Origin of the sequence: Vibrio profundi (assembly GCF_005281835.1) — a bacterium.
Lineage (GTDB): Bacteria > Pseudomonadota > Gammaproteobacteria > Enterobacterales > Vibrionaceae > Vibrio > Vibrio profundi.
In genome coordinates this window covers 1-57,671 of the sequence record NZ_RZIS01000015.1, presented here as the reverse complement: position 1 = coordinate 57,671, position 57,671 = coordinate 1, and the positions used below count along the sequence as shown (strand labels likewise).

Sequence of the window (57,671 nt, the reverse complement as noted above, 5' to 3'; positions counted from 1 at the left end):
TTGACTAAGAAAGGAGCTGCTAAACTAGATAAAGCTATTGATATACAGAACCAACGTTCGGCCAGAGGCCTCTTCAACCGATTGTTTTGCTTCAATTTCACCGATATTTGGGGTCAGAAGATTGATCAATCTTTCAAGTGCGCGTTGAATACGTTCTCGAAACACTTGGTTCGTATTCGGCGATAGTTCCTAAGACTTAGCAACCTCTTGCTTGAGAGATAAGTTCAGACGCTTCACAGCTTCAAGGAAGACTTTACCCTACAACACAGAAGTAGAACGCATTTGCTTTGGGTAATTTGGGTAATAACGTTGAATGGATTACTAGGTCACTTCCACCTGCCACACATTTAAGTTATCACCTACTTTACACTTAGTATGAAGATGAAAAAGCCAACAGCTAACGCTGTTGGCTTAGTAGAAAACGGTCAACGTATTTTAGGACGTGACATCGAACTAGCTAGCGCTAGTTTTTAAATATTTCACGCTTCACTTCACCTTTCAGATCTGTGAGGGTTTGCTGCTCAGTATCGATAAGGAAATGATCGCTCGCATGACCTGTTGCGAACTTATCCAAAATAACAAACAAACTGCCAAAGCGTGAACGGAACACCTCACCTACTGTGTATTGCCCTAAGTCACCAAGCTCTGAATCAACGCTACCTGCAAATTCAAATAACTCTCGGCTTAACAGCTCATATTGATAAAGCTGCTCTTCTTCCACATCTCGAAACGCCAATTCATCTGCATTTCTCAAACGATAGAAATCAGTAGCCAGTGTTTCACCATTCCAAGTGGCAAAATCTTCGAGGGCTAGCCCCTCTGATGCCGCTAGTTCAGCAGCTGCAGTTTCGGCTTGCTTCCAATCTTCTTGGAACTGTTCATAATCAACCGAATTAAGCGCGGCACAGCCTTCAATTCCGTAATCCAACTCAGCCGCTAACTGGCACACAGTAAACTCAGTTTCTAACTGGGACATAATCATCATGTCTTTGCCATCCATATGCATGATCATTTCACGCATTTCTAATGGCCAATCACTCGGTAAAAAGCGTAAACGTGTCAGTTCTCGAATATGCCAATCGGTCAATTCATAGTAACTTTTCGCATTCAAGATCTCTTTATTCCAAATGTTTTTCAGGGCTTCTTCATCTTGCCCGGCTGATTCCGTTAAATGCTGATGCTCAACTTCATAGTGCTGGAATAACTCATTGTATCGCTCCACTTTATCTAGAATGACTGTCTCTACTTCAATTTGGTTATCCGGACGAATATTAAGCACCTTATACGCAGGAATATAACCAGCCAATGAAGGCGCTTGAATATTGAACAAAGTGTAATCAACGCCGTCTATGTTATAGCTCTTCTTACCCGTATCGTTAAAATGCATGTGCCCGCCAACGTGTACACTTAACCCCGTAGCCGCCAGCGTTTTACTGGTTTCGTCATCAGGTTCTCGTGCCAATTGGTGACTGCCTTCACCGAATAAATCTTCAATGTCCTCAGATGCGCCGTTGTAAAAATCGGACATCGGGAAATGGCTAAACGATACTAACGTTTTATTTTGCTCTTTAGCTGCTTTCACCACATCAGCGATCCAGTCAATCACTTGCTCTTTATGGGTTAGCATCATGTTGTAGCCAGCGCTACTCGAACCGTCAAACGAATTACCATCAGAAGAACCATCCGGAGAGGTCGATGTAGGGCGGTAAACATTGGCGTCAATCGCTAATAGCCATAGTCCTTTAACAGGTTCAACCAAATAGCTGGTGTCTGGTACATTCGAGCAATTGGTATAGCCGTCTTGCTTGTATTCACCGCCAGTCCCTTGATAACAAATTTCATACATTCGCTTGTCGTACGCACTTTCCTCTAGCGCTAATTCGTACGAGTAATTCAAGCGGCTTTCATCGCTACTGTAAGGTGTTTCGAAATACTGATATTTCTCCTGAGGATAAAAGCCATGCGTACCAAGAATGTCCATGATCTCTCGGTAACCCCACTCGCGAACTTCTTCAGAACAGATAGTATCTAAGTCAAAGCCTCCTCCCGGGATAGTGGTCGTATCGCCTTCATAATCGACACACTCTTCTTTGCCTTTACTAAAAATACGCTGCTGTTTTCCGCCTTCACCCAAATAATCGGATTTTCCAGCAGGGATAGTAAATGGCCTTACAGGATCATGATTACCTGGAGCCGCAAAAAATTCTAATCCGTACTCTTCGCGATAGTGATCAAAAATTTGCACCAAACCACGCATATGCACTGGTTGTCCGTCATCACTGAAGTCCCCTGGGAGTGCGACATATTTAATCCCTCGTTCAACGACATCATCCAATGCCGCGATCATCGCGAAGTAGTTTTCATTGAACAGACGAGTGGATTCCATCTGTGATTGCATCGTACGGATAGTCGCATAATCGCCACTGATATTATTGTGTAGGCCAGTGAATGATCCATCTTGAAAATCACCGTAAACATCGTGGAAGTGAATGTCTGGCATGAACGCCACTTGAATAGAAGATTCTAAACTCTCGGTTTCGCTGTCTGAGCCGCACCCTATCAAACTGGTCGCAATCACACTCGAAAGCAGCGCGAGTGAATATTTTTTCATTTTCCCTTACCTAAATTTTATTAACCAAATTTTGGCGAGGAGATTAGGAGAGATTAATGACAATTTTGTTTCCGAGATTTGACAAACCAGTCATTGCTGGAAAATTTGAGATCTCACCTCAATTAATTAAATATCAACAACTTAAAATAATAACCACAACAAATAATAGGAATATAAAGACTTCATTGAGTCGTTAAACTTCACACATAAATGAGCTTTTCAGTCAAAGTGAATACATACATATCTCTAAACATATTGGCCGATAAATTAAGAATAACGATACAAGACATAAATCTTATGGGCTGTTTAGTTTAACGGTTCCAATCTGAAGTATGGTTCCCAGCTTAACGCTTCAACACACTAACTATCAAAGCTATCAATAGTTGATCGAAAAACACAAACAAAATACAATGCGGTAACAATATAACAACAATAAGAGCGTTATGACTTCCTACGAATGCGTTTCGTTTATTTTGAATAAGAAAGATAAAATTCTGTTAGAACGGCGAGCCGATAATAAAAAAACGGAGCCCGGAAGAGTCACTATTCCTGGTGGCCATATTGAAAAAGGCGAAACCCAAGTACAGGCTCTCACACGAGAAGTTGAAGAAGAGCTTGGTATTCAAGCTACTGATTTTACTTATTTGTGTACATTGGAGAATCAAGCAGAAGAGCTACAAATCGTTCATTACTACTCCATAAACTCATGGAAAGGCATGATCTCTTGTTTTGAAGCTGATGCCCTATTATGGTCTCCTATCACAGACCAACGTTTCCCAGAAAGAACATCGGATAAATTGGCATTAAAACAGCTAATGTTAATGAGGGCTTAAATGACGAAACAACTAATAATATTCGACCTTGATAAAACTCTGATTTCAGTAGATTCAATCAGCCTATGGAACGCCTATTTACTCAAGAACCAGTTAATTAATGATTCAACGTTCATTACAAGAAACGACGAGTTTATTCAGTCGTACCATAAAGGTGAGCTCAATCTGAATGACTATATCGAGTTCTGCATGCAGCCATTAGCGCACATATCCGTAGACAGGATAAGTCAGATGGCCCAGCAATTTGCCAATACAATGATCGTCGATAAGGTCTTCCCTAGCGCCAAGAATCTAATCAAAGATTTAAATTCCGATCCCTCAATCACTTTATTGATCATCTCTGCCTCACCGAGCTTTTTGGTCAAACATATCGCTAGGATGTTGAATATTGAACACTATATCGGAACGGATATCATGGTGAATGAAGGGTGTTATGCACCGCTTATTTCCGGCACTGCAAGCTTCAAGGAAGGAAAGGTGACTCGCTTAAAAGGTTGGCTAACAAGCACCAACGTTCATTTTGCTGAAACACATTTCTATACTGACTCATACAACGATTTGCCGCTGTTGTTGGATGCCGATAAAGCCTATGCCGTAAACCCATGCCCTCAACTCACAGCGCACGCGACTACAGCAAATTGGCCTATTTTAACTTGGGAACTCACCCCATAAATTGAAAACGGCCAATTGCTGTTTCAAGTATTTACCAATACTCAGCTTTGCTTAACGCTTCAACGCATTTTGGTGTTTCCAAAATTGGCATAATGGATTCACCCGTCAATGACTGCGCTAACCAACCGTGTGGGAAGCTCAACGGGAATGGTGCTTTAATGATATTTTCCTCAACCACCTCAAAGCCAACTCGCGAATAGTAGTTTGGATCGCCGTAAGTCACTGCTGTTTCAACACCCTTCGCTTTTAGTTCATTAAGCCCAAAGTTAATCAGCTTTTGCCCTACGCCTTGTTTTTGGTTTTGAGTACATACTGCCATTGGCGAAAGTAAATACGCGTTGTTTGCGTGCTCTGCGGATAACTTTGAAAAAATCACCGCGCCAATAATGGTTTGATTGCTTTCAGCCACAAAACAATAGAAATCATTTGGGCTTGTCGTTGTCAGTAAGTCGTAACTCAGTTGCCCAACACTGTTACCTTCTTCTGCACTTTCTGAATTGGTAAATGTGGTGGTATAAAGTTGTTTAATCGTCCCGATTTCACTGGGGTGGTACTGTCTAAAGTTCATCATATTCATCTGTCCAATCATGCTTTTCTAAGCACGAAAAATTGATAGTCGTATTCTTTTTGAGTAGTGAAATAGTTCTCTACTTCTCTTTTCATATCTTGGTAGGCCGCTGAGTTACCCATGTCAGGCTCCAAAGTTTTGAGGCGCTCTTTCAGTGGTTGATAGTAAGCATCCCACCCTTCCCGACTTAACGGGAACTGGCTGACAACTTGATAGCCCAATGCTTTGGCCTGTTGAATACGTTCAGTTGCCGTTGTCATATCTGGGTATTCTTTTTGCCAGAACTCCAAAGCGGATTGACTTGGTGTTTCGGTTGACCAAACCAAGTCATTCACCACCAGCACACCACCTGCATTCAAGTATCGCTTCCACTGCTGCATCGCTTGTTTAACGCCCATGATATAAGCGCTTCCTTCACTCCAAATCACATCAAACGACGTATTCTCAAATGGTAAGTCGGTCATACTGGCGCAGACGGTTTGTACCTTTCTTTCCAAACCTAACTCCGTTAACCGTAATTTGAGTGCCTCTAACGCTGGGGCATCATTATCAATGGCAGTCATCACGCAATTAAGCTGAGACACGATCACTTGGGTTGCGAAGCCTTTACCACAGCCGATTTCCAACAATGACTGAGGCGAAAACGGAAGATGACTCAGCGCGTGTTCAGTATCTTGCGGCGTTCCCGGCCCTAGCCGTTCTAACCCATCAAAAATACGCTCAAAGTCGGCCATGTATTGCTCATGTTCGTTCATATCTTTCGATAACCATTTCAATCGCAAAGCCTGCTTTTCATCAAAACCTTGCTTCATTAACCAATCTAGGTGTGCATCGGGCGCTATCTTATCTGCTGACTCGTGCCACTCTTTCATGCCTCCGCTACCAAGCATTGCAGCGAGTAAATCTCTAGAGCGTCGCTTTTTTTCGATCTCTTCATCTAGCTGCTTCAAACGGCTTTCAAGCATTGACCGATCAACTTTTTCATCCAAGCACACTTGGCATTCTTTGAGCGTTAACCCGCCTGCTTGAAGTTGCTGTAACAATCTTACGCGCTGTAGATCTCGCTCTGAAAAGCTTCGATAGCCGTTGCTTTGCCTAGTTGAGTTAATCAAGCCCAACTTTCCATAATAGAGAAGCGTTGAGCGACTTAGCCCAACAAGGGCAGCCAATTCTGATATGCGGTACATGCACTTTCCTCTTAATTCGGTAAGCAAGATAAACTATGAAGCTTTAGTCAGGTCAATAACCAATATAGAACTTTTTTCAATCCATGACATTCAGACGAGAAAGTAAGTCCCTGAAAATAACGACTCTCGAAAAATATTTTCATAAAAATCGAAATTAATTTCGTCTTTCTAAAAGTGGCTGCGTCTTATGAGTAACAAGACAGCCAAATCGGCTTAATGACATAACCCGTCCACTATTAGGTAATAAAGATGATTAAAGTAGTTAGTTTTAAAATTTGTCCGTTCGTTCAACGTGTTACTGCCGCTCTTGAAGCAAAACAGATCCCATACGAAATTGAATACATCAGCTTAAGTGATAAGCCGCAATGGTTTTTAGATGTGTCACCAAACGGGCAAGTACCGATTTTGATCACTGAATCTGGCACAACCTTGTTTGAGTCTGATGCGATCATTGAATACATCGAAGATGAGTTTGGTCCATTAGAGAATAACGTTACCAACGAACAGCGCGCGTTAGACCGAGCATGGAGCTATTTAGGGTCGAAACACTACTTAGCGCAGTGTGGCACCATGAGCAGCAAGAACGGCGAGACGTTTGCAGAACGTTCTGAAAAGCTCATCAAAGCGTTTAAGAAAGCCGAAGATAAGCTGTCTGGCGACACTCAATTCTTCAAATCAAACGAGCTGAGCAATGTTGATATGGCATGGATCCCTTTGCTACATCGTGCGGCCATCGTAAAAGAAAAGGTGGGATATGACTTCTTATGTGGTCTACCAAAAATGCAGGCATGGCAGAAGAATTTGCTGGAAACTGGGCTAGTTGAAAAGTCCGTATCAGAAGACTTCGTCGAACTGTTTAGCAATTTCTACCTAGCCAATACGTACCTTGCCGAAGGTAAAGATATTCAACAGCAAGGCGGTTGTGGCTCCACCAGCTGCTGCGGATAATTCAAGCTAACCGCCCAACTGGCCAAGTAAGAGTAAGAACGATGAAGCCGTTCAGTTCATTAAAATAATTAATTGTAGGAAGACATAAAGTTTGTAACTTTGATGTCTTCCGAAACTCGTTTTTATCGTGGCTCGCAGATGACAAATGTGACAACAAAGTTCGAAAGTCACTTTTGGACAGAAATGATTTACTCGTGTAATGAAATGCTTAAATCAATATCAGTTATTCGTAATTTAAGGTTGATATCAATTGCAATATTTTTTGCTTCTTCAATGTAAGAATAAAAAGTCTCTTTTCCCAATATGACTTTTTGTGATTTCAGGATATTAAAATTATTTTCCCATTTAGGGTCATTTACATACCGACGATACACAAGTGACAGATAATCATATATCACAAAGTCCTTATTATTTCCTAAGGCATTTGCTGCATCTGCAACATGCCCTGCATGTTTTCCAATATCACCTAGGTATTTTAATGATACAAAACCGTCAAAGGCCCTCATTGCATGGTAGTAGTATTTTTCCTCATTGCCAGTGAGGTCATATATCATTCCAAGTCCAGAATGAGATATTGACATACCATAACTATTTTTTGCTGACGAAAAGAACTCTAGAGCTAAAATGTAACGCTGAAGAGACTCTTGTAGCTTTCCCTCTTTATGCTTAATTTGAGCAATATTAAGATTTGCTCGTGCAATGCTTACATCATCTTTTAATGTTTTTGCGAGATCAAGTGACTTCAAATAATATTGAGATGCTTTATATAGGTCTCTACCCTCATATAGTCGAAGTGAATAAATCATGCCAAGGTTATTTAAAGATTTTATCCTCCCTCTATTGTACCCAATATCCTTGAATATATAATCCGAGCGAATGTATTCTGATATTGCTTCGTCATATTTTCCTTGGAACTGATCGTTTTTAGCTTTCTGGAAAACAATTTCAGCGGCCAAGTCATCAAACCCTCCGATTTCATCAAGAATCTCAGAGGCTAATAATAACGAGCCTTCAGCTTTATCGAACTCATTTCGCCATACATGAATAGTTGCCTTTTTCAAATATAATTCTGCTTCCATTTCACTTGGGATATACTCATAACTTTCCAGCTCACTCAGGATCTTAATGGCACCCTCATATTCAGCACTTGCTATCCTCATTTCAGCAAGCATCAATTTAAGAGATAGTAAATCACTCTCATCACCGTATTTACCAGTAATAAAGTTACTCTTTGAATTTAAGATCAGAAGAATGTTAATAATATCTTCTGTTTCATCAACATTAGCACCTTTCATAATTGCCTGCTTCACAGATATTCTTGCTTTTGCATAATGTACACGGGGAAGGGATTTCCGTGTATGTTCTAGACCGAGAATAACCTTTTCTGCTCTGTCTGGCTTACCATTTTTTAGTAACTGTACCGAATACGATGTATAGGTTTCTATTATTAAATCATTCAATATATTGTTTCTTAGTCCTTTCCCAAAATCATAAACAGGAACTATGGCTGCCATCACTAGTGCTGGTATGCCAAGATATTTTAGTATGAACTGGATTCTAATATAGACGGAATGCCCTAAACTAGTATCAGGCTCTGGATAAGCTCTATTTAATATTTTCTTAATTTCATTATTTGTTCTAACCAGTTCGAGGATAGCATCCTCATCGCTTTTATTTTCTTTCAAACCTTTGACCAACCTATTATTTAGAAATTAGAACTACTAACTGTCGTTTTTAGCATTTGGAAACTCAATATTTACCATTTAGCTTTAACTAATACCCCCAAGTTAAGTATAGTGGCCTGACATTGGTCCGCAAGATAGTGCTTATTTTGGGAAGGGGTGAAGGGTTAATTTTTTCGAATAGTTCGTCGGAAGAGGTATTGGTATTGCTAAGTGCATTGAGAGTTCGAACTCTATGAAGTTTCGGGGCACTTTTGAGCTAGAAAGTACCATGGGCAAAAATCAGACTGTGGAAATTCTGGACAGAAACAACTTAGAGTTGAAACTCTAAACCATTCACTTCGAATAAGTTGAATTTGGGCAAAGCCTGACCATCGAAGGCTCTGCCCCAGCAGTGACTCTTCATTTCTCACATGTTCTAGTCAAGTTAAAGTATTAGAATCAAAGAAGGTTATATTTCTGCTCCCGCTCTTTGAAGGCACTGATACCACCTTCAAGGATATGACAAACATGCTGTCGAATGCCTAGCTCATCAAGTGATTGGTAGTCGTAGCTGTTATCAGACTTCAAGCTATGCTCTAGGCTACCGCCAAGATATTCAAATTGGTGTATGCCAACTGTGCCTGACTGCCCGCGTTGGTCTGCAACAACAACGCACTCTGCATCTGCTGCAACCACTAGGTTTGCGTTGTGTGTCACCATGATAATCTGTCGCTTACTCTTACACTTACGAACGAAGTCTTTAAGTTCTGAGTAAATCGTTCTGTTATCCAAGTTATCCTCTGGCTGGTCAATCAATATTGGGTGCGTTGAGTTACTAAGCTCAAGCATCAAACTGAGTAAGACCAAGCCACGTTTGCCCGGCGACATATGTACAATGCTGTCGTTCTTGTAGGTAACAAGGAAGTCGATCCCAAAGTAGTCAGCGTAAAGTAGTTTGTATGCATCTTTCAGGCTGTGATTCTTACGCAAGGTAGGCGATTGACTGCCTCTAATTGTGTTGGCGGTCTTCTCTACAAAGGCTGCGTGAGTATCCACGTCAAAATGGTAATCACCGTTATCGTCCTGAACATCGTTAACGACTGTGCGAATTGCCCCTGATTTGTGGTAGCAACTAACGAACGAATCAAACTTGGGAGCATCGACAACAACCTTTGCCTCAATCTTTATGTCGTCATCCATTTTATGATCGCTGACTATGGCGCAGTGAGACTTGTATAGATTGATTAGTGAACTAAACTGCTCATTTAGTTCCTTGATACACTCTTCACCTTTCTTAGTGATTGCCTCAAGCTCTTTTATTTTGACATTGATTCTTGCTAGCTTCTCTCGCTCAGTCTTGAGTTGCCTGTTCAGTTGTTCAAGTGCAGCTTTATCTTTCACGTCTTCTTCAAGGGGTTTCAGCTCACGCTCTATTCCCTCAAGCTTCTCATTTAAAGCTGCCAATCTATCGGGGATCGACTTTAGCTTTTTATTCGCCGTATCCTTGGTTGTACTAAACCCTGCGACCAAGTCTTTTTGCATCGAATCTAGTAAGCCTTTGAGGACAGTTGATTGTGCAATTAGCCCTGAGTCTTGCTGTAGTTGACCTTGAATCGAATCAACCCATTGGTCTTGCCGGTTATCAATACTCTCTGTGAATCTTTGTAAGCCCGACTGAATATACGTGAGCCTATCTTTTGCTCTGATAACGCACTGTCTTCTATGAACTAGGTAGGCGTAATGCTTCTCTTGTTCTTCTGTCCATTTAGACTTTTCTCGAATCTCTTTTGCTCTAGCTTCAAGTGCTGCAATCTCATTCTTAACAGACTTGTCGTTACCAATTTCGTTCAGCTCATTGAACAACTTTTGGTATTCACTAATCAGTAAGAATCGAGTATCAATCTTGTCATTAATGGATGAATTGACTGTGCGTACTCTACTCTCAAGGGTATTAACGAAGTCTTTGTATTGATCATCTTGAAGTAAAGTTTTAGATACCAACTCGTTTAAATCTTCTCGACCATCTTTATCAGCCAGTTGGTTAATGTAAAGTTGAGGTATATAGGTGATAGCCTTTGCTTGGTCGTCGGCATCTGACAGCTTAGACACTTCATTGTTCGACCATTCAACCTCGAAGTCTAAATCGGTAATGTCGCTGTAGGTTGATGACTTGGATAGCTCTACTCTGGTTGATACTTCGTTAGGATTTATAGTCTTCGCAATGTGATATAGAAGCATTGATTTACCGGACGACTTACCACCAATGATTGTGTTCAGGTCTTTGTTAAGCGGTATCCACTTCTTAGAAAATTTATTCACACCTGAATTATCAATGTATCTCACTTGTTTGATGGTCTGATATTCAGCTTTCGTTTCAGGAGAGAGTTCACCAATGAATGCACGGTCAGGCTCAAAGACAACCTGTTTTAGACCGTTGAATGTAGGGTCAGCTTTAATCCAGCAATATCTCTTTTGATCTGGTTCAAACAGCTTGTCGATTGCATGTGCATCAGAACCATGAACACAAGGTACAAGACGAGCAAGCTCAGCTACAATTTCTTCTCTATTCTTAGTGCCTTGACCAGTGAAGTAGTTGATGTCGCTTGGTGTGGCAGAAAATACCATGTCGATAAACTGGTAGATGTCTTTCTTTATGCCAGTAAAACCACCGTCTCTAATACCAGATACGCCATCATTAGAACCATTCGCTGCAATAACTATTGAGTTTTCCCTCAACCACTTCTCACCGTTATACCACTTCTTGAAAGTGTCATAAGATGGCTTGAAGTTATTAATACCTTCCTTCAATGATGCCACTCGACAGCTTTCTGTTTGTGGTGCTAACGCTCTACCATAGGATCTAAGCTGGTCTTCAGTGCAAGCATAGTTCTGACCAAGATAGTCAATATTCAATCGGCTCAATGCGATCTTGATTTCATCAACGTGATTAGGGTCTTCCGGATTTATTAGAAGATGGATGTTAATCCCTTTGTGTTTTCCAGTATTAGGAGTAATCCTAAACTCAATATTTGGGATGACTGTTTCGATATTTCCCAGTCGTCCATCTTGTCGGTAAGCAAGAACCTTTTCATAACCTGATATAGAGTAGTAATCAGTGATACCAATTACAGCAACACCAGAATCTGACTTCTCGATAGCTGAAATGTAACCATCCCAGTCGCCCTTAAATTGTGTTTCTAATACTGAATCTGGGGTGTGAACGTGAAGGTCCCATCGCCTCCATTCTGAACCGTGTTCGTACAAGCGCATTCAATTTCCACTAAACTAATAATTTTTATGGAATTTATCACATAACATACAATGTTTAGCTTGATTATGGTCACATGTTGATTGAGAGGCTACTTACATGACTGCTATGAAAAAGGTGACGAGGTATGTCATATGCTTTGCCGCACATTATTTTTCGTATGCCTAAACTATCTTTAACGTATTTCGAAGCGTAGCAAACTTTGTAAGAGCAAAAAGCAAACTACGCCCCCTTTTCCAGTATGTCACCGCCATGCTGGGAGCCAAGCGTGTACATTATTAAGCCTAGTATTCAAATTTCAATCACTTCCTTTTGAAGTATCACCAAACGGCGAAGCACCAGTGCTCAACACGACCTCAGTTTTATATTTGGGTTATCCGCTAAATAAAGCCAGAAATGCATTATTGGTTTTATCCTAGCGCCGAATCATCTTTAAATATTAAGAGGCGCCTAGTGCGAACTCTGCAGTGAAAAATACATATAAAGCTACGCAGTATTTGTAATTGTGATTAATAAAACACGCCACCAATCCCTAGCTGAATACCTTTCTCGCTGTACGTGAATTCATAAAGTTGCTCTTGATCACACTTTGTTTTATCCGTTACTTCTAATTTGACCAATTCCAACACCCCATCCACCTATCGGTTACTCACCCTACGCTGTCTTTAATTTCCCTTACTGGGCTTGGCTTCATGCATGTAGCACACCCATAACGTGCGTCTTATTTCCTACCCTTTATTCACCGGTCACTTTCATAACTGGAAGGTTAGTTTCCAAGTTTGTTGGCTGATCTTTCTATTCCAACTCCTCACAATGCGCCAAATGTAACAACATATTTCAAAGTGTAACAATTAAGTCATGTTTTTTGTGTGGTTTTAACCATGCAGCAATCTTTTCACTTCGTTGTCATACCGCTTTATTCGGCAGCAATAGGGTCTAACTGCGCTAGACATACCTAATTCGGCTTCCCTTTGAGATGTAGCGTTTCACATGCTCAACACATAAATATTCTAATGACCATGATAACCAGTACTCGGACGTTCGATTTGAGGCTGGATAACCATCGAGAAAGTTAATGGAAGCTTCAAGATATAAACGCATTTTATCGAGAGCAAACCTGTCGAGGATTGGTTTGGTGGCAACTGCCTTGATGCTCGAAGGATGCAACTCCGCATTGCTCGACCCTAAAGGTAGTGTTGGCGTTCAGGAAAAAGAGCTGATTATTACTGCTTTACTCCTGATGCTGATTGTCGTTATCCCTGTGATCCTAATGACGGTCTACTTTGCTTATAGATACCGCGAAACCAATACCACGGAAGAGTATGCCCCTGACTGGGCGCACTCGACCAAGATTGAAATCGTAGTATGGACGATTCCAATCATCATTATTGCGATTCTTGCGACCATCACTTGGCGTTCAACACACGAACTGGAGCCATCTAAGCCTCTAGAAAGTGATGTACAGCCAATGGTGATTGAAGTGGTATCGCTGGACTGGAAATGGCTGTTCATCTACCCGGAGCAACACATTGCAACGGTTAACTACGTGGCGTTCCCGAAAGATGTTCCGGTGACCTTTAAGCTGACTTCAGACAACATCATGAACGCGTTCTTTATCCCGCGTCTTGGTTCGCAGATCTACGCGATGCCGGGAATGGTGACCAAGTTGAACTTGATTGCAAACCACGAAGGTGACTTCAAAGGCTTTGCATCGAACTACAGTGGAGAAGGTTTCTCTCAGATGAAATTCACAGCATCAGCACTGCCTGATCAAGTGGCATTTTTAAACTGGGTGGAAACGGTGAAGGCAAGCCCTGATCGCATTGAAGATTGGGAGCAGTTCCGTTCACTGGCAGCACCAAGTGTCGCTGAACCTGTGACGCTGTTTTCTAGTGTCCCACCATTTTTGTTCACTGATGTTGTGACCCAGCACCCTGGTTCAATGAACTGTTTGCCGGAAAACCAAGGATAATCGTAATGTTTGGAAGATTAACTCTAGAGTCCATTCCCTACCACGAACCTATTATCGTCGTGACACTTGCGGTGATTGCGCTGGTTGGTTTGGCTGTTGTTGCTGCGGTAACGAAAGCTGGGAAATGGCAATACTTATGGAATGAATGGTTTACTTCAGTAGACCACAAAAAACTGGGCTTCATGTACATTGCTGTTGCAATGATAATGTTGATTCGTGGTTTTGCCGATGCGGTAATGATGCGTAGCCAGCAGTTGTTATCCGCTGCAGGCGAGAGCGGTTACTTACCACCGCATCACTATGATCAGATCTTCACCGCTCATGGTGTGATCATGATTTTCTTTGTGGCGATGCCGCTGGTGATTGGTTTGATGAACATCATCGTGCCGCTGCAAATCGGTGCTCGTGATGTTGCGTTCCCTTACTTAAACAACCTGAGTTTCTGGCTGTTTGTCGTGGGCGTAATCCTAACCAATATGTCACTAGGCCTTGGTGAATTCGGCCGTACAGGGTGGCTAGCTTATCCGCCACTATCAGGTATTGAGGCAAGCCCTGGAGTCGGGGTGGACTATTGGATATGGGCGCTGCAAATATCTGGTGTCGGTACAACGCTAACGGGTGTGAACTTCTTCGCGACCATTCTGCGCATGCGTACTCCGTCTATGCCAATGATGAAGATGCCTGTGTTCACGTGGGCGTCTCTGTGTGCCAACATTCTGATCATCATCTCTTTCCCGATCTTAACGGTAACTATCGCGCTACTGACGCTGGATAGATACATCGGCACGCACTTCTTCACCAATGATCTTGGTGGCAACGTGATGATGTATGTGAACCTGATTTGGGCATGGGGACACCCAGAGGTGTACATCCTAATCTTGCCTATCTTCGGTGTGTTCTCTGAAGTGACAGCAACGTTCGCACGTAAAAAACTGTTTGGTTACACCTCACTGGTTTGGGCAACGGTTGCAATCACTATCCTTGCGTTTGTTGTTTGGCTGCACCACTTCTTCACTATGGGCTCTGGTGCGAATGTGAATGCCTTCTTTGGTATCGCAACCATGATTATCTCTATCCCGACCGGGGTTAAGATCTTCAACTGGCTGTTCACTATGTACAAAGGCCGCATCCGTTTCACAACACCTATGTTGTGGACTGTTGGTTTCCTTATCACTTTCACCGTTGGTGGTATGACGGGCGTATTAATGGCAGTACCGGGTGCAGACTTCATTCTTCATAACTCAGTATTCCTGATTGCTCACTTCCACAACGTGATCATCGGTGGCGTAGTATTCGGTTGTTTTGCGGCGATTGGCTACTGGTTCCCGAAAGCGACAGGTTTCACTCTGAACGAAGTTTGGGGTAAACGTGCGTTCTACTGCTGGATCATCGGTTTCTTGATGGCGTTCTTGCCGCTTTACGCTCTTGGTTTTATGGGTATGACGCGTCGTTTGAGCCAAGATATTAACCCTGAATTCTTCCCTCTACTGGCGGTTGCGGCTGCAGGTACTGGTGTGATTGCGATGGGTGTTGTGTGTCAGTTTGTTCAGTTCTTCGTGAGTGTTCGTGACCGTGACCAAAACCGCGACCTTACTGGTGACCCGTGGGGCGGACGTACTTTTGAATGGGCAACGTCTTCACCACCGCCGTTCTACAACTTTGCAAAACTGCCTAAGGGCGATGAGCTAGATGCGTTCTGGTATCAAAAGCAAAGCGGCGAGTTTGATCCAACTCAGGAAGAAGAATACGAACGTATCCATATGCCAAAGAACACACCGACAGGTATTTATGTATCTGCATGGTCGTTGGTATTTGGTTTCGCAATGATCTGGTACATCTGGTGGCTAGCGGCGGCAAGCCTGGTTGGTATTGTCGTAACGTGTATTCAACACAGCTACAACGACGATGTTGACTACTACGTGGAAGTAGAAGAGATCAAAGCGATTGAAGCGGCTCGACGTGCGCAGTTAGCAGAAGCGAAAAAACAGTCAGTAGGTGATAACAGCGCTGACGGTGATAACAACACAAATAAAGATGATTTGGAGACGACGTATGCAAGCTAATACTCCGTCGCACACTTACGATCTTGCACACTCGCATGATCATCACCATGACTCAGCGGGCAATAAGCTGTTTGGCTTCTGGGTTTACTTGATGAGTGACTGTGTGCTGTTTGCCACGCTTTTCGCGACTTATGCCGTGTTAGAAAGTGGCTCTATTGCAGGACCAACGGGCAAAGACATCTTCGAACTTCCGTTCGTGTTTGTGGAAACCATGATGCTGCTGTTCAGTAGTATCACTTTCGGTTTTGGCATGATCGCAATGAAACGCCAAGATGTTGCTGGTATGAAAAAGTGGCTAAAAGTAACGTTTCTGCTGGGTTTAGCTTTTATCTGTATGGAAGTGTATGAATTCCATCACTTGATTGCTGAAGGTTATGGCCCTCAAGAGAGTGCGTTCCTATCTGCGTTCTTTACCTTAGTTGGCACACACGGCTTGCACGTAACGTTTGGTCTTATTTGGATGGCAGTGGCGTATCACCAGCTTTCCACTAAAGGCTTGAACGACAATATGTCTATGCGCTTTCAGTGCTTGAGCTTGTTCTGGCACTTCCTAGATATCGTTTGGATTTGTGTATTTACTATCGTGTACTTAATGGGGGTGATGTAATGGAACAGCATCTAGACAGTGGCGCAAAAGATTACGTGATTGGCTTTGTTGCATCACTGATTCTGACCATTATTCCGTTCTATGTTGTGTGGGCGCATGCGCTTCCAAGTACTGAGACTTACGTAGTTCTGTTTGGCTGTGCGCTAGTGCAGATCTTCGTACACTTTAAGTACTTCCTACATATGGAAGTGAAGACAACCGATGGTCAGTGGAACCTAGTATCACTGATGTTTACTGCCATTGTTGTATTGATCCTGATCGCTGGCTCGGTGTGGATCATCTACAACATGAACGTCAACATGAAGTTGTAGGCTAGGGTATGCTGAAAAGTTATTTGTCTATTACCAAACCGGGCATCATTTTCGGCAACCTGATTTCTGTTGCGGCGGGGTTCTTCCTTGCCGCAAAGACAGAACCAGCCAGTGCGATGTTGTTACTGACAACATTGGCGGGTGTGGGGCTTGTGATTGCATCAGGTTGTGTGGTGAATAACATTTTTGATCGCGATATTGATCAAAAAATGAAACGCACTCAGAACCGAGAGTTGGTTCAGGGTAACATCAATACTGACGTCGCATTCATCTATGCGTTGGTCATGTTACTAGCTGGTACGGCTTTATTGTTCCAATACGTTAATCCGATGTCTGCGGTAGTGGTGTTGCTAGGCTACGTGTTTTACGTCTTTTTCTACACCATGTGGTACAAGCGTAATTCGGTGTATGGCACGCTTGTAGGCAGTATCTCTGGTGCGGTACCACCATTAGTTGGTTACCTTGGCGTGACAAACTACTTGAGTATCGAAGCAGTACTGCTGTTTATCATGTTCTGCTTATGGCAGATGCCGCACTCGTATGCGATTGCGATGTTCCGCATTCAAGATTACAGAGATGCGGGTATTCCTGTACTACCGGTAAAAGAGGGTGTCGATAAGGCCCACAAACACATGAAAGCGTACGTGGTTGCTTTTGGCGCGGTTGCACTTGGACTGTTCTTGCTCGGAGAAGCGGGTTACAAATACCTAGCGGTGTCGGCGGCAGTATGCTTTATGTGGACCAAGGTGACATTTCGTAAGGTGGATTACGCCAACTATATCCAATGGTCAAAGACGGTCTTTAAAGTCTCTTTGCTGGTGGTGATGAGCATCAGCGGTGTTCTTGGAATAGAATTGATTCCGCTGCCTTTTATTTAAAACGGTTGGCGAACAAATGATAAAGCCAGTGGCACATACTCTGCGGCACTGGCTTTTAATTAGGCTCAACGTGACGTATCAGACTGATACAATTCTCGAAGGGTGTCTTTCATCCACAAAATAATCGGATTACGGGCATTACGTTTATGCCAAACCATAGTGAACGGAATCATCAGTTTCTTACATTGCGCCTCATCTAACGGAATCGGTAGGCACACCAATTCAGGATGCATTTGGCTTACATACTGTTGGCAATAAGTCGGTGCAATCGCAAGCATCGTTTGATTCGGCTGCGCCACCATAAACAAAGACTGCTCAAAGCTGGCTAAAGTTAAGTTAATCGTTCTCTCCAACCCTAAATCGGTCAGCACTTCATCCAATGCCCACTTTTCACTTTTCTCCCAAACGATGTTGGTATGCGGGTACTGCAGAAACGCATCGGTATTCCACTCATGTTGTAGCGCAGGGTGGTCTTTTCTCAGATAAACCATCGGTAAATCTTCAAACAACACTTCATAGTCGATGAAGTAAGGCAATGCGTCTAGCGACTCTTTTGAGCGCGGGTGGCTTTCGCGCCCCGAGAACCCAATGTCCGATTCACCACGCACGATGGCATCGATAGAGTCGTAATCCCAATTGCGCATTTTGATCTTCGCATTCGGATAACGCTGATACACACGCTGCGTGAGCTCGTTAATCATAATCAGCGATAGTGGCGACTCAATTTCTAACTTTAGGCGCACATCTTTCGGTGTATCGTCACCTCTGGTCGTCAAGATCTGACTTCCGATTTGCAGCCAATCTTGAAGATCTTGCTCCATGCTCAGAGCAAGCGGCGTCGCGCTTAGCCCTTTCGGCGTTTTGACAAATAAAGGATCATCAAACCAATCACGTAACTTGGTCAAAGATTTACTGACCGTCGAAGGAGTGACGTTAAGTTTCTTCGCCGTTTTCGACACACTTTGTTCTTGCAATAATAATTGCAAAGTAAACAGCAAATTAAGATCAAGTCGGGCTAACGATTTCTTCATATTGACCACTAACATTAGATTTAGGCACTAATAATATTAGAGCCATACTGATTACGCTACCTAACGCGAGAATAACCACTAACATGCTCACAGCGCTTACTCCCAGCAAGCCCATAAACCAGATATACAATGCCGAGCCACACACTTGAACAACGCCAAGAATAGAACTTGCCACACCTGCGCGTAACGAATAAGGACTTAGCGCTTGGCTCATCGTCACACCAAAACCTATCGAAAAGCCCGCACACAACAATCCAAAACCAACAAACGAATACACATTATCTAGCTGATTCAAATGGGCCACAGTAAGGGCAACTGCTGAGCCAAAGAACAGTACTTGAGCAGTCAGCATTAGCGTTTTCTCTTTAAAAATCGTTAATGCTAATGGCGCAGAAAACGACGTAAGCATGCTGACCAAAGCGGTTAACGCCATAACGGTGGAATACCCGCCTCGGTCAAATCCCATATTGTTCATCACCAGCATTGGTGAAACATTCACATATGTCAGGATGGTTGCGACACCAATCGAAGTGATGACTACGCGGCTCACGAAAAAGCGTTCAAAGAACGTTTCGCTTGGAGCATTTGATTCGTCACTTCCCTCCCCTCCCACTTGAGTACTTGTCGCTTGAGTAGCAGCAACATCAGCGCTCTCTGAAGGGGTTTTCATCGCGCTGGTTAAAGACGTCAGTGTCGGTAACGTCTCTTTCAGTACCAATACCGATAATGCAAGGACGACAAGCCCCATACTTGCCATTGTGGTAAACAAGCTCGGCCAAGGGTATTGCAACATGATCAAATGCCCAACCACAGGCGCAATCACCGGAACAACACATGTAATACCATTCAGCATAGACAACACCTTAGCACGCTTTTGGTCGTCTAAAATGTCGCGCAAAATAGCAAAGGCGATGACATAGCAGGTTCCCGCTCCTATGCCTTGCAAGAACCTAGCGATAAGGAAGCTTGTGCTATTTTCTGCCGAACCACCAAGCCACGACGCCAACACAAAAATCACGGCGCCCACAACGGCTACCGGTTTTCTTCCTAGCGTGTCGGCGAGCCGGCCAGCAAACAACATCGTCGCTGCCATTCCCGCTAAGTAAATAGAAAAGGCAATATGCAGCTGTGCTTCAGAAGCATTCAGGTCAGCCGCTATTTGTGGTAGTCCCACCAAATATAAATCGATGGCTGTCGGATACAGAAGAACCAGTGCAAAACTGCATAAAAGAAAACGAATCATAAAGCCCCCACAGAGTTAGTGTGAGGATGATAGTCGCGAATCGAGTATTAACCGAGTGGCTTATCCGACAACGGGTATTTCCTTTGGCGACATAGGTTGTGCGATTTTGGAAACAACACTAGCGAGTGCCATTAACAAAGGAATAAAACGACAAAAAGGTGGTGACTGCAAGTTATCGATATTAAGACAGCATTTGGGGCGACTTTGACTATGCTAATAGAACTCTTTCTAAGTGGAATAAGGTAACAACTATGCAAACAAACCCAGTCGGATGGTTCGAAATTTATGTAGATGATATGACAAGAGCAAGAAAATTCTACGAAGCAGTATTGGCGGTTGAGCTAGAACAGCTAGCAAGCCCAACCGAAATGGAAATTGATATGTGGTGTTTTCCCAGTGACATGGAGCGTTACGGAGCAAGTGGCGCCCTCACTCATATGAGCCACGTCAAAGCCGGTGGTAATAGCACCTTAGTGTATTTTTCATGTGACGATTGCGCAGTTGAAGAATCTCGCGTGGCAGCAGCAGGTGGTACAGTACAAGTCCCTAAAATGGCGATAGGCGAACACGGCTTTATCAGCGTAGCCAGTGACACTGAAGGTAACACGATAGGTTTCCACTCTATGGCGTAATTTATGATTTATTCGTAGCGCCACTCAGCTGGCGCTACGCTCTTTTCCTGTGTTCCAACTCGCTCGCAAACTCAGCACCTTCTCCCTCATCACTTAAATTTATAAAACTGGTTAATTTTTTGGTTACTTTCGTGTTTTTTGTGCGTTATGCACTTGTTATATGCAATAGTGAGAATGATACTTGCCTTTGTAATCAACGCTTACCTAATGGTACGAATCAGCGGCGATTTCTCCCTTAATTAGGCCACACTGCAACGTAGACGGACATCCATCGCAGACCATGATTTCTTTATTTCTTAAATGCTTAATTGGAGCGGCAGCTGTCATGTTGATTGCACTGCTTTCAAAAAGTAAGAATTTCTTTATTTCTGGCTTAGTACCGCTTTTTCCTACTTTTGCATTGATCGCCCACTACGTTGTCGGTTCTGAAAGAACAATGGAAGACTTAAGAACAACTGCCCTATTCGGGCTCTATTCTTTGGTTCCTTACGCCGCTTACCTTATCGCTGTGTATTACTTCAGCTACCGATTCAATTTGGTGTGGACGCTATCCATGGCAACTGTGGTTTGGCTTTGTTTCACTTTTGTCTTGCTCATTGGCTGGACAAGATTTCACACAACCATGGCCTAACCCGCTAGCTCAACAAACCAATCGAATTCGAGTGACTGACTAGCACCTTAAACACAACAAAAACACGGACAACACATTGAAAGATTACCAAGCTTATTTATTTGATATGGACGGCACACTCGTCAATTCTGAGCCTTTAAAAGGAAAAGCGCTTGCGCTGGCATGCGCCGATTATGGAGCAAGCGTCGATTTCAATATTTATAAAGCAGTAATGGGCGAAAGCTGGCCTGTGGTCACTGGCCACTTTTTCACGAACGCACAAATTTCGCCGAACATTGATGAATTTAATCAATATTTTAGAGCCCATTACCAAAGCTTATTATCTAGCCATTTAGAACTGACTCGCGGCGCAAAAAGTTATATTGAGATGCTCAAAGAAAGTGGCAAAAAGTGTGCAGTCGTCAGTTCGGCAGCGACTTGGATGGTTGAAAGTATCCTGACAGCTTTAGAACTCAATAACGCTTTTGAAGTAGTGATTACCCAAGAACACGTGACCAAACACAAACCAGATCCTGAAGCTTATCATTTGGCTTTATCGCTCTTGTCTGTATCGCCAAATGACACCTTAGTTTTCGAAGATTCGCATGCCGGTATCTCAGCTGGAGTGGCAAGTGGTTGCGACGTGGTTGCATTGAAACACGAGTTCAACGGCTGTAACGACCTCAGCGCTGCGATTCAGGCGATCGACAGTTATGAAGAGTTAGTTTTAACCCAAGTTTCATCCACGGTATAACAAGCCGCAACATGAACAGCGCCATCGAGGGAATGATGCTCAATAGCCAAATCAAGCAAGCCTATCAGTCATATTTTGCTTTCAATAATCAGCGCACATTATCCACCAGCCTTCCGAGCGAACTCACAATCACAGAGTCGGAAGACGTAACGCTATACAAAGACAAGACTCGCCGCTACGACAATCAAGTGGTCATCCACTCCCTCATAGCGCTCAACCAGCTCGAAGAGTGTTTACTTCAATACCAATCACATTGGTCACCAGAAATTTGTGTCGAGCCAGCGGCGAAAACCGATGAGCTCGCCACTTGGCTGGGAGATAGAGGCTTCCAGCCTTCTTATCAGCATGAGTTTCTCCACTTACAAGCCCATGACTACGCTTCAGTGCCCAACACACCTCAAGGTGTAACCATTGAAAGGTGGAAAGCCGACAAAGCCGATGCATTTTTCGAATTACTGCAAGCCTCTGGTTTAGTATGCCCTGATGACACTTGGCAACAAAAGCGCACCTTTTACTGCACTGAGCAATTTCGCTGCTTCGTCGCCAAAATTGATGGCAAAGCATGCGCATGGGCTACCAGCTACCTCATTAGTGACCACGCGATTTTAGCGAATGCTTTCACCTTCGAACAAGCCAGAGGACAAGGCTGCCAAACCGCCTTACTCAACGCACGAATCACAGATGCCATCGACCTTGGAGCGCGTGAACTGCTCACAGATGTAATGCCAAATAGCGTGAGTAGCCGAAATTGCCATTCTGTCGGGTTTACCAGCCTTGGCATCAGAGCGGTTTGGGAACAAGAACAATAACTAATCAACTCATTCGCTAATGAGTTGGGTGAAAACGACAAGGTCAACCTCGAAAAATCGAGACCTATTACCAAGCCTTTAACAGCTTGCAGTAAGCATGGCTAACAGAAAGCTAACCAACCAAGGAAGTGTGTAATCACGATGGAAATCTGGACACTATTGATTTTTATACCCGCATGTTTCGCACTCAACATGACCCCGGGGCCAAACAATCTATTATCAATGAATAATGCTCGCTGCTATGGCTTCAAAGCTGCCTTTATTGCCGGACTGGGGCGGATAACCGCCTTCTCTGGAATGATCGCAATAGCCGCCTCTGGGCTAGCAGTGATCCTATACACTTCTGAAACCCTGTTCTTTTTGATCAAGCTTTTCGGCGCACTGTACTTACTTTGGATCGCATTTAACCTTTGGCGATCTGAATCGAGCCCTGTCACCGACATTGAACGCAACAGGAGTCACCTAGGGCTAGCCAAACAAGAGTTTGCGCTGGCTGCTGGTAATCCAAAAGCCATTCTGATTTTCACCGCTTTCTTACCTCAATTTGTCGATACATCTGCCAATGTAAACGAACAGTTCTTTATGCTCGGCAGCACTTTTCTTCTTTTGGAATTGCTCGCAATTTCTATCTACGCCGCCTTTGGACTATATCTCAGGCATTGGTTCTCCAAGCCAAAAATGGCAAAACGCTTTAACAAGGCGTGTTCCGTTTTTCTCGCGTTTTCCGGAGCAAACTTACTTGTGAGCAGGCAGTAAACTCTGCGTTTCAATAAACCCATCTATTTCACAACAGGACAAAAAGGAGTTTAAACATGGATGTAAACTGTCATTGTGGCAACGTTCAGTTGGTGGTTGAAAAGCTCCCAACGGAAGTAGGCGAATGCAACTGTTCGATATGCCGACGCTATAACGCTTCTTGGGCTTATTTTTCTCCCGAGCAAGTCATCGTCCACATCAAAGAAAAAGAAACTCAGTTCTACTGTTGGGGTGACAAGCAGGTCGAATTCCATCGCTGCGATATCTGTGGCTGTATTACTCACTACCGTACCACCGCCGAATGTGACGCCGACATTCTTGCAGTAAATATGCGTATGGCCGACAACGAAGTCTTAAGCAGTATTCCGGTGCGAAAAATCAACGGCGCTGCCTATTAATCACTGTCAGCTCTCCAGTCCTATTTATTAGAAAATTAGGGCATTTCATCTCACGAGGTTTATGATGTGGTTAAGGCTATTTGAACAAGTAGGTATTTATGGCGCTGTCGTTTAACACCACAAGGTTAGATATATTTGAGATATCGAGCGATACAGAACAGCAGCAATTATCAAACCTCTTCGCATGTGTTCCGGGGTTACTGACCCCAACTGTGGTCGAGAATCTCCCGCCTTATTTTCACGGTATTGAAACTCAAATTGATGTACAAATTTGGGTCGAGAGAATGCTGTCAGAGAGCCGACTGTATGCCGTAAAAGACACCGAACAGAGCGCCATTATTGGTTTCATTTTTGTGTTCGTCGAAGACGATGGTCAAGCACATATTGGCTACCTATTGGGAGAGGAATTCTGGGGAAAAGGCTTCGCCAGTGAGCTACTTCAAGGCTTTATTGAGCATATAAGAAAATCAGAGCCTTGGACGAAATTGGTGGGTGGCGTCGACCGAAAAAACATCGCCTCTTCCAAGCTCCTACTCAAGCTTGGCTTCAAAAAGCAGCCTAACCATGAGCGAGAAGTCATTTTTTACGAATACCTTCTTACCCATTCCGATAAATAAACCAGCCTAGCAATTCAAGGAAGAAAGATGATTAAAGAAATGACTAAGGTGGAATTTGAAGATTTCTGGCCTTCTTTCAGATCCATTATCCAAGCGCAAGAAACCTATGCTTTTGACCCCGGTTTAACCTTTGAACAGGCTTATGAAATTTGGTGTGAGGCACCGCTAAAAGCTTACGCATTCATCGAAAACGACAAAGTATTAGGAACTTACTATCTCAAAGCGAATGGAATGGGGCCTAGCAATCATATTTGTAATTGTGGCTACATGGTTAGTGAAAAAGCGCGAGGGAAAGGCCTAGCAAAACTGCTATGTGAACATTCTCAAAACACCGCTATCACATTAGGGTTTACCGCTATGCAATTTAATTCGGTGGTGTCTTCTAACCAAGTTGCTGTTCAATTATGGAAGAAACTTGGTTTTAGTATTATCGGTACCATCCCTCAAGCATACCGTCACGGTCAGCTTGGTTATGTCGACAGCTTTATCATGCACAAACCACTTCAAGCCATCAGCTAATGTCACTGCACGCTTTTAAATATCTTCAAATTACCGCATTACTGCACTTTCAAAGGGGAGCATAGTAATGAATATCTCTGATGTTCTGTTTCGTTCACTTGGCACGCACGCGGTGAAGAGAATTTCAATTTCAGAAGGCCAGCTTATCTTGGTGGTCGCGCCTTGGGATGACCTTGCAAATGAAGCAACGGCAACATTCAGCAATGTCCAGATTCGCTACATCGAAGCTGATAATGGAATCAAAGGTATTCCCGCAGACTTAGACCTGCCCTGGGATATCATCCGCTTTGATTCAAAGCTAATTGAAGCAACACGGTGGGAATTTGGCTTATGTTGTACTGACATTCAGCTGGGCTTTATTTCTGACTTACCAGACATTCAATTTATCGGAGCTAGCGCATAAACCTCACACCACAAAACAAGCATCAATACATAAGAAATTGTTTACTAAGCGTTTTTATATAAAAACCATAGACAAGCCCATACATTTGATGAATAGTTCAGTGCAACTAGCTCAAAGGTATTAGTCAGCCTTTCTTGAGCCTAATACTCGCGATGTCTTTCATTCACGGAAACCAATGGAATTAGTCTACACAGCTCCGAAAGCTGGAGCGATCATATATACCACCCTTTTCGCTACCTTTATTTTCGCTCTCCATTTGTCAAAAATAGTAAGCAATGCATGTTGGAAGCAAAAAACAGGAGCAGGCGTTCTAGCTGCCATCCTTCTCATCTATCAAGTTGATCTAAAAGAAAGAATGGATGAAGTTCAGAAAGTAACAGAATCTGGATGCGTTCAAGATGGGTGTATTATTGTGGAAGGTTCGGTTGAGAAGTTCAAAAGTTACGACGATGCCTCTACAAAGAACTACAAAACGAACGAGTTTTATATTGATGGATTTAAGTTTAAATACCACGAGCAAAGTTCCGGGGTTTATTACTCGAAAATCGTTGAAGAAGGTGGCATTTTCGAAGCCCAATCAGGGCCATATAAACTCTATGTATATCACGGGAAAATCATTAAAATTTGGAGATTAGACAGCAATGAATTTCCTAATCGTTCCCCTGAAAAATCAAATATTACGTAAACTGAAATAGCTGGTTTTAAATAGATAATAGGAGCATTAATGCACCAAGCAGCGGTTGAACAAGCAATTAAAAATGTAAAGGTGAAGTCTCACGGAGTGGCAACTTCGACAAGCCATCCCATAACCATTAATTTTCATCCTGATCGTTACACATCAATCGGCAAACCAATACTGCAAGCTATCGCAGAAGATGGCGTTTTAAAGTCTCAGTTCGAAACAAACACTAGCAACGGTGGTTTGACCGCCTATAAAGGCGGTGACCGATGGAAGTGGGAACAAAGCGTATTTGATCGAGCCTATGACGATGCTCCAAACAGTATTAGGCCGAAGTATGGGGCCTTAAACTTTCGTAATTATCAAACTGGCGCATCACCGCGTTTCGGTTCAGCCTACTTTCAGTTAAAGCCACACATGCTTGAGAGAACAACATTTTGTTATCCTGATAGCTACTTTGAGCCAACGGACTTTGCTGTCGCGAACCGCCTCTCTGCATTGATTGATAAAGCGTCATCATCCAATCAAGATCGGCTAGATGACTACATAGAGGCGCATGTTCACGGTGTTATTTCCGTAAAGAATGACATCGAGTGTTTAGTCTTGGACCCTATTTTTCGCGGCACTACCGTGGAAGAACACGCGATGGGAATAGGCATTCCAATCAAATGGCACAATGGCTATGAGCTAAGCATCGAACGTATGAGCCGCTACCCTGACTACCGTGGACAAAGGTTTATCGACTTAGCCAAGCAGTTATCGAGCAACGGGAAAATCAATGCCAAACTGCTAGGGTTAGCAGTAACAGAACAAGGCTATGATGAGCAAGACATTAAAAAGATCTGGCATTACTTAGCTAGGTTTGGGGAGTTGTCGTAACAACCACCACATGAGCAGCAATAAACCAATTAGTGCCAAATCCTATTTTTTGTTACTTAAGTTATCACCTTCGTGACTTGACTGTTTCTGGAGATAGGTTGACCACATAGAGTTAAAGTCTTGCGGCAATGAAGAATCTTCAAACTTTTCCTTGTTAAATAGCAGAAACATATCATTCTCAAACAACGCTTTGTGATGGTAAGTAAATTCCTCCGCTTGTTCTGCCGTGAAGATTTGGTTTATGCGCAATACTCCAGTTTCAATCGTTGCGGGGTATGCATCGATCCTTCCTTTATATAACAGCTTGAAAATATATGTATCAGTGTTACCAGTAAACGGCGTCACCCCTAAATTAATAAGTACTTCTCGTGCGGTATAATCAACAACTGAACCTAATGAATATTCCATTAAGTCACTTGAGGTGTTCCAATCGAAATCCGTATCTAAGCGGTGAAAGAAAACGACTTCTTGAGTAATAATCGGTCTCGATAGAATAAAGTTACTTCGTCGATTTGTGGTCTCAAACCAAGGAAAGGTAATATCAAACTTTCCGGATTTAACCCCTTTTAATGCTCGAGCCCAAGACGTGTATTCGTACCTAACCTCATAACCTAACTCTTCAAAAATCTTTGTTATCGGTTCTTGTAGCCTTCTGTGTTCTTTGTTTTTGCTAGATGTATGCGGCGGATAATCTTCTATCGCTATAGTTAGAGTTTTAGCTAGCGCAATACTTGGAAAAACGAGCACAACGAGGATAACTAGAACTCGAAAAGAGCCTTTCATGTTAGTAAAAGCCTTCTGTGCAGCAATGATTCATTTAGTATAGCAATGCGTCAATCCAACGGGATAAAAAGGCAGAACAGCGACATGAACTCTTCTCGTCTATTGCTTCACTTTAAGTAAGGTTCGACTATTTTATCTATCAAACCGTTTTCTTCTTGTTTCATGAACTCTTGATTAAACCTTTCAATAAATTTTTCTTTAAAAGGAAAAACTGCATCATGAATCGTATACCCTATAAAACCAGAGTTTTGATCCACATTTTGTACTAAGACTAACCAATCAAGGCTAGGAATCGCACCTTTGGAGAGCATTTGATGAGCTGCCCATTCAACAGATAGAGCACTGTGCAGATAGCAGTCATTTCTCTTGCTATAGAGCATCAATATATTGGCTTCAGGACTTTTGGCACTCTGTACCCGAATATGCCCATCTTCAACTGCTTTCCAAAAATGAGAAGAGCCTAGGTGATACCCAGCGTTCACGCCAATACGCAAACCATAAAAGCTTTCAGGCCATTCAACAGGTTCTTGCAACTGTCTAACCACTGATTCATGACAATACACCGACACCGATTCACTAAATAATGGACGTGAGTAAGAGTCGATATAAGGACGTTCTAGAGGGAGGTAATAGGGAGGAAATAACGCAGAGCCTTCGCCATGCTCCAATAGAACAAGACCGCGATTCCAAGGTACCGCTTTTAGCACTATATCAAACTGAAGCATTCCTTTTGCCACGCTACGAACGATATCTGGATAAATTCCGAGTAGCTCACCTTCAGACTTATAGCTGTATGGTGGATAATTGCTGTCGCCATATATAACTACGGATACGTTAGCCCCCCACCCCACACCAGTAAAAAAGCTTGAGACAATAAGCAATAAAAATACTCTCATAGGTAAACAGTCTCAATTGAGCAAAGAATACTGTATAGCTTAGCGTACAGAGACATTCCGGCTCCACAGGGAACACTCTACCGAAAATAGAGCGAGCAATACCATAGAGCTTTCCCTTAGCCATCGGTTTACTGGCTGAAATTGCCTTTAAAAAGTTAAAGCTCAATCTGTGTGGCATCACGAACTAATTCAATTTGGCTACAATAGTGTAATTCCATCGCTCCTCGATCTACTGGTTGAACGTTTATAAATATTAGAGTTAGAATCCATGTTCGCGGCTGCACATGAATTTCAGTCAACTGTAGAGAAAATCGAATGATTGTAGAAAATGTGCTTCCTGAAAATTATGCAGAAATGCTTAGTGTTTGGGAAAACTCAGTCCGAGCAACTCATGACTTCATTTCAGAAGAAGATATCGAGTTTTTTAAACCCATTATCATTGAACAGGCTTTCCCTGCAGTGACGTTGAGATGCATTAAAGATTCTCAGAGCACGATCCTAGGGTTTGTGGGCGTCCATGAAACGAAAGTTGAAATGCTATTCGTTTCCGATGCTGCAAGAGGCCAAGGTGTTGGTAAAGCTTTGCTGCAATACGCTATTGAGCAGCTGAGCGCCACCAAAGTCGATGTTAACGAACAAAACCCGCTAGCTGTAGGCTTCTACGAGCATATGGGGTTTAAAGTAACTAGCCGTTCACCGTTCGATGACATGGGTAAACCATTTCCAATTCTACATATGTCGTTATAAAGCTCGGTTTGTCGTAACCCGCTTGCTAGAAGAAACGCCCAAGGCCAATAACTTTGGGCGTTTCCGTATCAACACAAAAATTATAATTCCAACGTCACAATAACTAGGTAATTCAATGATCCCAATAAACAGCTCTGTGGTCTCTGGTGTCGCTTTATCAGAGATAAATGGAGAGCCTAAAATTCTACTCATGAAACGTAATAAAGGTGGCTTTTGGTGTCATGTCGCCGGTTCGATCGAAGAAGGTGAACTCGGCTGGCAAACGATCATCAGGGAATTCAAAGAAGAGACTCAAATACAGGTGACCTCTCTTTACAATGCTCAGTTCACGGAACAATTTTATGAGCATCACGCCAACGTTATCGAGCTTATTCCTGCATTCGTTGTTCAATGTTCGCCAAACCAAGCAGTAACACTGAATCACGAACACAGCGACTACAAATGGTGTAATTTAGAAGAAGCGCTCACGCTGTCTGCATTTCCTACCCAGCATGCCTTGTTTAAGCACGTTTGGGAGTACTTTGTGAACAAGCCGATCAACGAACTTTATCGCATTAAAATTAATGGCTAATTCTACATTTCAGGGAAGAAATATGACTCAAAACGAACTGTTAGAAAGAGCACTCTACAGCAGTGCGACGATTCACCAGCCGCACTCGCTCAAAGCCTATCTTGCTACGTGCTATCTCTACCATTATTTAGATCAGCCTGAATACATATGGACGCAAACCAACCAGTTGATCGGCGAAAGTGAAATTCATGTTTCATCGGTATTCAGCGAAGCCATTCAAGCTCCTAAATTTCCAGAGTTTCGCATTCATAGAGTATTGCAAAGAGGGATTTATCCAGCAGCATATCAAGCACTTTATCAATGGCACGACAGCAAAGGGTTCAACGATATTTTTGCTCATTATGTTGTCGAGGCTTCAAACACCAGAGAATACCTGTCTCATAACGTTACCATTTTGCTCGCGCTTAATTGTGCCTATCAACATTTAGAAGCCAGCCACATTCCTCCCTTCTTGGACCGCTTCACTGAGTTTGTCACCTCAACCTATGCAGGTGGAGAGTCGGCAATAACAGCTTCAACCAAAGATAACTTATATGACGTTGAATTAACGGAAGTCCTCGCTTCTTGCCTTCAACAATTTGGATTCTTTGGGCACAATTTAATTACACTCGCGTGGGTAATGCGCTGTAAAAACTCCTTATCAGAAACGCAATACACATCCATGCTTGCCAACCTTAATACACAGGCCAACAGCCCCTTGGAAGATCCTGATGATGAAATTGACATTACGACTTGGCAGCAATGTGAAGAACAAACACACGAAGAAGATTTCAACAAGGCCATCCACCAGCTAGTCTTTGGTTACAGCGCTAACCTTCACCAAGTCACCTTGGCAGACGCTCTATGTTTTTTGAAGGAACGATTCCCGGACTCAACGTCCACACTGACACATATTGCCCATTACCAATGTCGATTATTGTCGTAAGCGTGGCAATAATCGGGGCCAGAATTAAGAAAGTTGTAAGGCTTCCAGCAAACGTTCCAGAACTGGCCCTGAAGAGTGACGACGCGAGACCAAACAGCCACTTGTGGTAAGCCAACCTTCTTTCTCATGAGCCACAGGCAGGGTGACTAACTTACCCTGCTCAATCAGTGGCAAAGCCATTTCTTCAGGGATCAGTGCCCAGCCCAACCCTTGGCAGACGAGCTTGGCTAACATATCGTGACTGTTGGCGTACCAAAATTTAGAACTAATACTGTAGCTAAACCACAGCTCCTTCTGCTGCGCACTGCGGTGTACGATTTGGCGATGCATTTTAGATCTGAGTCTCGGACAAGACTGAGTTCTGCCAGTGGGTGATCCGATGACGCGACGCTCAAAAAGCGCGTTTGTCCGAGGGTAAAGAAATCCATATCTTCTCTTAATTCACCATCGGCAAAGATAATCCCAACATGCGCTTTGTTGTTGCGAACCAATTCTTCAACGTCATAAGTCGAGGTGGTAATGACCTCAAAATGCGTGATGGGAAACTGCTCGGCCATTGTCGAAAGCACATTCAATATACTTTGCGTTACTAGACACTCGTCGATCGCAATGATTAGTTCATTTTCAATACTGTTCTCTAGCGATTCGACTTTTTGATCAAAATGCTGCTGCTGACTTAATATCGACTTGGCGATCGGCAGCAAAGCGCGGCCGTTATCCGTCAGGCAGGGAACGTTTTTCTCTCGTGTGAACAGCTCTTGATTAATCGCTATCTCTAGATTAGCCACCGACTGACTCACACCAGATTGAGCGCGCTTAAGCTTACGCGCCGCTGCGGAAAATGAGCCACATTCGCACACGGTGACAAAAATTTTAAGTTGCTCGAAACTGTACATCATTGGCTTCCATTAACAGGTATCACGATTAAGGTATCACGAAGTGTGATAGCTGTTAACTTTCCTTCTGACTCACAACTCTCATAATCGCTCCCCCTAAGAACAATCATTATTTACACTGGAGAAGTTATGGGAAGAATAGAGCGCTTATTTCACGCGATTTTATTTGAGGTTCTAGCCGTTTCACTGTCTATCGTCGGTTTAGCGATCTTTACCGATCACGATATCAGCAAGTTATCAGGGACCATGATAGTAATCGCTACGATTGCCATGGTATGGAACGTTATTTTCAATTGGATTTTTGACCAATTCGTACCAGGGAAGAAGGAAAAACGTTCACTAAAAACACGCCTAGTTCACGTATTATTATTTGAAGCTGGCTTACTGATAGCAACGGTTCCTGTTATGGCTTACATACTCAACGTAAGCATGCTAGAAGCCTTTATTATGGATATTGGCGTCACGATTTTTATCACCATCTACGCGTTTACGTTCAATCTAGCTTACGACCATATCCGCGCTTATATCGTTGCCAAGCGCTCACCAGCACTGGCGTAACAGGGTGACATCAAGCGTACTTTGATTGATAACAGAACCTGATTAGCCCATCCCTAAACGCGAGTTCTGAGCAACAGGGCCAATAACAAACAGGCTTTGAGAAACTGGAGTCACTCAAAGCCTGTAATTCATACGTTCAACAATTTATTTGATTCGACCTAAATCAGTGTACGTTGAATGAATACTTGTCATCAAACCTGCTCCTTTGGCGCTAGCCATTGGTGTAAAGCAATATCCAAATCTTTGGTATTCACAGGCTTAGTCAGCAGGCCATTACATCCCGCGTCCAACATCTTTTGCTGATTTTCGAGGTAGGCATCCGCAGTACAGGCCAAAATAATCGGCTCTTTAGATTTCGGCTGATGCTCACGTATTTGTTTAGCGGCCCCTGAACCATCTAGGAGCGGCATATGGTTATCCATCATTATCAAGTCGTATTCACCGGAAGCAGCCATTTCAACGCCTTCCTGACCATTTAATGCGACTTCACTTTCAAACCCACGCTTACTCAAATACTGCTGTAGAACGATGTAATTTAATCTGCTGTCTTCCACGATTAGAGCCTTTAGCCCCGAGCCGTCGAATATAGAAACTTCATGCTGGCTTTCTGCCTCAGACGCACTGGTTTTTTCAGCAGGGATCACCACAAAAAACCGGCTTCCTAGCCCTTCTTGACTATCCAGTGATATCTGACCTTCCATCGCTTCAACCAGTTTGGAAATAATACTCAACCCTAATCCTGTGCCACCGTATTGGCGAGTAGTATCCCCATCGGCTTGAGTAAATGGGTCAAAAATATGCTCTTGTCTATCCGCCGGAATCCCAATTCCAGAATCCGTTACTTCTAACTCAATGAAGTCTTTACCTTGGCGGGTGATGTGATTCACTGAGAGCTGAATCTTTCCTTCCGATGTGAATTTCCAAGCATTGTTAAGCAAGTTCATCGTAATCTGAGTCAGGCGTATTTCATCGACCAAGTAGTGGCTCTGCGGTGAACTGTTGCAATACGCATCGAATTCCAAACCTTTCTCTTTGCACATACCCAAATAGCTACGGTGCAATTTGTTAGTGAACTCTAGCAAATTCGTCGGAGTACGATTCAGCGTTAGTTTTCCTGCCTCAATCTTAGAGAAATCCAAAATTTCATTAAGCAGATGAAGCATGTGCTTACTCGAATCCAGTAAGTTCTCTAATAGCGAGCGTTGGTCGACTTCTAACTGAGTGTCCGAAAGCAATTGCGCACTTCCTAACACACCATTCATCGGCGTTCTTAGCTCGTGACTTATCGACGCGATGAACTGAGACTTAGCAATGTTTGCTGCTTGCGCTTCAACGGCAGTTTGATTCAAGGTTTGTTCTAGTTGCTTCTGCTGAGTGATATTTCTTTCAACGGCCATGAAGCCTTCAAGTTGCTCCGTCCCTTCTTGGTATAAAGGCACGAGCGTAATTTCAACCCAATAATCTTCACCCGCTTTATTGTAATTAATCAGCTGCACTTCTATCGGCGACTGACTATCCAACGCCATTCGGATTTTCTTGGTTATTTCTTGGTCTGTTTTAGGGCCTTGTAAAAAGTCAGATGGCTTCATCCCTTCGATTTCTTGGAAATCGTAACCCGTTAACGCTTCAAAGGATTGATTCACCCAAGTAATTTTAGAGTCGACATCGGTAATGACTATCGCATCAAGAGTATGACGAGCCACTCGTGCCAGTCGATTGGCTTGGCTTTCTTTAATGCTCAGATCTCGCGTTTTTTGTTCAAGCAAGTTTTCTGAACGTTCAAGTTTGGTGTAGGGCGATACCAATAACGTTCGGCCGAGCAGGTAAACGATGAAGTAGGAAATGACGACGGAAATGGAAATACCAATCAACAGGCCTTTGGCGAAGTTGGCTTGTGTACTGCTAAAGAGTTCAGGGTTAACCGCATACATTAGAGTCATGTCGTACTTGTCGACGTCATGAGTCAATACTCGCCAGTTCGTCGGCGCTTGCATGCTGACTTCTTTACTCTTAACACCAAACCAGTAGCTACCTTCGACTTGTAGCGGGCTAAAAAATGCATCGAAGTCAAACGGCGACATATACACTAACAGTCCCTCTTGGAAACCGTTATAGATAACAGGCACCGCCACCAACAGCATGTTAGTTGTACGGTAGGGGAACAACATAAAAGTCGAGCTAACCTCAGAATGGTCTGCCAGTTGGCTTAGAATCTCTAAATGCGAGCTCGATAAAGGAATATCTTGATAAATCGGTTCGCCCGCAATATCGATCAGCACAAAGAAGTGCTCTCCATTAACGGGTTTGATTACATTGAGCCTATCGCGAATTTCACTCGCGCTTGCGCTTCCCCCTAATAAGGTCGACGCAACAACGTCATGCTCAGAAGTGAGAAATGCCGTTTCTTCAGCGTTTTTTAAATATTGAACCAGGTATTGCTCAGCGGCAGCCATTTTGACTTGTGTGTTGTCATCTTCTAGCGCTTCTAATGACCCTGTGACCTGAAGGCGTATCGTCATAAAACTTATGGCGAAAAACACCCCCATGGCACAGATCAAGAACAAGCCAAATAGCTGCATTCCATTTAATTGTTTTAGTTTTAGTGCTTTATACATCTTTAGTTATTCACATCACTCATTAGGCAAAATCTTAATTGCACCTGAAGGATCGTACTGAGCCATGCATAGATCGTCTTTATTCAATGCTTCATGAGCATCTTGATTGCTTTCACTGAATTGTGAGTAAGGAGCGCGATACTCTTTAATCAAACCACTCACCGGTTGTTGCATGCTTTCCAACGCCTCCTTAAGTGATACACGGTTAGCATGCGCGTCGTCCGTCAACTCAACAGTCTTAGCTGCACTGATTAGGATAGAAGCTAAATCGTAGCCATGTACAAAACCTGCTGGCGCAGGGATGTGTGCTGATGAAATATCTTCTGGGAAAAGGCGCTGAGCACGTTGAAATACGTCGCGGTTGAAGTCATTGGACGGTGAACTATAAAAATTGAAACAAGACTGGATGAAACGAAGAGTAACCTTGTCTCTAGCATCAAAAGGAACCACTTGCTGGAACTTTCCTCCAGTGATCCCCCAGTGGCTATACACTTTAGGCGGTGAATCCAATTGAGACAAAGCATCAATTAATTTGGCCCCCTCGATAGAGTTACCAACAAATAAGACACACTCCGCTTGTTTTTTCGCTAGGTCAGATGCGATAACTCGCGCATTCGCGTCGTCAATTCCCCAGTTAAACCATTGGGTCTCTGCTTCAACTTTTGGGTGTTCGCTGATCGCATTAGTCATATTTACCGAGTTAGATTGCCCCCAAGGCGTCGACTCCAATAATAGGTCTAACTTTTGGCAGCCATCATCCAGTGCATAATCAACCAGCTTACTTCCGACTTTCTTATCATCGACTGACAGTCTGAATACAAAGTTCTCTGAAGAAGGGTATCGAGTGATAGGCGCACCTGCCGCCCACGGGTTAAGAATCAGGAGGTTTGCTTGGTTAATGTACTCTCGGTATTTAATAAGTGGGGGGGAGTGTAATCCGGCAAATAGCACAACCGCTGATGGATCCTTTTCATAGAGCCCCATATTACGCTTACTGCGTACCACATTACCGCGGTGATCAAGTTCAACAAATTCTACCGGGATTCCGTTTAACTGATTGCCCACTTCATCAAAGGCGGTCTTAACCCCCATTTCTATCGAGCGAGCGGATTCATAGTGAGAGGTTCGGTCCGCATCGAAATAAATTTTTAATTTTTCAGGGGACGAATGAGCGAAGAATGTGGCAAACCACAGCAACGAAATTAATTTAACGTACATTTACAATCCTTGTAGGTAGACGTTTAATATGAATAAGTTATGTTTGAGCTATCACGCTACTAAGTCAACTTGTTTATTAAACGATAGAGTGGATAGCCATATAATTGAGTCTTCGGTCAATTATTTAGGCATATTTACTTATGCTGAAACGCCTTCAAGCTCCAAATTGCTGTATTCGAGTAACGCATAACTTTGAAGCTCACCAAGAAGGTACCCCAGATTAACAAAACCGTACCAACACCTTGTTTTTGTTATAAGAACTTTAGTTCATATTTATGATTATTGCCTTGTTTACCAGCAAATATATCTCCATCTATTCTCCCTTTATTCCTTCGCCCCACACTCCACCTTATAAATTGAAATAAAAAAACCCACGCTTAATAAGCTATGGGCTTGTGATAAGTCTTTTTATTAGACACTTGATGAGTGTTCAACACCGTCAATAATCAGGCTGAGATAGGTTTAAGATCCTCAATCCAAGCATCGAGTTCGATGCCAAAGTACTCTTTTAACGCCGATAAGTAAGATTCATCTTCTTTCAATTCTATCTCTGTCGTCATCCCACCTTGAATAAGCTTCAAACTGTGGTTGAATAGAATGGCGATGCCGTTTTCTAACGGGAAAGTGACAACTCGATTTAAGACAAAGAGAGATTCCGGGTAGTTCGAAACAAAAAAGTTACTGTTCTGGATATCACCATTGCAGACGTGGGTCATATCAAAGCTGTACAAGTTCTGCCAAGCAAGATCGCCTTGTTCATTCTCCTCAAGGATTTGCAGCATACTTCCAAACACTTCGTCCCTGACTAACCTAAAGGTTTGGAGGTCGGTTTTTATTTCAGTATCAAACGTCAGCGGTAAAGGCGCTCTAGGAGTGTGTGAACCGAAACCAGTATCGACAATCCACACTTGATTCTCTAATTCCACTAAGTTGAATTGATGGCTTCTGCCCGTAGGTTCCGGCCCTTTATGAACCCGTGCCAGCATCCTTTGAGCTTTAAAGCCGATCGATTGTAAAACTTGAAACATCAGTTCATTTAGTTCGAAGCAGTAGCCTCCACGCTCGTGATACACCAACTTATCAATGATGTTTTCAAGCGCCAACGAGACACCCCGCCCCAATTGGATATCGAAGTTTTCAAAAGGCATTCGACGATGTTGCGCATTGTGTAGCTTGGTTAAACCTTCAACCGAATGTGGCGGGCTGTCGACCAAACCCACCTTAGTAAAATATGCAGACAAATCATTTGTGTTCATCATTCTTTGAGCAACCTCAGTACTATTCACGTCACAGCTTAGAGATCAAACATACACTCTTTTATCTCTAACGCCCGACTCATATTTGGGATGACACACACCATAAAACCTAAACCTAAGTTGAGGTCAATAGGTTATTTTTCAATCTGATAGCTTTATCCATTTAGAGACGAGGTATTGAGCAAATTAAGAAAACTATTTGCTTAAATGAGACACGGTGTTTACTTGCTTACTAGCCACGGCATACATCACGCAGCTGGCTAAACAAATGCCACCCATCATTAAATAGCCAACATTCAAACCAAAAAACTTAACGCTGAGTCCTGCAATTAAGTAAGTAAACAGCCACCAAAAATGAGTCAAAGAAAAGTGAGCGGCAAAATAAGGGCCTGTGTCTTCATCTCCACAGGCATCGGTGATCAACAAGCCCGCCGACGTTTGAATACAAGACATACCAACGCCCATCGCAAGGCACATCAAGCCAAACCCGACCCAGCCAGGGGTAAAACTTCCCAGAGCAAATGAAACGCAGATGGTGATCAAACCAATCCAGTGAAAATGCTGTGGCGAATGCCGCTCTAACCATTTAGGCAATCGAAGCGCCATAACCATAGAACCTAACCCCACGACCATCATCGCAAGCGCGGTTTGAGTTTCGTCGCCATGAAGTACTTCATGGACATAAATAACCGTGTTCACGAGCACCATCGCAGATGCACTTGCAGCAGCTAAATACGCAAACCATAGCGCACGCAACGTTGGCTTACGTAGGTAATCTTTCATCCCCTGTAATACACTCAACTTGCGTTGACTTCGCGTATGATCAGCCGTGTTTTTTAAGCTTGGCAATGTACACAGTAAAATCAGGACACCGGACAACACAAAGGTCGCCGCATCCAACATAAAGAGTTGTCTGAAACCGATGAGGCTCAACAGCAACGCGGTAAGCATCGGACTAAAGATTTGCTCCAGATCATAAGCCATACGGCTGAAAGACAGGGCTTTGGCGTATTGAGTTTTATCAGTAAGTACTAGTGGAAGCGTTGATTGAAACAAAGGAGTAAACCCCGCTGAACACGCGTTGATAACGAACATCAATACATAGACTTCCCACACTTCGGTGACAAAAGGTAAGCACACAAACATCAATGCTCGCACCAAATCTAATGCCACTAAGGTTTTTCTTTTCGGCAAGCGGTGAGCAATCGCCCCAAACACTGGAGCCAAGCCAATATACGCCAGCATTTTTAATGCAAAAGCGATACTCAGCACCATTCCCGCTTCTTCACCCGCTAAGTCATACGCTAACAGGGCTAAACAAATTGAGCTCATTCCCGTTCCGACCAGCGAGATGATTTGAGCGGACAACAAACGCAAATAGTTTCGGTTGTGCCACATTGAAGGCAAGCTTGTCTGGGTGATCATTCTATACCTCCACGCGGTCAAGCAGTTCGCCAACTAAGGAACTGAACCATAGTTTAATACTGTCCACCACACGGCCGAACCACGAAGCTTCTTCAACTGTCTCGCTCGCCACTAAAGGATAGCTAGCAACAGCTGAACCTTGGTTCTTCCATACCACTTTGCCAATTTCTTCTCCCTGCTCAATGGGAGCAGTCAATGGCGTATTTAAAACCACCGTTTTCTCAAGGCTATCTGCCATGCCTCTCGGTAAGGTTAAATAAGCATCTTCAGCGACCTCTGCTTGAATTTGGTCACTACTGCCTTTCCACACCTTAACTGTAGATTCTGCTTGCCCCTTTTCCATCACTTGCTTGGTGTCATAAAAGCGGAAGCCATAATTCAGCAAGTTCTTTGAAGAGGTAATTCGAGCTTGCTTGCTCGACGTACCCATCACCACCGAAATCAAGCGCATGCTACCTTCAGTCGCTGAACTGACTAAGCTGTAGCCTGCATTTTCGGTATAACCCGTTTTACCACCATCGACGTTAATGGATTTATCCCACAGCAGTTTATTACGGTTATATTGAGTGATCTCATTCCACTCAAATAAACGTTCTTGATACAAGGTATACACGTCTGGTACCTGATTAATAATCGCCTTCATCAAGATGGCCATATCGGCCGCTGAAGTTTGAATACCATCCGCGTCTAGGCCATGAGCATTAACAAACCGAGTGTCTTGCAACCCTAAAGAATCAGCCCAGCCGTTCATTAAGCTTACGAAAGCTGCTTCACTACCTGCCACATGCTCGGCAAGCGCCACGGAAGCATCATTCCCCGATTGAATAATCACTCCGCGCATTAAGTTAGCGACGGTAATTTCATCACCAGGCTGGATAAACATTTTGGAGGAATCTGCAAAGTTGGCAGACCACGCTTTCTCACTGACCGTGACTTTATCTCCCCACTTGAGTCGCCCTGCATTTATTTCTTTTCCGATCACGAACGCCGTCATCAGCTTAGTTAAACTGGCAGGGGCAAGAATCGCGCGAGCATTTTGTTCGGCGATGATCGTACCCGACTGGAAATCCATCAGCACATACCCTTTCGCTTGCAGCTCTGGTGGATTAGGCGTAACCACGGCAAAGGCCGGCATCACCGTAAGTAAACTAGAAAGGCAGAGTACGCGCCTAGCTCTTTGAATCACCGTATTCCGTGATTTCGCATGGCGGGGCTTTATGCTGGTTTCTAGGCAAGTCTTTAACATTACGCTTCCTCCAAACACAGAGCCGCGACATCACCAATGTATTTCTGGCGGCCCACTTTGTTGGTGGTAATGTGCTGATGCGTTTCGGTGCCTTTCCCGCACACTAAGATCAAGTCTCCTTTACGGCTCAATTGCTTGGCTAGGCTGATCGCTTCTTGTCGATCCGATATTTCATAGCAAAGGGTATCGCCGACCTGAGAGGTTAACGCTCGAAAGATGTCTTCTTGCATTTCGCCCAGAGGGTTATCAGAGGTAAACACCACCACATCTGAATGATGAGCGCATAATTTACCAATTTCAGCCGCATCGCGAATTCGGTCTCCGGTTACCCCCACCACAGTGATCACTCGCTCTGATGGCGCACTTTCAATGTCATTGTATAGGGCATTTAGGCCATCAAAATTATGCGCATAGTCTACGAGTGCAACCACGCCATTGTTCAAGGTAAAGTATTTCGAACGCCCATCAGGGGGCACAACATATTCTAATGACTGAGCCACTTTGGAAAACGACCAACCAAGCGCCAGTAGAGAAGCCGCCATTGCCAAAGAGTTTTCGACATTAAAACGAAAAGGCATTCGCGAGCGAACGAGCTTACTTTGGCCTCGATAATTCAAAGTAAATCGAGCACCAAAGCGGCCGACTTGCATGTCATTAATGCATAAATCGGCTTCAGGGTTATTGATAGAAAAAGTGAGTGTTTGAACTCGATATTTAGCCCGTTCCATGGCCACATGTGCGTGAGCATCATCTAAGTTGATCACCGCAAAACCATTAGGTTTAATGCGATCTATGATTTGTAGTTTGGCCTGAACATAGCCATCTAACGTGCGATGATAATCTAAGTGATCACGGCCAATATTGGTCACAATACCAACTTCCAGTGGCACGAAACCGGCTCGGTCTTGCACGAGCGCGTGGCTACTTAGCTCCATCACGCTGCATTGCACCTCACTCTCCACCATCTCGTTAAACAAATTAAGTAACGTCACACCATCAGGGGTGGTGTTGGCGAGTTCCCATTTTTTATCCCCAAATTCGACGCCTAACGTACCAATGTAAGCACTCGAAACGGATTGATTAAGGATTTGATTCAGGCCATGAGCGACCGTGGTTTTTCCATTGGTGCCCGTCACACCAAGGTGACGAATGTGATGATGAGGATATTGATACACCGCTTTAATCAATGACAGGCTTTGGTAGTAACTCTCAGTAACAAACACTGGCACGGAGGCTTGCACAGGCTTGGTTGCGATAATGGCAATTGCGCCATTGGCCACCGCGCTCTCGATGTAGCCATGGCTGTCGTGAGCAGCACCCTCACGACAAACAAATACATCGTTAGGTCGAATAGATTCACTATTGGTTAAAAACTGCCTAACTGAAAGCTGTGATAGCCGCTTTACATACCCTTTTAATTTTTCACTCAACATCCGCTTTATCTCTATTGATTCACTAGGATTTTTTGATTGAGTTGAGTATATTTCCAGTTAGTAAATCGATGAAATCGAACAAATCAATGAACACTATCAGTGAGTTTGATAACCCAAATATGTGCAGCTTGGAGAGTGAAAGTGAAAGAATTAAATTGGCGCGGCATCGACTTAAATCTACTGCTCACTTTCGATGCACTGTTTCGATTGGGCAGCGTATCTGCCGCCTCCAAAGAGTTACATTTGGGGCAACCAGCCACCAGTTACAATCTAAAAAGGCTGCGAGAGCTACTGAGTGACCCTTTGTTTGAGCGCCAAGGAAACATCATGATTCCTACAGCTAGAGCCAAAGAAGTCGCGCCGAAAGTGCAACAGATCTTAGCGATTTTCACTCAAGACATTCTGCCCACTTCCCGCTTTGAGCCCGCTCATTATCAAGGCAAATTTGTTATCGGAGTCAGCGACTATGCTGAACAAATATTTGGCCCTGAGATTTTCGATACCTTGCAGCAAGTCGCTCCGCATAGCCAAGTGCTACTTAAACCGGTTGATAGCGAAAACTGTGTCGAATTATTAGAAGAACAAGATACCGATATATGTATCGGCGTGTTTAATCAGCTCCCTAACCATGTAGACACCACATTTCTATATCGAGAAAAACACTTATGTACTTTCGACAACCGAGTACTTAAAAGTCAACTCCCGATCCCGTTAGATACTTATCTAGATACACCACAAATGATCATCACCGCCAATCAGAACCTCACCAGCCAAGTCGATGCCACACTCGAAAAAATGGGGGTAAATCGAAATGTCGTGCTCGGCACCACGCGTTTTTTCACCATTCGACGTATGTTGTCAGGGAGAAATGTTCTCGCGGTAATGGCCGAAATGGTTGGTCGCTCTGAACTGATAGATGATGATTTAGTGCTGTGTGCTCCCCCTATCGATATTCCCGATTTTGATATCGATATGGTGACGTTAAAGCGCAATAGCAGCCATCCTAGAATTGCGTTTTTGTCATCTTTAGTGAAGACGCTTATCCAGAATAAGGTTGGAGAGTTAAGAGCGAGCACTGCCCATTAAAAATGGAAGATCAGTGCTCGTGTAATGTCAGCGCGAGGGCTAATCAAGAATGATATGAGGAAGGTAGCGAGACATATCTTGGGTGACTAAAGAGCTGTCTTCACGAATCGAAATTCCCGCTGGCTCATCATTAATTAGCCAGCTTCCCACTAAGGTGTAGTTATCGCCAAACTTAGGCAACGGGTGAAAGGCTTGGATAATATGCCCTTCTTCGCCATAAGGGCCTTCGGTATCTAGTACTAACTTATTATCCCTCACCACTTGAATATTCGCCCCTTCACGGGAAAACAATGGCTTGATGACATGGTCTTTCAACTCGCCTTGTCGCAGCGTTTTGAGTTTGGGATCGTCAGCGAAATAGGATGCCAATAAGTTAGGATGATCAGGAAACTTTTGCCACAACAAAGGCAATAATGCTTTATTGGAGATAATCGACTTCCACATAGGTTCAAGCCAGTTCACTTTCGCGCTCTCCAAGTACTGAGCGTAATCTTCTTGGAACATAAACTCCCAAGGATACAGCTTAAACATCCAGCGAATCAGGTTGTCGTCGGTATCGGTGAACTCACCATCACTCGTTAATCCGATGTCTTCAATATGCACGAACTTGGTGTCTAAACCCGCTTCAATCGCACAATCTTGCATGTACTGCACAGTACCACGATCTTCTTCAGTATCTTTACAACAAGAAAAGTGCAAAGTTTGTCCCGGCTGTAACCGAGACAACTCTTGAAAGCGCGACATCATCAACTCTTGCAGCAAATTAAATTGGTCTGAGTCTCGTCTTAACTTACCCGATTTCACTAAGTCTTCTAGCCAAAACCATTGCCAAAAGCCCGTTTCAAACAATGACGTTGGCGTATCAGCATTGTTTTCATAGAACTTCGCTGGGCCACGACCATCGTACGCGAGATCAATCCGAGAATAGAGAGAAGGCTCTTTACGCTTCCATGAGTCCAGAACGTTCTGCCACATCGGCTCAGGAATTTGAAAGCGCTTGAGCCAATACTCATCTTTAACAACGGTATCCACCACATCGAGACACATTTCATGGATCTCTTTGGTCGGTTCTTCCAAGTCTTCCTCAATTTGCTTCAGGGTAAACTGGTAGTAAGCCGTTTCGTCCCAATAAGGTTCGTCGTACATACTGTGGAACCCGAAGCCAAACTCGGCTGCTAGCTGCTTCCAGTTTTTTCTTGGTGTTGAATTAACTCGAAGCATTAACCGCCCCAGCTCTTACTAGAACTCTTCGAGCTGCTCCAGCTCGATTTTGCTGACACCGTAGAGCCAAATCCACCACGAGAAATGGTGCGTTTAACCGCTGGCTTAGGCTTAAGATCGTCACGGCTCACCGAAATTTTACCGCGCTTATATGTCTTACCGTAATTACGACCGTCTGAAGAGATCCAGTCCCCATAAAACACGCTGCTTGGGTAAGTCGAAGTGAACATTGGCTGCGAATAGTAGCGGCGGTCATCGATTAAACGGCTAAACATAAAGCCCGCCATTGCAGGCATGAACCAGTTGTTTTGCTGCGTCGCGACACAGCCACTAAAACCGAATTCATGTGCACAGTCGTTTAATGTTTTGAATTTTGGCGACGTTCGTTCAGCTTCAACCAAAGCATCTTGATAAGCGGCTCTACACTCAGCCGTATAACCAGGGTGATCGCTGATGCATTCATCAATGGTGCCATAGATGTTGGTGCTCACTGAATCGTCACTACAGCCTGACAGCACTGCGGTCGTCACCGCGACCGAAACCGGGGCCAAATTAAACTGGCGCCAATTTTTACGCATTTCAGGCAGAATTACATTTTGGCTACGTTTCATCACGCCTCCTAGTAAGTCATACAAGCAGCGTTCAAAAGACCAATAGCAATAGACATTGAGCCCATTACGATTCCGGCTGGAATTTCATTTGCTTTAATTCGTTCTACCAGCTTTGGCATAAAACCAAAACGGACAATGGCAAATGCAATTAGCTGAGCAATCAATGCCACCACGCCCCAGATTGCAAAATCGATCAGGTTAACAGAGTTAGAAGCCGCGCTCGCAATCGCTAAGCTGTAGCCGATAAACGCACCAGAAAGCGTTAAACCTGCCGCAACATTTTGCTCTTCTTTCACTAGCTTCCACTCGTCATAAGGAGTGAAACGAATGTAGACAAATTTAAAGAGCAGCAACAGGCCAATAGATAATGCGAAATACAGTGCAAACGCACCAAGTCCAGCAAGCGAGTCGAGTAACTGAGACATAATCCTTCCTTTATGGATGATGAGATTTAAAAATAGTAATTAGCTAATCAGAGCGAAATCAGTAGGGGTCAAGTTGATGCCAGTGCTAGTAACAACACAGCGCTCAAGCTGGTTATTCACCACAATTTCTTCAGCACTCACCACCAGCGATTCAAAAAGGTCATCTTGCGCTTCACGTTCGTAGACCATTACGAACTGATCAGTTTTAGTGATGTTGCCAGATTGATCCCATGTCGTTTCTGTCATAGGAACAGGGCGTACGTTTTCCCACACTTTTTCAAACTGATTGCCTTCCAAAGTTTGGCTAGGTTGCACAACGCCTGTCGCCAGCAGTTCTTCCCACTGTTTATCTGTATCGATCGGTTTTGATTCGTAGAAATACCAAAGCTTCACTTCTACGATGTCGGCTTCACTGGTGCCATTTTGCAGAATTTGTACATAGCCTTCGTCATCCGTATAAAAACGAACCAAGCGGCTTTGGTTATCGAGTTTCACTTCACCAACCGCTTTGATAATTTGTGTTCTAGACGCCCCTTCAATAGTCAAGCTAGGTTCGATGATTTTGAGCCGTAAATCATCAAGCTCAAAGGCTCCGCCCAGCCGTAAACCCAGCACTTCTGGCGCCACTGGTTTTTGGACTTCTTCAGCTTTTTGTTTTTTGAACCAACCAAACATAGGTCACTCCGTATCGATGGATCCCCTTCAATAAAAAAGCGTAACTCCAAGTCAGGGGATACCTCTTCCTTAGCCGTTACGCTTTCTACTAACAAGAATCTAACCAGTCAGTTTATTTACCAAGAATGCGCGCTAACTCGTCTTCAGCTGAACTCGTGCCGCCACCCACAATGCCCGCTTCCGCCAGCTTTTTGTCTAGGCTGCTACCCGATTGTTCTTCTTGTAACTCTTGAGACGCTTCAAACTGAGCTTGGCGCTCATCTTGACGACGTTTGATACGATCTAACGATTCAACTGCTGTATGCATTTTTGCATTCGCGCCAACGTTCGTCGCAGATACCGCTGCCTGCGCTTTTTGAACCGCTTCATTCGCTTTCACGACATCAACTTGCTGTTCTAGCTGACGCAGCTTGTCTTTAGCTTGCGCGATATTAGTACGCATTAATTGTTCAGATTGAGTGAACTGCTGTAAGTAAGCTTCTTCCGCTTGTTGCTCATTGCGGAGCGTAGCCACTTTAGTTGCACACTCTAGAGCAAGATCTTGCTGGCCTTTTTCCATCGCAGAGCGAGCATGACCTTCATATTCAGCAATGCCAGTATTGAAGCCATTAACCTTTTGCTCAGACATCTTACGTTTCGCGATAATGCTCACTAGCGCTTCATCTGAACGGCGAAGCTCTTCTTTCGCTTCACGGATCTCTTGGTCCAAAATTCGTAGTGCTTGGTTGTCTGCAACCGCTTCTGCCGCTTCGTTCGCGCCACCTTTAATTGCAGTAAATAACTTTTTCCATACGCTCATGCTAAACGTTCCTTATAGGTATTCTTGGTAAAGATCGATGAATGCTTCGACATTGCGGAATAACGTCGCTACTTCAATCACAACACTTTCTTTCTTCGATTGAGATGAAAGCGAACCAAATGCCGTGTAGTAGCTATCGCCATTGACATCGTTAATACCGATAGTCGATAGAGGAAACATTTTGTGTGTGCGCAGAATCGTTTCATTCAGAGCATTGACGTCTTTCACTTCAGATTGATTAAACAGAAGTACTTCAACTAGGATCTGTTCGCCAGCTACAGCTAAGAACGCATTAATGCCATCTTCATTGGTGATCACCAATGACTGTTCTGCGGCCTCAATACTCCAACCATGATGCTCACCTAAGATTTCCTGTAGATCACTAATTTGCCAGTTCATTGTTGTTCTGCCCTTTGATGTTAATAATCAATAATTGCTTGGCTCTTGGAGTTGCCTCACTGATACCAATTTCTGTTTAGGACGCTGCCACTACATTCCACAACGGATAAGTTGCGTGCGCCCAAAGTAAACGCTAAACATTACATATGAATAGTAATGAGAATCATTTTATAAATAGAGAGTAACTGTTTAATTTATTTCTAGTCAATCACTTAGCTATTATACATTTATTTTATTATGCATTTAGTTACTCTTATCACTCATCGAATAAAAGAGTGACTGACACTTCTGATATCAAAATCCGTACAGCATTCTAAACTTAAGACAAAATAACCCAACCAATATACGTATTCAATACTATATAAATTAAGGAAGTGGCCTATAGCCGATAGGCGATCTAAACCATATAAACCTTAGTTCATAGCTGATCGATGTGCTTACTTGAGCTTCACAATACGAGACAATAAAAAACCCGTTTGCCATTACAGCAAACGGGTTTCGAACAAAGTCGTTGGCCAGCCGATCTAAACGGCGGTTATTCAACGTTATATTTTAAAAGTGTTGGCTAAGTTTTTCAGAGATGTCGCCAGCTCAGCTTGCTCTTTTGCAGTTGATGCAATTTGCGTTGCGCCTGTGGTCGACTCTGTTGATTTTTCTTCGACCGTCATAACGTTTTGAGCGATATCTTGCGTTACGACCGCTTGTTCTTCGGTTGCCGTAGCAATTTGCTCTGCCATGCTAAAGATTTCACTGACTGCAGCCGTGATCCCTTTTAGGGTCTGTTCTACATCACGAGAATCTTCTACCGCGGTGGCCGCTTTCTTCTGGCTACTGTCAATAACATTGAACGCTGACTGCACGTCTGATTGCAATGAGGTGATGAAGCCTTCAATCTCTAGAGTCGATTCTTGAGTACGTTGCGCCAGGGTTCTTACTTCATCAGCAACAACGGCAAAGCCTCGGCCTTGTTCACCTGCACGAGCCGCTTCAATCGCAGCATTCAACGCAAGTAAATTCGTTTGTTCAGCGACCGACTTAATCACATCGATCACGTTATTGATATTGTTGCTGCTTTCGTGAAGGTGCGTAATTTTCTCGGCCAAACCATCAATTTCTGTCGCCAGTGTTTCGATTGATTGGTAAGAATTTTGAACCGTCGCTAGACCACCTTGCGCTTGTTCATCTGCGTCTTTCGCGGATTCTGCGGTTTGTTGAGTTTTGGTTGCCACTTCGTTTACGGTTGCCGATAACTCCTCAGTTGCGGTCGCAATCAAGCCAATTTGGTCTTGCTGCTCTAGCATCGAGTTAGAATTGTATTGGCAAGTTTGCGAAGTTTCTTCTGCGGCCGAGGCCAACGTCATACTTGAGTTCGACAGGTTATCAATCACTTGAGAGAACTTTTCTAACGTGGCGTTTAAAGACGCTGATATTTGGCCTAATTCACTTGGGCCTTCATGCGACGCTCGTACTGAAAGGTCGTTACCATCACGTACACGAGCCATAACAGATGTCAGGTTTTTCACGCGTCTAGTTAAATCGCTAATGGTTTTCACGCTTACGTAGCCAGCAATCAAAGTGATCAATGAGCAAAGCACGATGCTAAAAATCATAGCCGCTTGCGCACTGCTTGCCTTCTGTTCCGTTAAATCGATCAGCGAGTTAGCGATTTTCTTTTCCGCTTTGGTCAGCTGAACAATTCGCCCGGTAGACTGAGCAAACCAATACACAGGATCGACATCGAAGCCACTGGCCTTCGATTTGGCTAACTCTCGTAACTTCTCGACTTCAACAACAGAGCTATCTTTTAACTGCTGTTCAAAGAAACGAACATTGTCGTCATTAGTCAATACATTAAAGTTACTGAAGTAAGTATTCTGCTCGGTCACGAGAGAAATGAATTTAACCAACATACCAGGGCCGAATTCATTTTTTGAGAAAGTGTTATTGAGTACTGCACGTTCAATACCCGCGCGCTCTTTACCTTGAAGAAAATTGTAATACGCGACAGTTTCACGAGTGATTTCTGAATCACTACTCAAGTCAGCAATGAGACCAGACACACTCAGCAGTTTCGCGTTCAATTGTGTGTAGTAGGCCAGTGCATCCGACAGTGCTATCGACTGTGAATCCACTTGGCGACGAATAGAGTCAATATTATTTAAGCTTTGGCTGATTGCTTGATTAAGCTGAGTGATCGAGCTCATCTCGATATCATTTGATTGCCAAAAACTGGTACGTTGGTCGCGCTTACCGTCCGCAGCACGACGTTGAGATTGTAGCTCGCTACCAAACTTCTGGCCTTGAGAGCCAAGGTAGCCAGCGGTCATGCCGCGCTCTTTTTGCAGTTCGTGCACCAGTTCACTGTAGACAACAGACAAACGAGTGAGCTGATTAAGAGAGGACATTTCTTGAGTGGTTGAGACACTTTGGGAGATGGCTGAGGCACTCAACCATAAAAAGCCTAAAATCGGTAACGCGAGCAAGATGATGATTTTTTGCTTAAACGAAATTTCGGATAGATTCATTGTTATATTCCTAGCGGCACATGACGTAAATTCAGAGAGGTTGATGTCCTTATCTAGTGCAAGGTCTTATCAAGGTGATGAAAATATTCACATACCTCGGGCTTAGCAATAGCCCTAAATGAGTACAAACTTACTTATTTGTCTTAAAACGGCTAATCCATAAAGCTTATCAATGTTTTATAGATTCCGATCACACTATAGATGAGGAACAGGATGCATAGTAATAATTAGTAATTCCTTATGTATTGTAAACTAAATTATCAATAAACCATACAAACTAAGCGGTTTTATTTCTATCTTCTTGCCTTACAATTTTGATAGTGATCAAGCCCGTTTGCTCGCTGGAACGCCATACGTCTGCATTGTATTCAATACACGCTTTTTTGGTTTGGCTATTTATAAAACCAACAGCAAGCTTGCCCTAAATTCAGCGGATATTATCTCGCTAATATTTGCCCTTTCTGGCTATTAGTCTGATATAACTCAAATAGTTAACTGGCCTCTTTAGCTGACTAAAAGTCAATCACATTAAGAATTTCGACGCCCTTCGAAGACCAAAGCTTAAGTTCTCTTCCATACCTAACCGTGATTTTCCAATGTCGTCTTTAACAGATAAATGCAGCCTGCAATGAGAGGAAATTACTATTCATCGAACCATGAACTAGGCACTTTTACGGCTACCAATTCACTCTCAACACAGATTTTTCCCTCAGACATCAACTGACAACTCAGGGTAATCTTATTTTCTTTTGCCTCCGTTACCCTTGCCCTCAAGAGTACAGCTTGGTCTATTGCAACAGGCTGTTTAAACGAGACGTTGAGTTGACCAGTCGCGAACCAAATACTTTCTCCGCAGCCAATGTCTCGCCCAGCCATTTGGTAACCTTTAGCGATCGCGGTACACACGCAGTGACAATCAATAATGGTAGAAATGATCCCACCGTTTAGATAGTGAGTAGGACCCGCTGAGTGATGAGGTGAAGGGTGGAAAATACACACCGAGACATCATCTTGCTCCCAATGGCTTTTGATTTGCAAACCATGTTCATTGTTAGGGCCGCAACCATAACAATGATTATGGGGGATAGAGTCTTGAAACATATGAGGGATAGTCATAGCGCTCCTTGCTTAATCACAGTTCACCTCATCTAGTATGACCCAACAAATAAAACTCGCTGTGAGATTAAACAACATGAAAAGAATAGAAAGACTTAACCGATTCTAATCTTTGGCTTTTATTTGGATTTCCCTCAATAAGCATCACGGCAATTTATAAATCTGTTAATATTTATATATCAATACTTTGTGTTTCGGTGGCTAAAGTGAATTTACCCAGTCGGTTTGTAATTTGTGCAGCGCTCTTTATTGTGATTGGGTCAGTTGGTATCTATTGGACACACTTGAGTAAAACCTTAAATGATCATCAACAGCACTTACTGCTAAGCGACATTATCAACGCCCAAGCCAATGCGTTTGAACGAACACTTACTCAATCTTTAGCGGCGACACACATACTGGCGCTAGAAGTTCGCCAGCAAGGCGGCGACATTAAAGACTTCGAAGTCATATCTGATGAGATTCTCAAAAATGTTGGCGGGATCTCTAACCTACAGCTGGCACCAAATGGCATCATCCAAAAAATCCACCCTCTCGAAGGCAATGAAAGAGCCATTGGTCATAATATCTTGGTGGATGATAAACGTCGTGATGAAGCGTTGCTTGCCATCGAGCAACATAAGCTGACCTTAGCGGGCCCATTTGAACTGATTCAAGGCGGTATAGCAGTAATAGGTCGAAATCCCGTTTTTCTTGGCGAAGGATTAGAACAGCGCTTTTGGGGCTTTACGTCAGCGTTAATCTTCTTAGAAGACTTACTCGATTCTACCGATTTGGCTCAACTGGAAACTAAGGGTTATCGCTACGAATTGTCACGTGTCTCTCCCGAAACCAAACAAACAGAAACCATCGCCCAATCAAAAGGCACCCTTACCTCCCCTTCTCGCTCTAGCATCATCAATGTTCCCAATGCTACTTGGACGTTAGCCGTTAGTCGCCCCGACAGCAGCCACGCTTGGCTCTCTTTTCTCGGGTATGCCGCGAGTATTACCATCGCGTTTGCCTCTTCTTGGGTCATGTGGTTTGTGCTACGCCAACCTGAACAATTGCAAAAAGTCGTTAAACAGAAAACTCGTGAGCTAGAGCAAATCGCGTTGTATGACTACCTAACCGGGCTTGCGAACGGCCGACTGCTCAACATGTATTTGAAACACACGATTAAACAAACCAGTAACGGAACCCAATTGGCTGCATTGCTTTATTGCGATCTCGATGACTTCAAGCGCATCAATGATTCGTTAGGACACGAAGCTGGCGATAACCTACTCAAGCAAATCTCTGAACGTTTAACTTCAGTAGTGGGTAAAGATGATGTCGTGGCGCGCCATGGCGGCGATGAATTTACTATATTGCTCAGCGAGTACGGCACTGTTGAAGAAATAGAGGCCATCGCCAACAAACTCATCGAGATCATTTCTCAGCCAGTTGTACTCGGCAAAAAACAATTTTCAGTGTCTGCGTCAATTGGTATCACAATGATCCCGTCTGATGGGTTGGACGTTACAACCTTAATTCGCAATGCCGATATGGCAATGTACGCAGCAAAGAAAGATGGCAAAAACAATTACTGCTTCTTCAATAGCACGTTACGCGATAAGGCCATGCATAAAGCTTCTATCGAAGAAGGGCTAAGCAGCGCCATACTCAATAAACAATTCGTGCTTCATTATCAGCCGATTGTCGATTTCAGTAACGATAAGATCTGTGGCTATGAAGCGTTAATACGTTGGAACAGGCCGAAAGAAGGCCTATTGTATCCAGACCAATTTATCGGCATTGCGGAAGAGTCTGGCAAGATCATTGATATTGGCTATTGCGTCTTTAGAGAGGTGTGCAAAGTCGTAAAAATGCGTCAACAGCACACCGCAGAAAGCTATCGCATTTCAGTTAACCTATCCCCCAGACAGTTTACGGATGTCGACTTGCTCGACAACATTCGCCAAATCATCGATGAAGTCGGCGTCGAGGCCAGTTATCTTGAAATCGAAATTACCGAATCGACCTTGATGGAAAACGTTGAAGAAGCAATCGACATATTGCACCGACTGAAAGAGCTCGGCGTGTCTGTCGCCATTGATGATTTCGGCACGGGCTATTCCTCATTAGCAATGCTGAAACGACTGCCTGTCGACAAGCTCAAAATCGATCGTAGCTTCGTCAACGAAATGGATTACAACCGCTCGGATCAAAAAATTGTTCAGGCATTAATTTCAATGGCGCACACCTTGCAAATCAGTGTCACTGGCGAAGGTATTGAAACCGCCGAGCAACTCAAATTACTCAAGCAGTATGGTTGCGATTACGGGCAAGGGTATTTATTTAGTAAGCCCGTTCCTATCGCACAATTAGAAAACTTCACTTAGGCATTAGCTCTGAGTGTGCCTATTAAATAACCCATATTTGATAATCCACACCAATAATAAAATCAGAAAAATAAGCCACTGAAAAGTAAAGACATATCTTCATAACAGACTGCGTTTTCTATCCAACACGAATATTGAGACACCTCTCACAAGTGTGCAATTGAAGTCACTCTGTTTCACATAAAACCCTACATAGCTCTTACTTTTAGTGGCACTGAACTCTTACTATTTGCAGTTCCTTTTCCGATTAAAAGTAATCACTCCATGTTAAAAAAACACCTTTTAGCTTCAACCATTTTTCTTGCGTTATCTGGTAACGCCTTCGCCGCTGATGGCGATATCGTGGATGTTACAATTCTTGGTACGTCTGATTTGCATGGTCATTTCATGCCTTGGGATTATGCCGCTGACAAGCTCAACATGCGTGGCAGCCTTAGCCAAATCGCCACAAAAGTGAAGACGATTCGAAACGAGCAAGATAATGTGATCTTGGTGGATGCCGGAGATACCATTCAAGGTAACTTTGTAGAAACCTTTAAAGATGAAACCACTTCTCCAATGATGCTGGGTTTCAACGAAATGGACTACGACGTATGGGTTCTTGGCAATCATGAGTTCGATTTTGGGCTCAAGGTTCTCAACCGTTCATTAACTCAATTCCAAGGCGAAGCTTTAGCGGGCAACATTCAACGCCCTGACGGTAACCCTTTCTTACCAGCTTATAAGATCATCGAAAAACAAGGGATCAAAATTGGTGTTATTGGTATGGATACGCCAATGACCCAAGTGTTTGCCGAAGGTACAAACCGACTTGGTGGTATGACTTTCACCAACCCTTCTCTTGAAGTGAAAAAGGTTATCTTGAAGATCGATGACCAAGTGGATGCTATCGTGCTCGTCGCGCATATGGGGCTAGACAACGAAAACAATATTGCCGATACCGGTGTCACTGACATTGCAAACGCAAACCCAGAATTAGATGCCATCATTGCAGGGCACATGCACACCAGAATCGACAAAGTCACGGTAAATGGCGTTATCGTTACAGAACCTGATAAATATGGCCGCGCTCTTTCACGAGTCGATTTGCAGTTTGAAGAAAAGAATGGCCAATACACTTTGGTCAACAAAGACAGCTTTACCTACAAGATCGATGGCATTAAGTCAGATGAGAAAATGGAGGAGCTTTACGCGCCTTACCATAAGCGCCTACGTGAAAATGCCAACCGAGTAGTAGCACAGCTAAGTGGCGTCGACCTAGTGCCTGAGAATGAGATTAAAGGTATTCCTCAAGTTCACATCCAAGACACTGGCATCAGCGCCTTATACCAAGAGGTGGGGATGCATTACGCGCCAAAAGCTAACGTGATTGCATTACAAATTGATAATGACCGTGCAGAGCTAAACGTTGGTGAAATCAAAGCCAAAGACATTGCCTACAACTACCAATATGCGGGTGGTGAAATCACGGTTTATAAAATGACGGGCAAAGAACTGAAAACCTACATGGAATGGTCAGCAGGTTATTTCAATAGCGTTAAGCCTGGCGATGTGACTTACAGCTTCAACCCAGAGCGCCGCGCATCTAAATACTCTACCAATGATTTCTTTGCAGGCGTAACCTACACCATCGACCTTACACAGCCAGCAGGCCAACGTATCACAGATCTGCAGTTTGCCGATGGTAGTAGCATCACCAATGACACTCCAATTCGCATCGGTATGAATAGCTACCGCATGGGCCACCTAACCAAAACAGGCGGTATTTTAGAAGGCAGAGAGTTCCCTGTTTTATCGGATACCAAAGAAGAGTTCGGTGAAGAAAATGGCACAATTCGTAACCTGACCATTCGCTACCTAACTGAAGTAAAGCAAGGCCAATACCAAGGCAAAGCGATGCAACGCTGGAAATTGGCTGGCTTAGAAGGATTTAACGAAGAGCGCGAGATAATAAAAGGGCTTATCAATGACGATGAAATCAGCGTTCCGACGAGTGAAGATGGCCGATACACCAACACCGCTTCGATTAACGTCAGCGATAAGAAGTTCACCAATACTAAAGCGCTTGAGTCGTATCTAACAACCAAGCAAAGCCAATTGGCAAACGCCACCTCCGATGCAGAAAAAGCTCGCATCCAGCGTGACATTGCTATTGCTACAGCAATTAACTAGTGCGTTAATTTGGCAAGTTCCTCGACCCAAAGTAATAACTCCTATTAAACGTCATTAAATAGGAAGAACATACGACGGATGAGCGACACATCCACATGAAGAAAGCCCACTCTCGCTATGCAGCAATTAGAGTGGGCTTTTTGTTTACTAATCGTTCGAGGCGCGCCAATCACGATATTCCAATATCCGCAGCCCTTGAGGGGCACTATCGTCTTCTAGATCCGGTAGTAACCCGTAAGCGTATTTATTGTATTCATCGCGACCACCATGATTAACAGACAACTTGACGAAATCATTGCCAATATCCACAGGCAATTCAAACGAGGTACAAATATCTGCAACATTGACGTTCAATTGCTCGGCATACTCGGCAACCGAATCCACATAAGTGATTTCGCCAAATTCAAACTTACTGTATACCGATGTCAATTGTTGGCAGTTTAAGTTTCCACCCAAGCGAGTGATGATGATCTCTGCTCTATCACTATAAAGAACGGGTATCATGTTCAGTGAATGATACTCACCACTGATTGGAGCGGATAATTCGACCGCACGATAAAAGTCACTATGATACGAATAAAGCTTAGCGACTAATCGATTGACCGTAATTGGCTCATCGTAGTATTGGATAGCGTTAAACTCAGATTCAGGGGTTAGGCCATTGCTCACTAAGTAACGCTGAACCTGCTTATCATTCACTTCATGATCTAAGATGTTACTCACAAGTTCGCGACCGATCGCTGAATGCTGAGGGTACTTATCGTTGTACGCATAAAGCTTAGAATCAGCCATAGAGTATTGGCCTACAATCTCGCTTGGTTCTTGTGACGGGCATTTTTCCCCAACTTCACCTTGCAAGCGATACATCGTGCCATTGGCGAGCTTAAGCACCTCACAATACGTCACGTCCACGTATTTATTCGTCACCACTCGATACAGCTTCTTGCTTTCTAGGTGCGTAAGATCCAGTGAGTCAGAAGGTACGGCCGCATCTTGAACATCGGGTAAGTTCAACGCGACGGCTTTCGCTGCGCTGCCAACAGTGGTCGCTGTCACCAAAATGGTATAGTCGGAATCATCCTCCGAGGCCGATTTCGCTGGCGTACCTTTAACCACCAGACCACCTTGCCCAGTTCCCTCTAATGCCATGCCGTTACTGACGGCATTAGAAGCATAAGAATACGTTAGCGTTTCATTACTAGGGGCAGTAAACAATGAGCTCAAATCAATGGAGTAACCTTCTCCCAAATCGTAGCCTTTCGCTAGCTGCCATTGATTGATTTCTGCTTGAAGAATTTGCTCAGCGTTTTCGTCTACTTCAGGAAAATCAATATCGGTCGCTTCAACACTGAATGTAAAAATGGCGACTTGCGCGTTCAGCTGCTGCGAGTCCGGCGCTAAAGCCACTTTCAACCTAAACTCTCCTGCTTTGCTGATTGCATCCGTTGAGTTCATACCGACATTGAGCTTGCCAGTCGAAATATAAGCGATTAAACCTATTTCCTGCCCTAAGCTATCCACGATAGAGGAGTTAATAGCGGTATTGAGCGAAAGCAGATTCGTATCAATGGAATCTAAATCATTATCTTTAAACAGCTCTGTAATATCGATGGAGAAGAAGGTGACTGGCTTAGCTGACGTTTGCCCATAACTCAAGGCGAGTTGATCAAACTGTTGCTGCACCTGCTGTGAAATGGTTTCGTCGACATAAGTTTGGTAAGAAGGCGTTTCCACATCTGTCGGATCGCCATTCACGGGCGCTCTGAAGTTCGGGTCGCGCTTTTGCTCATCGGTCATGCCATCCACAGCTTGCTTAGCATCTTGAGCAAACTCTTTGGCTTTTTGGCCATAACTCGAAGGATTCGCAACTTTAGAAGCTGTTAAGATCTGCGCAATTTTATGTAACGTAGCATCCGCACCTTCGCCAGAGACAAAGTCTTTATACAAATCGGCATCGGTATTTAGGCCAAGTGCATTGCGAATCGACGTCAGCGCTTGCTCTTCAGTAATTGGATTTTGTGTCGTTCCTGCGCTCATTTCTGAGTACACAAGATCTGACAAAGGTGAAATGGTATTGGATGAATTAGGGCTACGAAGTACAAACTCGCTATCTAGCGGCTGCGATGGCCTATCCATATCGACAGTAAATACATGCTCGTATTTAGAATCGATAGACGCGAGATACGATTGAGCCGCCTCACCTAGTACTAAAGTTTGAATCGCAAGCGTACCACTTGGCTTGGTAGAGCCTACATTGACCTGGCCATTTTCATCGGTCAAACCAAGTAAGGTGTCGTCGTTGGCGTTAAAAACACCATCGTCATTTAGGTCGACAAACATTAATGCATTTTTTAAATATCCATCGAAAGCAGTAAGTGACACGCTATCTGATGCCGAACTGGACGAGTCGCCATCTCCTGAGCCACCACATGCCGCAAGCGTTACAGCAACCGACATTGTGAGTAAATTCTTTTTAAACATTCACTTAACAGATCCATTCAAATTATCGATGGATTTTTATAACACATGAATTTTATAAATTATTTGAACTATTGAATGATTTTCATTTCAATATAATGAGAATTGAATCAACAGCATAACTTTTCATGTAACACGCAGGGCACGTACAACAGCTGACTGTCTTTAGACTTATTATTACAAATACGTAAAGATCATTTTCATTTTGGTGGGATTATCAATTTTCCATAAACCCCTATACTGGCTCCAACAAAACGAGACAGCGGAAACAAACAAGCTCGACTAACCTTAAAGCGAATGACTTCACGACTCTCCGTGAA

Annotated in this window: 50 protein-coding genes and 1 pseudogene; 26 read left to right on the top strand and 25 right to left on the bottom strand. The window is 43.6% G+C overall.

Annotated features, from left to right (window positions below):
* Positions 1-463: 463 nt before the first annotated feature.
* Entirely contained in the window at positions 464-2,611 is a 2,148-nt protein-coding gene (locus ELZ11_RS22640) for a metallophosphoesterase family protein (protein WP_137359652.1), read from the bottom strand.
* 443 nt (positions 2,612-3,054) lie between these two features.
* Here ELZ11_RS22640 and ELZ11_RS22635 point away from each other — a divergent pair, with 443 nt between their 5' ends.
* Together ELZ11_RS22635 and ELZ11_RS22630 are read left to right on the top strand one after the other, a co-directional pair.
* Positions 3,055-3,444: an NUDIX hydrolase gene (locus ELZ11_RS22635; protein ID WP_137359651.1), complete on the top strand. Its 390-nt coding sequence runs from the start codon at positions 3,055-3,057 to the stop codon at positions 3,442-3,444.
* Positions 3,445-4,116 carry an HAD family hydrolase gene (locus tag ELZ11_RS22630; RefSeq protein ID WP_137359650.1) on the top strand — a complete coding sequence of 224 codons (672 nt, stop codon included), beginning with the start codon at positions 3,445-3,447 and terminating at the stop codon, positions 4,114-4,116.
* 31 nt (positions 4,117-4,147) lie between these two features.
* On the opposite strand, the gene ELZ11_RS22625 is transcribed toward ELZ11_RS22630, so the two are convergent.
* Both ELZ11_RS22625 and ELZ11_RS22620 read right to left on the bottom strand, forming a co-directional pair.
* Complete coding sequence (locus tag ELZ11_RS22625) at positions 4,148-4,687, bottom strand: GNAT family N-acetyltransferase (protein ID WP_244291712.1); 540 nt, start codon at positions 4,685-4,687, stop codon at positions 4,148-4,150.
* A gap of 14 nt (positions 4,688-4,701) precedes the next feature.
* On the bottom strand, positions 4,702-5,871 hold the full coding sequence (locus ELZ11_RS22620) for a MerR family transcriptional regulator (protein ID WP_137359649.1): 1,170 nt from the start codon (positions 5,869-5,871) through the stop codon (positions 4,702-4,704).
* Between the two features lie 249 nt (positions 5,872-6,120).
* Between ELZ11_RS22620 and ELZ11_RS22615 the strand changes: the two genes are divergently transcribed.
* On the top strand, positions 6,121-6,819 hold the full coding sequence (locus ELZ11_RS22615; RefSeq protein ID WP_137359648.1) for a glutathione S-transferase family protein: 699 nt from the start codon (positions 6,121-6,123) through the stop codon (positions 6,817-6,819).
* 188 nt (positions 6,820-7,007) lie between these two features.
* On the opposite strand, the gene ELZ11_RS22610 is transcribed toward ELZ11_RS22615, so the two are convergent.
* A complete protein-coding gene (locus ELZ11_RS22610) occupies positions 7,008-8,504 on the bottom strand; it encodes a tetratricopeptide repeat protein (RefSeq protein ID WP_137359647.1) in 1,497 nt (498 codons plus the stop codon).
* A 438-nt stretch (positions 8,505-8,942) separates the two neighbouring features.
* Entirely contained in the window at positions 8,943-11,753 is a 2,811-nt protein-coding gene (locus tag ELZ11_RS22605) for a TrlF family AAA-like ATPase (protein WP_137359646.1), read from the bottom strand.
* A gap of 1,073 nt (positions 11,754-12,826) precedes the next feature.
* On the opposite strand from ELZ11_RS22605, the gene cyoA reads away from it, so the two are divergent.
* The 5 genes from cyoA to cyoE are packed head-to-tail and all read left to right on the top strand — an operon-like array spanning position 12,827 to position 17,582.
* Positions 12,827-13,723, top strand: a complete 897-nt coding sequence (gene cyoA / locus ELZ11_RS22600; protein WP_137359645.1) for a ubiquinol oxidase subunit II — start codon at positions 12,827-12,829, stop codon at positions 13,721-13,723.
* Positions 13,724-13,728: 5 nt separating this feature from the next.
* Complete coding sequence (cyoB, locus tag ELZ11_RS22595; RefSeq protein ID WP_137359644.1) at positions 13,729-15,786, top strand: cytochrome o ubiquinol oxidase subunit I; 2,058 nt, start codon at positions 13,729-13,731, stop codon at positions 15,784-15,786.
* Positions 15,776-16,393, top strand: a complete 618-nt coding sequence (cyoC, locus tag ELZ11_RS22590) for a cytochrome o ubiquinol oxidase subunit III (RefSeq protein ID WP_137359643.1) — start codon at positions 15,776-15,778, stop codon at positions 16,391-16,393. The genes cyoB and cyoC overlap by 11 nt, the downstream gene beginning before the upstream one ends.
* Positions 16,393-16,704 (top strand): cytochrome o ubiquinol oxidase subunit IV, encoded by a 312-nt coding sequence (gene cyoD, locus ELZ11_RS22585; RefSeq protein ID WP_004740018.1) that lies wholly within the window; start codon positions 16,393-16,395, stop codon positions 16,702-16,704. The genes cyoC and cyoD overlap by 1 nt, the downstream gene beginning before the upstream one ends.
* An 8-nt stretch (positions 16,705-16,712) precedes the next feature.
* Positions 16,713-17,582: a heme o synthase gene (cyoE, locus tag ELZ11_RS22580; RefSeq protein ID WP_137359642.1), complete on the top strand. Its 870-nt coding sequence runs from the start codon at positions 16,713-16,715 to the stop codon at positions 17,580-17,582.
* A gap of 65 nt (positions 17,583-17,647) precedes the next feature.
* Here the strand turns inward: cyoE and yidZ are convergent, their stop codons facing one another.
* Positions 17,648-18,613, bottom strand: a complete 966-nt coding sequence (gene yidZ / locus ELZ11_RS22575) for an HTH-type transcriptional regulator YidZ (RefSeq protein WP_137359641.1) — start codon at positions 18,611-18,613, stop codon at positions 17,648-17,650.
* A complete protein-coding gene (locus ELZ11_RS22570; protein WP_137359640.1) occupies positions 18,588-19,856 on the bottom strand; it encodes an MFS transporter in 1,269 nt (422 codons plus the stop codon). The genes yidZ and ELZ11_RS22570 overlap by 26 nt, the downstream gene beginning before the upstream one ends.
* Positions 19,857-20,107: 251 nt before the next feature.
* Between ELZ11_RS22570 and ELZ11_RS22565 the strand changes: the two genes are divergently transcribed.
* From ELZ11_RS22565 to ELZ11_RS22515, 11 genes are all read left to right on the top strand, one after another.
* The gene (locus tag ELZ11_RS22565; protein WP_137359639.1) at positions 20,108-20,488 is read left to right on the top strand and encodes a VOC family protein; all 381 of its coding nucleotides are present in this window, start codon (positions 20,108-20,110) and stop codon (positions 20,486-20,488) included.
* Between the two features lie 280 nt (positions 20,489-20,768).
* A complete protein-coding gene (locus ELZ11_RS22560; RefSeq protein WP_137359638.1) occupies positions 20,769-21,119 on the top strand; it encodes a GlpM family protein in 351 nt (116 codons plus the stop codon).
* A 76-nt stretch (positions 21,120-21,195) separates the two neighbouring features.
* Positions 21,196-21,852, top strand: a complete 657-nt coding sequence (locus ELZ11_RS22555; protein WP_137359637.1) for an HAD family hydrolase — start codon at positions 21,196-21,198, stop codon at positions 21,850-21,852.
* Between the two features lie 11 nt (positions 21,853-21,863).
* On the top strand, positions 21,864-22,661 hold the full coding sequence (locus ELZ11_RS22550; protein WP_244291711.1) for a GNAT family N-acetyltransferase: 798 nt from the start codon (positions 21,864-21,866) through the stop codon (positions 22,659-22,661).
* A gap of 141 nt (positions 22,662-22,802) precedes the next feature.
* Positions 22,803-23,417, top strand: coding sequence for a LysE family translocator (locus ELZ11_RS22545; RefSeq protein WP_137359636.1), 615 nt, complete (start codon positions 22,803-22,805; stop codon positions 23,415-23,417).
* Between the two features lie 56 nt (positions 23,418-23,473).
* Positions 23,474-23,815, top strand: a complete 342-nt coding sequence (locus ELZ11_RS22540) for a GFA family protein (RefSeq protein WP_137359635.1) — start codon at positions 23,474-23,476, stop codon at positions 23,813-23,815.
* 98 nt (positions 23,816-23,913) lie between these two features.
* Positions 23,914-24,432: a GNAT family N-acetyltransferase gene (locus tag ELZ11_RS22535; RefSeq protein ID WP_137359634.1), complete on the top strand. Its 519-nt coding sequence runs from the start codon at positions 23,914-23,916 to the stop codon at positions 24,430-24,432.
* Positions 24,433-24,459: 27 nt separating this feature from the next.
* A complete protein-coding gene (locus ELZ11_RS22530; protein ID WP_137359633.1) occupies positions 24,460-24,951 on the top strand; it encodes a GNAT family N-acetyltransferase in 492 nt (163 codons plus the stop codon).
* A gap of 67 nt (positions 24,952-25,018) precedes the next feature.
* Positions 25,019-25,354, top strand: a complete 336-nt coding sequence (locus ELZ11_RS22525; protein ID WP_244291710.1) for a hypothetical protein — start codon at positions 25,019-25,021, stop codon at positions 25,352-25,354.
* 175 nt (positions 25,355-25,529) lie between these two features.
* Entirely contained in the window at positions 25,530-26,039 is a 510-nt protein-coding gene (locus tag ELZ11_RS22520) for a hypothetical protein (protein WP_137359631.1), read from the top strand.
* Positions 26,040-26,078: 39 nt separating this feature from the next.
* Entirely contained in the window at positions 26,079-26,912 is an 834-nt protein-coding gene (locus tag ELZ11_RS22515; RefSeq protein ID WP_137359630.1) for a DUF3626 domain-containing protein, read from the top strand.
* A gap of 42 nt (positions 26,913-26,954) precedes the next feature.
* Here ELZ11_RS22515 and ELZ11_RS22510 read toward each other — a convergent pair whose 3' ends face one another.
* Positions 26,955-27,695 (bottom strand): substrate-binding periplasmic protein, encoded by a 741-nt coding sequence (locus ELZ11_RS22510; protein ID WP_137359629.1) that lies wholly within the window; start codon positions 27,693-27,695, stop codon positions 26,955-26,957.
* 107 nt (positions 27,696-27,802) lie between these two features.
* Positions 27,803-28,591 carry a substrate-binding periplasmic protein gene (locus ELZ11_RS22505; protein ID WP_137359628.1) on the bottom strand — a complete coding sequence of 263 codons (789 nt, stop codon included), beginning with the start codon at positions 28,589-28,591 and terminating at the stop codon, positions 27,803-27,805.
* Between the two features lie 315 nt (positions 28,592-28,906).
* Between ELZ11_RS22505 and ELZ11_RS22500 the strand changes: the two genes are divergently transcribed.
* The 3 genes from ELZ11_RS22500 (at position 28,907) to ELZ11_RS22490 (ending at position 30,834) form a co-directional block, all read left to right on the top strand.
* Entirely contained in the window at positions 28,907-29,338 is a 432-nt protein-coding gene (locus ELZ11_RS22500; protein ID WP_137359627.1) for a GNAT family N-acetyltransferase, read from the top strand.
* A 115-nt stretch (positions 29,339-29,453) separates the two neighbouring features.
* The gene (locus tag ELZ11_RS22495; RefSeq protein ID WP_137359626.1) at positions 29,454-29,909 is read left to right on the top strand and encodes an NUDIX hydrolase; all 456 of its coding nucleotides are present in this window, start codon (positions 29,454-29,456) and stop codon (positions 29,907-29,909) included.
* Positions 29,910-29,931: 22 nt separating this feature from the next.
* A complete protein-coding gene (locus tag ELZ11_RS22490) occupies positions 29,932-30,834 on the top strand; it encodes a hypothetical protein (RefSeq protein ID WP_137359625.1) in 903 nt (300 codons plus the stop codon).
* A gap of 24 nt (positions 30,835-30,858) precedes the next feature.
* Here the strand turns inward: ELZ11_RS22490 and ELZ11_RS22485 are convergent.
* Positions 30,859-31,730 (bottom strand): annotated as a pseudogene (locus ELZ11_RS22485) (LysR family transcriptional regulator).
* A 129-nt stretch (positions 31,731-31,859) separates the two neighbouring features.
* On the opposite strand from ELZ11_RS22485, the gene ELZ11_RS22480 reads away from it, so the two are divergent.
* Entirely contained in the window at positions 31,860-32,288 is a 429-nt protein-coding gene (locus tag ELZ11_RS22480; protein ID WP_137359624.1) for a PACE efflux transporter, read from the top strand.
* Between the two features lie 191 nt (positions 32,289-32,479).
* On the opposite strand, the gene ELZ11_RS22475 is transcribed toward ELZ11_RS22480, so the two are convergent.
* From ELZ11_RS22475 to ELZ11_RS22450, 6 genes are all read right to left on the bottom strand, one after another.
* Entirely contained in the window at positions 32,480-34,903 is a 2,424-nt protein-coding gene (locus ELZ11_RS22475) for an ATP-binding protein (RefSeq protein ID WP_137359623.1), read from the bottom strand.
* A 15-nt stretch (positions 34,904-34,918) separates the two neighbouring features.
* Positions 34,919-36,121 (bottom strand): ABC transporter substrate-binding protein, encoded by a 1,203-nt coding sequence (locus ELZ11_RS22470; RefSeq protein WP_137359622.1) that lies wholly within the window; start codon positions 36,119-36,121, stop codon positions 34,919-34,921.
* Positions 36,122-36,567: 446 nt separating this feature from the next.
* Positions 36,568-37,377 (bottom strand): arylamine N-acetyltransferase family protein, encoded by an 810-nt coding sequence (locus tag ELZ11_RS22465; RefSeq protein ID WP_137359655.1) that lies wholly within the window; start codon positions 37,375-37,377, stop codon positions 36,568-36,570.
* A 195-nt stretch (positions 37,378-37,572) separates the two neighbouring features.
* Positions 37,573-38,802, bottom strand: coding sequence for an MFS transporter (locus ELZ11_RS22460; protein WP_137359621.1), 1,230 nt, complete (start codon positions 38,800-38,802; stop codon positions 37,573-37,575).
* Position 38,803: 1 nt separating this feature from the next.
* Positions 38,804-39,937 carry a D-alanyl-D-alanine carboxypeptidase family protein gene (locus ELZ11_RS22455; RefSeq protein ID WP_137359654.1) on the bottom strand — a complete coding sequence of 378 codons (1,134 nt, stop codon included), beginning with the start codon at positions 39,935-39,937 and terminating at the stop codon, positions 38,804-38,806.
* A 110-nt stretch (positions 39,938-40,047) separates the two neighbouring features.
* Positions 40,048-41,481 carry a Mur ligase family protein gene (locus ELZ11_RS22450; RefSeq protein ID WP_137359620.1) on the bottom strand — a complete coding sequence of 478 codons (1,434 nt, stop codon included), beginning with the start codon at positions 41,479-41,481 and terminating at the stop codon, positions 40,048-40,050.
* A 141-nt stretch (positions 41,482-41,622) separates the two neighbouring features.
* Here ELZ11_RS22450 and ELZ11_RS22445 point away from each other — a divergent pair, with 141 nt between their 5' ends.
* Positions 41,623-42,567: a LysR substrate-binding domain-containing protein gene (locus ELZ11_RS22445; RefSeq protein ID WP_137359619.1), complete on the top strand. Its 945-nt coding sequence runs from the start codon at positions 41,623-41,625 to the stop codon at positions 42,565-42,567.
* 39 nt (positions 42,568-42,606) lie between these two features.
* On the opposite strand, the gene ELZ11_RS22440 is transcribed toward ELZ11_RS22445, so the two are convergent.
* The 8 genes from ELZ11_RS22440 to ELZ11_RS22405 form a co-directional block, all read right to left on the bottom strand.
* Positions 42,607-43,788 carry a glutathionylspermidine synthase family protein gene (locus ELZ11_RS22440; protein ID WP_137359618.1) on the bottom strand — a complete coding sequence of 394 codons (1,182 nt, stop codon included), beginning with the start codon at positions 43,786-43,788 and terminating at the stop codon, positions 42,607-42,609.
* Positions 43,788-44,399 (bottom strand): DUF1190 family protein, encoded by a 612-nt coding sequence (locus tag ELZ11_RS22435; protein ID WP_137359617.1) that lies wholly within the window; start codon positions 44,397-44,399, stop codon positions 43,788-43,790. The genes ELZ11_RS22440 and ELZ11_RS22435 overlap by 1 nt, the downstream gene beginning before the upstream one ends.
* An 8-nt stretch (positions 44,400-44,407) precedes the next feature.
* Positions 44,408-44,824 carry a DUF350 domain-containing protein gene (locus tag ELZ11_RS22430; protein ID WP_137359616.1) on the bottom strand — a complete coding sequence of 139 codons (417 nt, stop codon included), beginning with the start codon at positions 44,822-44,824 and terminating at the stop codon, positions 44,408-44,410.
* Positions 44,825-44,863: 39 nt separating this feature from the next.
* Complete coding sequence (locus tag ELZ11_RS22425) at positions 44,864-45,499, bottom strand: YjfK family protein (RefSeq protein ID WP_137359615.1); 636 nt, start codon at positions 45,497-45,499, stop codon at positions 44,864-44,866.
* 112 nt (positions 45,500-45,611) lie between these two features.
* On the bottom strand, positions 45,612-46,298 hold the full coding sequence (locus ELZ11_RS22420; RefSeq protein WP_137359614.1) for a PspA/IM30 family protein: 687 nt from the start codon (positions 46,296-46,298) through the stop codon (positions 45,612-45,614).
* A gap of 12 nt (positions 46,299-46,310) precedes the next feature.
* On the bottom strand, positions 46,311-46,697 hold the full coding sequence (locus tag ELZ11_RS22415; RefSeq protein WP_137359613.1) for a DUF2170 family protein: 387 nt from the start codon (positions 46,695-46,697) through the stop codon (positions 46,311-46,313).
* 545 nt (positions 46,698-47,242) lie between these two features.
* Positions 47,243-49,222 carry a methyl-accepting chemotaxis protein gene (locus tag ELZ11_RS22410; protein ID WP_137359612.1) on the bottom strand — a complete coding sequence of 660 codons (1,980 nt, stop codon included), beginning with the start codon at positions 49,220-49,222 and terminating at the stop codon, positions 47,243-47,245.
* A 642-nt stretch (positions 49,223-49,864) separates the two neighbouring features.
* Positions 49,865-50,338, bottom strand: a complete 474-nt coding sequence (locus ELZ11_RS22405; protein ID WP_137359611.1) for a PaaI family thioesterase — start codon at positions 50,336-50,338, stop codon at positions 49,865-49,867.
* A gap of 284 nt (positions 50,339-50,622) precedes the next feature.
* On the opposite strand from ELZ11_RS22405, the gene ELZ11_RS22400 reads away from it, so the two are divergent.
* On the top strand, positions 50,623-52,701 hold the full coding sequence (locus tag ELZ11_RS22400; RefSeq protein WP_244291709.1) for a bifunctional diguanylate cyclase/phosphodiesterase: 2,079 nt from the start codon (positions 50,623-50,625) through the stop codon (positions 52,699-52,701).
* Between the two features lie 264 nt (positions 52,702-52,965).
* Positions 52,966-54,873 (top strand): bifunctional metallophosphatase/5'-nucleotidase, encoded by a 1,908-nt coding sequence (locus ELZ11_RS22395; protein WP_137359609.1) that lies wholly within the window; start codon positions 52,966-52,968, stop codon positions 54,871-54,873.
* A gap of 147 nt (positions 54,874-55,020) precedes the next feature.
* Here the strand turns inward: ELZ11_RS22395 and ELZ11_RS22390 are convergent, their stop codons facing one another.
* A complete protein-coding gene (locus ELZ11_RS22390) occupies positions 55,021-57,354 on the bottom strand; it encodes a hypothetical protein (RefSeq protein WP_137359608.1) in 2,334 nt (777 codons plus the stop codon).
* Positions 57,355-57,671: the final 317 nt, after the last annotated feature.

Bases quoted from the DNA above. Each gene is read 5' to 3' on its own strand.
- ELZ11_RS22640 (WP_137359652.1), bottom strand. From the start codon at position 2,611: ATGAAAAAATATTCACTCGCGCTGCTTTCGAGTGTGATTGCGACCAGT.
- ELZ11_RS22635 (WP_137359651.1), top strand. From the start codon at position 3,055: ATGACTTCCTACGAATGCGTTTCGTTTATTTTGAATAAGAAAGATAAA.
- ELZ11_RS22630 (WP_137359650.1), top strand. From the start codon at position 3,445: ATGACGAAACAACTAATAATATTCGACCTTGATAAAACTCTGATTTCA.
- ELZ11_RS22625 (WP_244291712.1), bottom strand. From the start codon at position 4,687: ATGATGAACTTTAGACAGTACCACCCCAGTGAAATCGGGACGATTAAA.
- ELZ11_RS22620 (WP_137359649.1), bottom strand. From the start codon at position 5,871: ATGTACCGCATATCAGAATTGGCTGCCCTTGTTGGGCTAAGTCGCTCA.
- ELZ11_RS22615 (WP_137359648.1), top strand. From the start codon at position 6,121: ATGATTAAAGTAGTTAGTTTTAAAATTTGTCCGTTCGTTCAACGTGTT.
- ELZ11_RS22605 (WP_137359646.1), bottom strand. From the start codon at position 11,753: ATGCGCTTGTACGAACACGGTTCAGAATGGAGGCGATGGGACCTTCAC.
- cyoA (WP_137359645.1), top strand. From the start codon at position 12,827: ATGGAAGCTTCAAGATATAAACGCATTTTATCGAGAGCAAACCTGTCG.
- cyoB (WP_137359644.1), top strand. From the start codon at position 13,729: ATGTTTGGAAGATTAACTCTAGAGTCCATTCCCTACCACGAACCTATT.
- cyoC (WP_137359643.1), top strand. From the start codon at position 15,776: ATGCAAGCTAATACTCCGTCGCACACTTACGATCTTGCACACTCGCAT.
- cyoD (WP_004740018.1), top strand. From the start codon at position 16,393: ATGGAACAGCATCTAGACAGTGGCGCAAAAGATTACGTGATTGGCTTT.
- cyoE (WP_137359642.1), top strand. From the start codon at position 16,713: ATGCTGAAAAGTTATTTGTCTATTACCAAACCGGGCATCATTTTCGGC.
- yidZ (WP_137359641.1), bottom strand. From the start codon at position 18,613: ATGAAGAAATCGTTAGCCCGACTTGATCTTAATTTGCTGTTTACTTTG.
- ELZ11_RS22570 (WP_137359640.1), bottom strand. From the start codon at position 19,856: ATGATTCGTTTTCTTTTATGCAGTTTTGCACTGGTTCTTCTGTATCCG.
- ELZ11_RS22565 (WP_137359639.1), top strand. From the start codon at position 20,108: ATGCAAACAAACCCAGTCGGATGGTTCGAAATTTATGTAGATGATATG.
- ELZ11_RS22560 (WP_137359638.1), top strand. From the start codon at position 20,769: ATGATTTCTTTATTTCTTAAATGCTTAATTGGAGCGGCAGCTGTCATG.
- ELZ11_RS22550 (WP_244291711.1), top strand. From the start codon at position 21,864: ATGAACAGCGCCATCGAGGGAATGATGCTCAATAGCCAAATCAAGCAA.
- ELZ11_RS22545 (WP_137359636.1), top strand. From the start codon at position 22,803: ATGGAAATCTGGACACTATTGATTTTTATACCCGCATGTTTCGCACTC.
- ELZ11_RS22540 (WP_137359635.1), top strand. From the start codon at position 23,474: ATGGATGTAAACTGTCATTGTGGCAACGTTCAGTTGGTGGTTGAAAAG.
- ELZ11_RS22535 (WP_137359634.1), top strand. From the start codon at position 23,914: ATGGCGCTGTCGTTTAACACCACAAGGTTAGATATATTTGAGATATCG.
- ELZ11_RS22530 (WP_137359633.1), top strand. From the start codon at position 24,460: ATGATTAAAGAAATGACTAAGGTGGAATTTGAAGATTTCTGGCCTTCT.
- ELZ11_RS22525 (WP_244291710.1), top strand. From the start codon at position 25,019: ATGAATATCTCTGATGTTCTGTTTCGTTCACTTGGCACGCACGCGGTG.
- ELZ11_RS22520 (WP_137359631.1), top strand. From the start codon at position 25,530: ATGGAATTAGTCTACACAGCTCCGAAAGCTGGAGCGATCATATATACC.
- ELZ11_RS22515 (WP_137359630.1), top strand. From the start codon at position 26,079: ATGCACCAAGCAGCGGTTGAACAAGCAATTAAAAATGTAAAGGTGAAG.
- ELZ11_RS22510 (WP_137359629.1), bottom strand. From the start codon at position 27,695: ATGAAAGGCTCTTTTCGAGTTCTAGTTATCCTCGTTGTGCTCGTTTTT.
- ELZ11_RS22505 (WP_137359628.1), bottom strand. From the start codon at position 28,591: ATGAGAGTATTTTTATTGCTTATTGTCTCAAGCTTTTTTACTGGTGTG.
- ELZ11_RS22500 (WP_137359627.1), top strand. From the start codon at position 28,907: ATGATTGTAGAAAATGTGCTTCCTGAAAATTATGCAGAAATGCTTAGT.
- ELZ11_RS22495 (WP_137359626.1), top strand. From the start codon at position 29,454: ATGATCCCAATAAACAGCTCTGTGGTCTCTGGTGTCGCTTTATCAGAG.
- ELZ11_RS22490 (WP_137359625.1), top strand. From the start codon at position 29,932: ATGACTCAAAACGAACTGTTAGAAAGAGCACTCTACAGCAGTGCGACG.
- ELZ11_RS22480 (WP_137359624.1), top strand. From the start codon at position 31,860: ATGGGAAGAATAGAGCGCTTATTTCACGCGATTTTATTTGAGGTTCTA.
- ELZ11_RS22475 (WP_137359623.1), bottom strand. From the start codon at position 34,903: ATGTATAAAGCACTAAAACTAAAACAATTAAATGGAATGCAGCTATTT.
- ELZ11_RS22470 (WP_137359622.1), bottom strand. From the start codon at position 36,121: ATGTACGTTAAATTAATTTCGTTGCTGTGGTTTGCCACATTCTTCGCT.
- ELZ11_RS22465 (WP_137359655.1), bottom strand. From the start codon at position 37,377: ATGAACACAAATGATTTGTCTGCATATTTTACTAAGGTGGGTTTGGTC.
- ELZ11_RS22460 (WP_137359621.1), bottom strand. From the start codon at position 38,802: ATGATCACCCAGACAAGCTTGCCTTCAATGTGGCACAACCGAAACTAT.
- ELZ11_RS22455 (WP_137359654.1), bottom strand. From the start codon at position 39,937: ATGCCGGCCTTTGCCGTGGTTACGCCTAATCCACCAGAGCTGCAAGCG.
- ELZ11_RS22450 (WP_137359620.1), bottom strand. From the start codon at position 41,481: ATGTTGAGTGAAAAATTAAAAGGGTATGTAAAGCGGCTATCACAGCTT.
- ELZ11_RS22440 (WP_137359618.1), bottom strand. From the start codon at position 43,788: ATGCTTCGAGTTAATTCAACACCAAGAAAAAACTGGAAGCAGCTAGCA.
- ELZ11_RS22435 (WP_137359617.1), bottom strand. From the start codon at position 44,399: ATGAAACGTAGCCAAAATGTAATTCTGCCTGAAATGCGTAAAAATTGG.
- ELZ11_RS22430 (WP_137359616.1), bottom strand. From the start codon at position 44,824: ATGTCTCAGTTACTCGACTCGCTTGCTGGACTTGGTGCGTTTGCACTG.
- ELZ11_RS22425 (WP_137359615.1), bottom strand. From the start codon at position 45,499: ATGTTTGGTTGGTTCAAAAAACAAAAAGCTGAAGAAGTCCAAAAACCA.
- ELZ11_RS22420 (WP_137359614.1), bottom strand. From the start codon at position 46,298: ATGAGCGTATGGAAAAAGTTATTTACTGCAATTAAAGGTGGCGCGAAC.
- ELZ11_RS22415 (WP_137359613.1), bottom strand. From the start codon at position 46,697: ATGAACTGGCAAATTAGTGATCTACAGGAAATCTTAGGTGAGCATCAT.
- ELZ11_RS22410 (WP_137359612.1), bottom strand. From the start codon at position 49,222: ATGAATCTATCCGAAATTTCGTTTAAGCAAAAAATCATCATCTTGCTC.
- ELZ11_RS22405 (WP_137359611.1), bottom strand. From the start codon at position 50,338: ATGACTATCCCTCATATGTTTCAAGACTCTATCCCCCATAATCATTGT.
- ELZ11_RS22395 (WP_137359609.1), top strand. From the start codon at position 52,966: ATGTTAAAAAAACACCTTTTAGCTTCAACCATTTTTCTTGCGTTATCT.
- ELZ11_RS22390 (WP_137359608.1), bottom strand. From the start codon at position 57,354: ATGTTTAAAAAGAATTTACTCACAATGTCGGTTGCTGTAACGCTTGCG.